At 38.0% G+C, this 57,671-nt stretch carries 43 protein-coding genes and 2 tRNA genes (2 of these 45 running past the window's edge); 24 read left to right on the top strand and 21 right to left on the bottom strand.

What is annotated here, in order from left to right; translation table 11 throughout:
• Nucleotides 1–49: the final stretch of a rhomboid family intramembrane serine protease gene (locus tag CSEC_RS02565; RefSeq protein ID WP_041016852.1), read on the top strand. It extends 845 nt beyond the left edge of the window; 49 of the gene's 894 nt are visible here — the last part of the coding sequence; its start codon lies off the left edge, out of view; the stop codon is at nucleotides 47–49.
• 29 nt (nucleotides 50–78) lie between these two features.
• Nucleotides 79–1,182, top strand: a complete 1,104-nt coding sequence (locus CSEC_RS02560; RefSeq protein WP_041016851.1) for a hypothetical protein — start codon at nucleotides 79–81, stop codon at nucleotides 1,180–1,182.
• Here CSEC_RS02560 and CSEC_RS02555 read toward each other — a convergent pair.
• Both CSEC_RS02555 and CSEC_RS02550 read right to left on the bottom strand, forming a co-directional pair.
• Complete coding sequence (locus CSEC_RS02555; RefSeq protein WP_041016850.1) at nucleotides 1,179–1,673, bottom strand: type III secretion system chaperone family protein; 495 nt, start codon at nucleotides 1,671–1,673, stop codon at nucleotides 1,179–1,181. The genes CSEC_RS02560 and CSEC_RS02555 overlap by 4 nt on opposite strands.
• 3 nt (nucleotides 1,674–1,676) lie before the next feature.
• Entirely contained in the window at nucleotides 1,677–3,935 is a 2,259-nt protein-coding gene (locus CSEC_RS02550) for an ankyrin repeat domain-containing protein (RefSeq protein ID WP_041016849.1), read from the bottom strand.
• A 259-nt stretch (nucleotides 3,936–4,194) separates the two neighbouring features.
• Between CSEC_RS02550 and CSEC_RS02545 the strand changes: the two genes are divergently transcribed.
• Nucleotides 4,195–4,851 carry a hypothetical protein gene (locus CSEC_RS02545; protein ID WP_041016848.1) on the top strand — a complete coding sequence of 219 codons (657 nt, stop codon included), beginning with the start codon at nucleotides 4,195–4,197 and terminating at the stop codon, nucleotides 4,849–4,851.
• A 3-nt stretch (nucleotides 4,852–4,854) separates the two neighbouring features.
• Here CSEC_RS02545 and CSEC_RS02540 read toward each other — a convergent pair whose 3' ends face one another.
• From CSEC_RS02540 to CSEC_RS02530, 3 genes are read right to left on the bottom strand one after another with little or no spacing between them, the layout of a single operon-like run.
• Entirely contained in the window at nucleotides 4,855–5,094 is a 240-nt protein-coding gene (locus CSEC_RS02540) for a hypothetical protein (protein WP_053331708.1), read from the bottom strand.
• Complete coding sequence (gene tadA, locus CSEC_RS02535; protein WP_041016847.1) at nucleotides 5,069–5,608, bottom strand: tRNA adenosine(34) deaminase TadA; 540 nt, start codon at nucleotides 5,606–5,608, stop codon at nucleotides 5,069–5,071. Before tadA ends, CSEC_RS02540 begins: the two co-directional genes overlap by 26 nt.
• Nucleotides 5,609–5,615: 7 nt before the next feature.
• The gene (locus CSEC_RS02530; protein ID WP_041016846.1) at nucleotides 5,616–6,314 is read right to left on the bottom strand and encodes a hypothetical protein; all 699 of its coding nucleotides are present in this window, start codon (nucleotides 6,312–6,314) and stop codon (nucleotides 5,616–5,618) included.
• A gap of 220 nt (nucleotides 6,315–6,534) precedes the next feature.
• Here CSEC_RS02530 and CSEC_RS02525 point away from each other — a divergent pair, with 220 nt between their 5' ends.
• The 3 genes from CSEC_RS02525 to pnp all read left to right on the top strand — a co-directional run bounded on the left by CSEC_RS02525 (nucleotide 6,535) and on the right by pnp (nucleotide 9,659).
• Nucleotides 6,535–6,792: a hypothetical protein gene (locus CSEC_RS02525; RefSeq protein ID WP_041016845.1), complete on the top strand. Its 258-nt coding sequence runs from the start codon at nucleotides 6,535–6,537 to the stop codon at nucleotides 6,790–6,792.
• 152 nt (nucleotides 6,793–6,944) lie between these two features.
• Nucleotides 6,945–7,214: a 30S ribosomal protein S15 gene (gene rpsO / locus CSEC_RS02520; protein WP_041016844.1), complete on the top strand. Its 270-nt coding sequence runs from the start codon at nucleotides 6,945–6,947 to the stop codon at nucleotides 7,212–7,214.
• Between the two features lie 324 nt (nucleotides 7,215–7,538).
• Complete coding sequence (gene pnp / locus CSEC_RS02515) at nucleotides 7,539–9,659, top strand: polyribonucleotide nucleotidyltransferase (RefSeq protein WP_041016843.1); 2,121 nt, start codon at nucleotides 7,539–7,541, stop codon at nucleotides 9,657–9,659.
• A 204-nt stretch (nucleotides 9,660–9,863) separates the two neighbouring features.
• Here the strand turns inward: pnp and ftsH are convergent, their stop codons facing one another.
• From ftsH to CSEC_RS02500, 3 genes are all read right to left on the bottom strand, one after another.
• On the bottom strand, nucleotides 9,864–12,620 hold the full coding sequence (gene ftsH, locus CSEC_RS02510) for an ATP-dependent zinc metalloprotease FtsH (RefSeq protein ID WP_053331707.1): 2,757 nt from the start codon (nucleotides 12,618–12,620) through the stop codon (nucleotides 9,864–9,866).
• Nucleotides 12,621–12,829: 209 nt separating this feature from the next.
• Nucleotides 12,830–14,152, bottom strand: a complete 1,323-nt coding sequence (tilS, locus tag CSEC_RS12530) for a tRNA lysidine(34) synthetase TilS (protein ID WP_053331706.1) — start codon at nucleotides 14,150–14,152, stop codon at nucleotides 12,830–12,832.
• Nucleotides 14,153–14,156: 4 nt separating this feature from the next.
• Nucleotides 14,157–14,477, bottom strand: a complete 321-nt coding sequence (locus CSEC_RS02500; protein WP_041016842.1) for a DUF4339 domain-containing protein — start codon at nucleotides 14,475–14,477, stop codon at nucleotides 14,157–14,159.
• 74 nt (nucleotides 14,478–14,551) lie between these two features.
• Here CSEC_RS02500 and CSEC_RS02495 point away from each other — a divergent pair, with 74 nt between their 5' ends.
• From CSEC_RS02495 to CSEC_RS02480, 4 genes are read left to right on the top strand one after another with little or no spacing between them, the layout of a single operon-like run.
• Nucleotides 14,552–15,682, top strand: coding sequence for an LptF/LptG family permease (locus CSEC_RS02495; RefSeq protein ID WP_041016841.1), 1,131 nt, complete (start codon nucleotides 14,552–14,554; stop codon nucleotides 15,680–15,682).
• A 1-nt stretch (nucleotide 15,683) separates the two neighbouring features.
• The gene (locus CSEC_RS02490) at nucleotides 15,684–16,778 is read left to right on the top strand and encodes an LptF/LptG family permease (RefSeq protein ID WP_041016840.1); all 1,095 of its coding nucleotides are present in this window, start codon (nucleotides 15,684–15,686) and stop codon (nucleotides 16,776–16,778) included.
• Nucleotides 16,779–16,830: 52 nt separating this feature from the next.
• The gene (alr, locus tag CSEC_RS02485; RefSeq protein ID WP_053331705.1) at nucleotides 16,831–17,979 is read left to right on the top strand and encodes an alanine racemase; all 1,149 of its coding nucleotides are present in this window, start codon (nucleotides 16,831–16,833) and stop codon (nucleotides 17,977–17,979) included.
• A 9-nt stretch (nucleotides 17,980–17,988) separates the two neighbouring features.
• Nucleotides 17,989–19,248, top strand: a complete 1,260-nt coding sequence (locus tag CSEC_RS02480; protein ID WP_041016839.1) for an ArsB/NhaD family transporter — start codon at nucleotides 17,989–17,991, stop codon at nucleotides 19,246–19,248.
• A 39-nt stretch (nucleotides 19,249–19,287) separates the two neighbouring features.
• On the opposite strand, the gene CSEC_RS02475 is transcribed toward CSEC_RS02480, so the two are convergent.
• Nucleotides 19,288–20,028 carry a hypothetical protein gene (locus CSEC_RS02475; protein WP_041016838.1) on the bottom strand — a complete coding sequence of 247 codons (741 nt, stop codon included), beginning with the start codon at nucleotides 20,026–20,028 and terminating at the stop codon, nucleotides 19,288–19,290.
• A 10-nt stretch (nucleotides 20,029–20,038) separates the two neighbouring features.
• Complete coding sequence (locus CSEC_RS02470) at nucleotides 20,039–20,692, bottom strand: hypothetical protein (protein WP_041016837.1); 654 nt, start codon at nucleotides 20,690–20,692, stop codon at nucleotides 20,039–20,041.
• Between the two features lie 461 nt (nucleotides 20,693–21,153).
• Between CSEC_RS02470 and CSEC_RS02465 the strand changes: the two genes are divergently transcribed.
• Nucleotides 21,154–22,683 (top strand): carboxypeptidase M32, encoded by a 1,530-nt coding sequence (locus tag CSEC_RS02465; protein WP_041016836.1) that lies wholly within the window; start codon nucleotides 21,154–21,156, stop codon nucleotides 22,681–22,683.
• Nucleotides 22,684–22,735: 52 nt separating this feature from the next.
• On the opposite strand, the gene CSEC_RS02460 is transcribed toward CSEC_RS02465, so the two are convergent.
• Nucleotides 22,736–24,952 (bottom strand): hypothetical protein, encoded by a 2,217-nt coding sequence (locus CSEC_RS02460; RefSeq protein ID WP_041016835.1) that lies wholly within the window; start codon nucleotides 24,950–24,952, stop codon nucleotides 22,736–22,738.
• Nucleotides 24,953–25,194: 242 nt separating this feature from the next.
• Here CSEC_RS02460 and CSEC_RS02455 point away from each other — a divergent pair.
• A tRNA-Ser gene (locus CSEC_RS02455) sits at nucleotides 25,195–25,280 on the top strand.
• 123 nt (nucleotides 25,281–25,403) lie between these two features.
• On the top strand, nucleotides 25,404–27,338 hold the full coding sequence (locus tag CSEC_RS02450; protein ID WP_041016834.1) for a hypothetical protein: 1,935 nt from the start codon (nucleotides 25,404–25,406) through the stop codon (nucleotides 27,336–27,338).
• Here CSEC_RS02450 and CSEC_RS02445 read toward each other — a convergent pair.
• A complete protein-coding gene (locus CSEC_RS02445) occupies nucleotides 27,335–28,741 on the bottom strand; it encodes a DUF1254 domain-containing protein (protein WP_079977952.1) in 1,407 nt (468 codons plus the stop codon). The two genes, CSEC_RS02450 and CSEC_RS02445, sit on opposite strands and share 4 nt — an antisense overlap.
• 95 nt (nucleotides 28,742–28,836) lie before the next feature.
• On the opposite strand from CSEC_RS02445, the gene CSEC_RS02440 reads away from it, so the two are divergent.
• Nucleotides 28,837–29,994 carry an oxalate decarboxylase family bicupin gene (locus CSEC_RS02440; RefSeq protein WP_041016833.1) on the top strand — a complete coding sequence of 386 codons (1,158 nt, stop codon included), beginning with the start codon at nucleotides 28,837–28,839 and terminating at the stop codon, nucleotides 29,992–29,994.
• Between the two features lie 168 nt (nucleotides 29,995–30,162).
• On the opposite strand, the gene hemH is transcribed toward CSEC_RS02440, so the two are convergent.
• Nucleotides 30,163–31,227, bottom strand: coding sequence for a ferrochelatase (hemH, locus tag CSEC_RS02435; protein ID WP_053331704.1), 1,065 nt, complete (start codon nucleotides 31,225–31,227; stop codon nucleotides 30,163–30,165).
• A 105-nt stretch (nucleotides 31,228–31,332) separates the two neighbouring features.
• Between hemH and CSEC_RS02430 the strand changes: the two genes are divergently transcribed.
• From CSEC_RS02430 to CSEC_RS02415, 4 genes are all read left to right on the top strand, one after another.
• Nucleotides 31,333–31,419: transfer RNA gene (locus CSEC_RS02430), tRNA-Ser, on the top strand.
• A gap of 162 nt (nucleotides 31,420–31,581) precedes the next feature.
• Nucleotides 31,582–32,331, top strand: coding sequence for an SDR family NAD(P)-dependent oxidoreductase (locus tag CSEC_RS02425; RefSeq protein ID WP_041016832.1), 750 nt, complete (start codon nucleotides 31,582–31,584; stop codon nucleotides 32,329–32,331).
• Between the two features lie 403 nt (nucleotides 32,332–32,734).
• Nucleotides 32,735–33,274 (top strand): GNAT family N-acetyltransferase, encoded by a 540-nt coding sequence (locus CSEC_RS02420; RefSeq protein WP_041016831.1) that lies wholly within the window; start codon nucleotides 32,735–32,737, stop codon nucleotides 33,272–33,274.
• 205 nt (nucleotides 33,275–33,479) lie between these two features.
• Entirely contained in the window at nucleotides 33,480–34,529 is a 1,050-nt protein-coding gene (locus tag CSEC_RS02415; protein WP_041016830.1) for a threonine aldolase family protein, read from the top strand.
• Between the two features lies 1 nt (nucleotide 34,530).
• Here CSEC_RS02415 and CSEC_RS02410 read toward each other — a convergent pair whose 3' ends face one another.
• Nucleotides 34,531–35,613: an FAD-dependent oxidoreductase gene (locus CSEC_RS02410; protein WP_041016829.1), complete on the bottom strand. Its 1,083-nt coding sequence runs from the start codon at nucleotides 35,611–35,613 to the stop codon at nucleotides 34,531–34,533.
• A 286-nt stretch (nucleotides 35,614–35,899) separates the two neighbouring features.
• Between CSEC_RS02410 and CSEC_RS02405 the strand changes: the two genes are divergently transcribed.
• From CSEC_RS02405 to CSEC_RS02390, 3 genes are all read left to right on the top strand, one after another.
• Nucleotides 35,900–37,024, top strand: coding sequence for a hypothetical protein (locus tag CSEC_RS02405; RefSeq protein ID WP_041016828.1), 1,125 nt, complete (start codon nucleotides 35,900–35,902; stop codon nucleotides 37,022–37,024).
• Nucleotides 37,025–37,541: 517 nt separating this feature from the next.
• Nucleotides 37,542–40,907, top strand: coding sequence for a beta strand repeat-containing protein (locus tag CSEC_RS02395; protein ID WP_041016826.1), 3,366 nt, complete (start codon nucleotides 37,542–37,544; stop codon nucleotides 40,905–40,907).
• 239 nt (nucleotides 40,908–41,146) lie between these two features.
• Entirely contained in the window at nucleotides 41,147–44,437 is a 3,291-nt protein-coding gene (locus CSEC_RS02390; protein ID WP_154017602.1) for a hypothetical protein, read from the top strand.
• A 105-nt stretch (nucleotides 44,438–44,542) separates the two neighbouring features.
• Here CSEC_RS02390 and CSEC_RS02385 read toward each other — a convergent pair whose 3' ends face one another.
• On the bottom strand, nucleotides 44,543–45,145 hold the full coding sequence (locus CSEC_RS02385; protein WP_041016824.1) for a hypothetical protein: 603 nt from the start codon (nucleotides 45,143–45,145) through the stop codon (nucleotides 44,543–44,545).
• A 183-nt stretch (nucleotides 45,146–45,328) separates the two neighbouring features.
• On the opposite strand from CSEC_RS02385, the gene CSEC_RS02380 reads away from it, so the two are divergent.
• Nucleotides 45,329–45,685, top strand: a complete 357-nt coding sequence (locus CSEC_RS02380) for a hypothetical protein (protein ID WP_041016823.1) — start codon at nucleotides 45,329–45,331, stop codon at nucleotides 45,683–45,685.
• Here the strand turns inward: CSEC_RS02380 and CSEC_RS02375 are convergent.
• Both CSEC_RS02375 and CSEC_RS02370 read right to left on the bottom strand, forming a co-directional pair.
• Nucleotides 45,669–48,098 carry a hypothetical protein gene (locus CSEC_RS02375; protein WP_041016822.1) on the bottom strand — a complete coding sequence of 810 codons (2,430 nt, stop codon included), beginning with the start codon at nucleotides 48,096–48,098 and terminating at the stop codon, nucleotides 45,669–45,671. The genes CSEC_RS02380 and CSEC_RS02375 overlap by 17 nt on opposite strands.
• A 169-nt stretch (nucleotides 48,099–48,267) precedes the next feature.
• A complete protein-coding gene (locus tag CSEC_RS02370; RefSeq protein WP_041016821.1) occupies nucleotides 48,268–51,057 on the bottom strand; it encodes a class I SAM-dependent methyltransferase in 2,790 nt (929 codons plus the stop codon).
• A 279-nt stretch (nucleotides 51,058–51,336) separates the two neighbouring features.
• Between CSEC_RS02370 and CSEC_RS02365 the strand changes: the two genes are divergently transcribed.
• Entirely contained in the window at nucleotides 51,337–52,071 is a 735-nt protein-coding gene (locus tag CSEC_RS02365; protein WP_041017221.1) for an SDR family oxidoreductase, read from the top strand.
• A 3-nt stretch (nucleotides 52,072–52,074) separates the two neighbouring features.
• Here CSEC_RS02365 and rimK read toward each other — a convergent pair whose 3' ends face one another.
• The 3 genes from rimK to CSEC_RS02350 all read right to left on the bottom strand — a co-directional run bounded on the left by rimK (nucleotide 52,075) and on the right by CSEC_RS02350 (nucleotide 56,301).
• Nucleotides 52,075–53,475, bottom strand: a complete 1,401-nt coding sequence (gene rimK, locus CSEC_RS02360; RefSeq protein ID WP_041016820.1) for a 30S ribosomal protein S6--L-glutamate ligase — start codon at nucleotides 53,473–53,475, stop codon at nucleotides 52,075–52,077.
• 131 nt (nucleotides 53,476–53,606) lie between these two features.
• On the bottom strand, nucleotides 53,607–55,427 hold the full coding sequence (locus tag CSEC_RS02355; protein ID WP_041017220.1) for a glycoside hydrolase family 15 protein: 1,821 nt from the start codon (nucleotides 55,425–55,427) through the stop codon (nucleotides 53,607–53,609).
• Nucleotides 55,428–55,506: 79 nt separating this feature from the next.
• Entirely contained in the window at nucleotides 55,507–56,301 is a 795-nt protein-coding gene (locus CSEC_RS02350; protein ID WP_041016819.1) for a hypothetical protein, read from the bottom strand.
• A gap of 164 nt (nucleotides 56,302–56,465) precedes the next feature.
• On the opposite strand from CSEC_RS02350, the gene CSEC_RS02345 reads away from it, so the two are divergent.
• On the top strand, nucleotides 56,466–57,170 hold the full coding sequence (locus tag CSEC_RS02345) for a hypothetical protein (protein ID WP_053331703.1): 705 nt from the start codon (nucleotides 56,466–56,468) through the stop codon (nucleotides 57,168–57,170).
• Nucleotides 57,171–57,430: 260 nt separating this feature from the next.
• On the opposite strand, the gene ade is transcribed toward CSEC_RS02345, so the two are convergent.
• On the bottom strand, nucleotides 57,431–57,671 hold the end of the coding sequence (gene ade / locus CSEC_RS02340) for an adenine deaminase (RefSeq protein ID WP_041016817.1). The gene runs 1,376 nt beyond the window's last position; only the last 241 of its 1,617 coding nucleotides appear in the window; the start codon falls outside the window, past its right edge; it ends in the stop codon at nucleotides 57,431–57,433.

The raw sequence follows: 57,671 nt of genomic DNA, 5'->3' as shown, positions 1-57,671 counted from the left end.
AAGACTTCGGATGCAAAGGATTTCAAAGAGAAAAAATCGAACCAAATAATCAAAACTATATATTAATGGGAAACAAGGATGCTTGATTTTTTTGGGGATTTTCTTAGGTCTTCGGAAAAGACGCTTTTAGAGGAAAAAAAAAACTCTTCATTTCCTCTTACAGAAGTTCCTAATGAGATTACCCTTCTATTTATATATAAATTGGCAGAGCAAGCGAATGATCAAAAAGAGCTTATTAAAAATTTATTTAACACCACTCTTATCTTTTCAGGAAGTTTAAAAAAAGACCCTTCCCAGACAATGAAGACCATCTCAGCTCACATATCCAGTTTTGTTGAGGAGGGTTTGATTCATTATTGGAATTTAGGTAAGCCGGTAGAGGCCCATAAAAAACTTAAATCTCTTTTTTCCCGAGAAGGAACTCGCATAAAAAAACTTACTCTAAATCAAATTTCTGAAAGTCTTTTTCTTTTAAAGGCCTGCCCTAATTTGAATTCCTTAAAAATTTGTGGGTGCTTTGATGAGATTTCTCTAAAGATTCTAGGGGATTATAAATGTGCAACCACACTTCAAAAGCTAAAAATCGCTTCCTTCCTATCTCTAAATGAGAGCGGTTGTGAAAGTTTAATTAAATTTACAGCTTTGAAAGCTCTTGAACTGCGGTATGCGGGTGTTGAAATAAACTTAAGCAAACTTAAGCTGTTGTCTTTGGAGAAATTGAGCCTAAATCTATCCATAATAGATGAAAGAAATTTAAATGGATTAAGTACTCTTACAACCTTAAAAAAATTGACGCTAGGCAAAGTTCCATGCGAAAGGTTCGTTTCATTTTTCTCCTCTCTAAAGTTAAGTCATTTAAATATACGTTTAACTAATTTTCAACCCGAAACCGTGACTGTTTTAAAGGATTCTTTAACCCTAAGAACTTTAGATCTTGGTGAGACTAATATCTCACATAGCAGCTTAGAAGGTCTTTGTAAGCACCCCACACTTCAAATCTTAAGACTTTCCAAAAACCCTTTTATTAAACCTATTATTATTAAAGCAATTGAAGCCTCAAATCTTTTAAAAGTGACTTTTGAAACTTGTCTTCAAATGAATAAAGACAGTCTTTCATCTTCTTCTTTTAATATTGAAGAGAAAAAGAAATGGCATTTGGAAATTATTCGAAAAAAGGATTAAACAAGAGACTTAAGTTCGCTTTCTAAGAGCTCTTCCAAACTTTCCCCTGTTGCGATTCGCTCAATTAAAGGAGTAAAAGTGTCTATATACAGGGAAATTAAACCAAGAAGACACATGAAGGTATTTTCATTGATTTTCTCATTAGGCTTAAAAAAGACGGTTTTGTAAAGAATCTGTGTGTTGATTTCATCTAAAACAAAGCCTGGAGCCTCTAGGGATTTGTTTATAAAATTCATTAGTCGCGCAAGATCAGGCAGGCTATTTGAGTTAAAAGGGATGTCTATAAGAGTATAAATATGAATAAAAGACTCAAGGGAGGTTTTTTCATCAGATAGAGGAAACCCAAAAACCTCCTCATCTATTCTTAGGTGGAGGATTTGACTTTTTTCGCCGGGAAGCTTGATTAAAAGCTCTTCATCCGCCTTGTTATATTCTGTCAAAAAACCATAACTTTCAGCTATTTTTTGATACCCGGAAAATACCTCATTCATACCTTAACCCTTGATTAAAAAATTAATAAGGAAAGCTCTTCTATTTTCAGGTGAGTAGCCTTCTGTATTCACACCGGCTCTTTTAAGAAACTCAACTATGGATTCATCCGAGTTTTCATCTCCGATAGAAGCTTCAAGCTTCTTTAACCGCTCTTCAAAGCTTTTCGCATCTAACCCTAACGTTCTAGCTTGTGTTTGAAAGGTATTTCTCGTTTTCTTTGCCTTGTCTTGCTGCAAACGAAGGTCTTGGTATTCCTGTCCGAGCCTTTCAGATTCCGCATCCCTCCTTGAGACCATCCCCATAGGGTCATCATAGAGCTGATTGAGGGCACTTTCTTCCCTTGCAGCCATGATCATATTTTCAGGGATATTGCTAAAAGCATCTTTTGAATAGGTCCACATCTTTCCTATAAGATTTAAAGCGCCTGTCATGGGGGAGGCTAATGCTGAAAACCCTAAACCTAAAGTACCGGCACCTACCCCCCAATAAGATCTGGCCTCGTCATTTAATTCCATTTCTTTTCCGGAAAGATCTCTTGTAAAGGCATCCGCCAAAAGAAGGCTTTGGCTTGCGTAGCAAAGATCTGAAAGATAAGAAAATCCCTTGCCTAAAGCAATCCCTTTTTCTTGGAGTTCGAGTTCATAAATTTTTTGGTCATAATAACCGATTTTAAGGTCTAAAAGTTGATAGAAAGAGGAGTCTTTATCAAGCCCGTCTCTTAAACTTTCAAGTTGCTCCTTAAGTGCTGCGCCTTGATTTCTGGCAGACACGATCAGTTTCCTTGTTTCTTCCAAATCTTTTCTGGCTTCTATATTTTGATAAATGGTTAAAAGCGTATTTGCGAATTGAGTTCCGGCAAAAACTCTGTTTGGAGATAATAAGCTTGTAAATTCACTTGAACCCATTTTTGCATGGTCTATTCCTATAAACATTTTTTGTAAAAATAAAGCTCCGCTTTGTTTTATCTCTATTGTTTCCCTAGCTTTTGCAAACTCAAGCTCTTTAACTAACTTGTCTTCCTTTATTGAAAGCTCCCTTTTCTTTACCGGATCTTTCTCCCCGCTTATTTTTTCTCTTGCTAAAGCAATCTCTTCTTCGAGCTCAGTAATGATCTTGCGTCCTGTTAGAGCTTGCGCAGCAAGTTTATAAAGAGCTCCTTGCGTACTGAAGGATACAAGGAAATCTGATCCTTTATCCAGCAAGGGAAGGCTTTCCTGAATGAGCGGGCTATCTGAACCCTCAAAAGTTTTAGTAAGAGAGGAAAGTGTGGTCCCGGCAGTAGCGGTTTGGGGTAAAATCTCTAGAAAGGGGGTGCTTTTTCTCTCCTTACTTTCTAATTGCACCTTTTCTTTTAAAAGTGAAATCGTTTGTTCTTTTGTTCGAAAGAGTAATTCACTAAAAATTTCAGCATGGATCTCGCTTTTAAATTGATTTAAAGAGGCTAACTGGACGGGGGTCAACCCCTCCTTATTCTTAAGTTGATAATCTGCCCCATTTTCAAGAAGGGCATTAACAAGAGTATAATTTCCTCTTAAAATAGCACTATGAAGAGGCGTATTTCCTTCTTCGTCAGGAAAGTTAACCTCCAACTCATGTTTTAAAATGATTTGAGATAGGTCTTCAATGTTTAGCGAAACATCAGAATTGGCAAGGTAAGGGAGAATCTGATCCTCGTCCTTGATGCTTTTAATGATATCTTCCAACGAGGATTCCTTATTGAGAAAGTACTCCCGAATAAGCGGGTCTTTAACGTTTTGAATGTACGTTTGAAGAGAAGGATCTTCACGGATTTTTATCAAAAGCTGATGTGGACTTTTGGATTCTCGCTCTAATTTCTCAATAACGTTTGAGAGCATAGACTCGCTGTTCCCCGCTAAAATCAAAAATTTTAGGGATAAATAAACAGATAATGTGGCATCGGACTCTCCTGCATCCTTTAAAAGAGGGAGATCTTTCATCTCTCTCATAAAGATGCTTTTGATTTTTTTAAGATGCTCTTCTTCATTTTGACTAGAAACAACCACCCTTGCTAAATTCCGAAGCCAATCAGCTTTCCTGGCACTATCCAATAAAGCAGGCTCAGATTCTCTCTGGCGATAAAAATTTAACTCTCTTTTAAGAATATTTGAGATTCTCACTTCTTTAGGGTTTTCTAAAGACGCATCTTTTGGTTTATTAACCTCTAAAGATTTAATTTCATTTAAATCCAATTCTAATTGAGCGATATGAGCTTTATATGTATTCCCGCTGATTTTGTTCATATAAATAAACTCTAAGGTTAATTAGAGATAATTATATTATATAAAAACCTGTAAATTTATATAACTAACCAAAAGAGTAAATTAAAATTAATTGTAGCATTAATTAAGATTTGATTTATTATTTATTGACTTATAATAAATAGTTATATAGAATCTTAATTGTATTTAAACAAAATACAACAGCAATTCTTCTACTTAAGATTATTAAAAGATAAGGGTGCGTGACTTTACGCACCCTTTTCTACATTAGAGGAAAGTGATGATAACAGAAGCAAGAGAGAAAAAAGAGATTAAGCCGTCAGCTTACGACCTTCACCTATTTAAAACGTTAATTGAAAAAAGTAAGAGCGGCTTGCAGTATAAGCCTTATACTTCAAACAAACTTAAGGTGTACGCTTATAAAGGCATATTCTTTGCAATATCCCTATTTTTTGTTCTAGTTTCCTTGCATCTTTATACCACAACAATTAGTTGGACAGCTCAATTCATTTTTGGAAGCAGCGGGAATGCCCGGCTTTTCTTTTGCGCCTTAAGCTTTATTTTGAGCGTGTTTTCCTGTTATACAGCTTTAAAAATTGTCCCCCATCGGGAACTTGCTTCCTCAATCATTCGTAATGCAAAGAGAAAAGCAAATCGGCTCTATAGAAAAAAACTTTTTTTCCTAAGTTATCAAAGGATCATTGAAGCTTCTGAAATAAAAGACGCTGAAACGTGTTGGCGATTTGCACTTGATGATGTTCAAGAAGAGTTTGATGAGCTTTTAAATAAATCCCATCTTCTTTTAGACAGGATCTCTATATCTAGAAGGCTTTCGCAATCTGAAAAGGAAAAACTATTTAATGAGGCTCTTGTTGAATTGCAAGCTGAATTATCTGTTATCTTAAAAAACTTTTCAGAAGGAAAGGTCAGGCGTTAATTCTTACGCTTCTCTTTCTCTTTTTAATGCCAAAAAAGCTGCATAAGCAGTTTCAATTCCGGCTAAAACGCCCTCTTCATATCTAAAATGAGGGTTGTTTTCCAGTTCCTGAAAGTCATTAGGCTGCAAAATATCGTCCGGAGTAAGGGTTGGAACAAACCTTCTTCCGAGTTTAAGAAGCACGCTCTTTTGATGAGAGATGATTTCCAAATATTGATTATTGATGGCTTCCCAAGGAGTCATCCTTCAACCCTTTTTTTAATTTTTCAGTTTCAACCCTCCTCTTTTGGAAAAAATCGCGAAGTAAATAAGCGCATTCATTCTCGAGGACTCCGGTTGTAATCTCTATCGTATGAGTAGGGTGGTCTTTCTCAAAGATATTGATAAAGCTTCCATGAGCTCCATGCCGGATGTCTTTTGCTCCATAGACAAGCTTTGGAATGCGAGACAGCATCATCGCTCCGGCGCACATGCAGCAAGGTTCAATAGTGCAGTAAAGGGTGGTGTCCTTCAAACGCCAGTTTTCTACCGCCGATTCACCGATAGTGATGCAAAGCATCTCGGCATGCGCTGTCGCATCTTTTAACAATTCAACCTGGTTATGCCCCCGCGCAATGATACGTCCATTCTTAACCAAAATAGCCCCGACAGGGACCTCACCAAGTTGAAATGCTTTCCAAGCCTCTTTTAAAGCCTCATGCATGAATCGTTCATTATCATTTGAGGCCGCGATTGTGAAAGGAAAAGGAACGGTCATGATTTCCTTACGAAACAAGACAAGCTTCTTTCTTTTCTTCCAGTTTACGCTGAAGCATCGAAATCTGTTTCTTTAAAGCTTCCACATCCTTGTCATATTTCTTCTGCATGCCAAGAAGCTTATCTTTGTATCTTTCTTCTAATCTAGATATTTGTAGTTCATAGGCTTTTTCTTTCTCATTCCAGCTTTCAAGCTCTTTTGCAGACTCATTATTAACGAGATGTTGTTTAGCTTCTTCTATGGCCAATTCTCTAAATTCATCGAAAATTTTCTTTGAAAAAACAACAGAGTTCAAGATCGAGAAAATATAAGAAGTCTGATACCCGAACTTTTGTGAAGCCTGATTCATTAAAGTTTTGCCAAATTCGTCATCTACTTCTTCAAGGTTTTGAAAATCTGCGTTTAAGCCCTTCAACTTTTCTTCAAAAAAGTAATACACATCCGAATGTTTAAAAAGCCAGCGGTTGGCGATAAAATCCCCTAAATTCTCAGCAAGCTCCTTATTTTTAATTGCTGAGGAGTATCCTTGCACCAATTCTTCGCTTGATATCTTATTGATATTCTTAGAGGGAAAATAAGCTTTTAGGAACTGGATGTCTTTTCTCAGATGGTCATTTTTCAAATCTTTTTTTACCTCTAAGACAATTTCATGGAACCAGGGACTAAGGATCGCAAATTTCTCGTGGTTTGTTGCATTTTTAAGCATGTCGTTCACCTTTTGCTTGTTCTTGAATTTAGAGAGAGTCTATAACCTAAAGATCTTGAAGGTCTTTTGTTAACCCTAGGAGCTGCCGAAAAACAAGGCTTAAAACCCCACAGATTGAGTGAGATTTCCTAACCGCAATCCTCCAATCCAAAGGTTTATAGAGGCTCTCTTAAGAGATAAGAATTTACCATTATATCTTCCAAAATTGCAAGAGGATACCATGAGTTTACATGAGGATGAGCATCCTTTTTACGGATACGACATCATAAGAAAGCAGGAGCAGGAAATTGTAGACGGGATCCTAGCTAAATATAAGGGGAGAAAGGCCGATGATACACTGCACAAAGAGATCTGGAATGAACTTCAACAAGCTAAGTATCAGGGACTTTTAAAAATGCCCTTTAAGGTGGTTTTTAGAAGAGACGAAAGCAATCTTTTCCCGACTTACATAGAGGTCATCCTAGATACGAAGGTCTAAGATATTCAAAACCCGAATTTTTCTCATTTCTCCTGAAGCCTTAAGTCTTGCTGAATAAATCCCCAACATGCTATAATCTTTATAAAATCCTTACACATAACAATATTAAACCGGACATCGCCTGTCCATAAAACCCGGGGGGGATTCGCTGAATGTCTCTAGATAAAGGCACTAAAGAGGAGATTACCAAGAAGTTTCAGCTTCATGAAAAAGACACAGGATCTGCTGATGTTCAAATCGCCATACTGACAGAGCGCATAGCTGAGCTGACAGAACACTTGAAGCGTTCTCCTAAAGACCATGCATCACGACTTGCTCTTCTTAAGCTTGTCGGTCAACGCCGCCGTCTCTTAGATTATCTTAACTCTACAGATACTGTGCGTTATCAATCGTTGATCACCAAACTGAAGTTGCGTCGCTGATTTTATTGAATGTATAGTTAAGGCAGCTTTTTAGCTGCCTTTTTTTTATCTTCTAGCATTGCAAAATATCTTTTCTTAATCCACACTAATCTAGCTTCAGGCCTCTAAAGAGACAAACGTAAAAATATCTCTTGATAAGACATGCCGGAGTTTTTAAAATTTCCCTCTAATAAACAAGAGCGAAATCTTAAAATTTTATCAAGGTTATCCTAAAAGGTGTAGAAATCAGAAAATAGGGCTGGAAATCTTCAGGGCTATTTTCTGAATTCTATAACTCCCTTTTAGTTAACCTTTTAACAAAAAAATACCTACGAGGTTAACACTATGGAAAAAAAGAGCTTTTCTGTTGAAGTGGACGGAAAAACCATTTCATTTGAAACAGGAAAAATCGCAAAACAAGCTAATGGATCGGTTCTTGTCAGATCCGGTGAAACTATTGTGTTTTGCGCAGCTGTCGCTGCCAAAACAGTTGGAACTACCGATTTCTTCCCTTTAAGAGTCGACTACCAAGAAAACTTCTCATCGGCCGGAAAAACAGTCGGCGGATTCATTAAACGCCAAGGGAAATCCACACAAAAAGAAATTTTAGTAAGCCGCCTTATTGACCGTCCTATCCGCCCCATGTTTCCGGAAGGATACTATAATGAAGTTCAGCTTCTCTCTTACGTATGGTCTTATGACGGGGTTGTGGCTCCAGAGCCGTTAGCCATATGCGCAGCTTCAGCCGCCCTCTCCATCTCAGACATCCCTTTGCTAAAGCCAATTGCCGGGGTTCGTGTTGGTTTGGTCGGCGGTCGATTTGTCATCAACCCGACCATTGCCGAGATGAGCGAGTCAAAGCTTGATCTTATGATCGCAGGAACAGAAGAAGCTGTCCTAATGATTGAAGGCTACGCCGATTATTTAACCGAAGAAGAAGTTCTAAAGGCAATTGAAACCGGCCACGCTGCGATAAAAATTATCGCACAAGGAATTAAGAAGTGGCAAGAAGAGATCGGCAAACCAAAGGTTTTAGATCAGCTCATTACAATCCCGCAAGAAACAATTAATGCTGTGAACTCCCTTGGCAAAGACAAACTTAGAAAAGCGCTTCGCATCAATAAAAAGCAAGAGAGGGAAATTGCCCTTGGAGCTATCAAAGCGGATACTTTAGCGGCTCTCTGCACGGAATTAAACGATAATAGTGAAGACCCTCTTCATGACCCTGTGTACGTTGAAAAAGCTCATAAGATGCTTGAATCTGAAATGATGCGTGAAATGATCTTGGAAGAGAGCGTGAGAAGCGATGGCAGATCGCCTTTTGACATTCGACCAATAGACATTGAACTCTCCTTCTTACCTAGAGCTCATGGAAGCGGCATTTTCACAAGAGGCGAAACTCAAGCCCTTGCGGTTTGCACCCTCGGCGGCGACAGCATGGCGCAGCGTTTTGAAAGCCTGGAAGGCGAAGATTCCGAAAAATTCTATCTTCAATATTTCTTCCCTCCTTTCTCTGTCGGTGAGACAGGTAGAATGGGACCTCCGGGAAGAAGAGAAGTCGGGCATGGAAAACTCGCCGAGAGATCCTTAATGCCAACGCTTCCTTCTAAAGAAGAATTCCCTTACGTCATTCGATTAGAGTCTAATATTACTGAGTCTAATGGCTCTTCCTCTATGGCCTCTGTCTGCGGAGGATGCCTTGCCATGATGGATGCAGGCGTTCCGATTAAGCGCCCGGTTGCCGGTATCGCTATGGGACTTATTCTTGAAAAAGATAAGTACGTGGTTCTATCGGATATCCTTGGCATTGAAGATGCTCTTGGAGATATGGACTTTAAAGTATCCGGCGATAAAGAAGGCATCACAGCTTTCCAAATGGATATTAAAGTAGAGGGTATTTCCATAGAGATTATGAAAACAGCTCTTTTACAAGCTAAAAAAGGCCGTATTCATATCCTGGAAATCATGCTATCCGCTTGCCCTTCGCATAAAGCTATGTCTCGGCATGCTCCAAGAATTGAAACGATAAAAATTAAGCCAAGCAAAATCGGCGAAGTTATTGGCCCGGGTGGAAAGAAAATCCGTGAGATCATCGAAAAAACAGGTGTTGAGATTAATATCTCAGACGATGGCTTAGTCAGCATCGCCTCCCCTGACCTTGCAAGTATAGAAAAAGCCAAAGAATTCATCTTGGGATTAACTTCCGAGGTAGAAGTCGGCCGCATCTATGCAGGTCGTGTCACATCAGTTGTTCCTTTCGGGGTCTTTGTTGAAATATTACCCGGAAAAGAGGGCCTTTGCCACATTTCCGAGTTTGATGTAATGCGCATTAAGAGCATGGAAGAAGTCGTTAAAGAAGGCGATAATATCCGTGTTAAGGTCATCGACATCAATGAAAGAGGTCAAGTGAAGTTAAGCCGAAAGGCCACGCTTCCTCAAACGCCAACGGCAGCCCCTGCTGCTTAAACTAAGCTTAAAGAGCTTATCTAAAAAGCCGAAAGTTATCAAAGATAACCTTCGGCTTTTTCATTTAAGAGTTACCCCGCATGGCCAAACTTCCTTAGGCGAAACGGCTGCACCTGCAGTTAAAGCTTCTTTTCCGGGTTTTTACCCGTAAAAAAAAAGCCGAAGGGTTTAACCTTCGGCTTTTTCATTTCTTGAACTTCCTTCCTACATAGTCGCATCAGGCGATAGTTGCTGAGGAGGCTCTCGATTTATTTTCGATGGACCCTCATCTTGAGGAAGTGGAGGCGGTGTTGGCATTTTCTTTTTATGCGCTTCATCCGCTTCTTTTCGTCTCTGGATCGCCTTATTCTCATCAAAGCTGTCATTGGCAATCTCAAGAACATCTTCGGCTGAAAGCGTTTCGTATTTGATGAGCATCGAAGTCATTAGCTCAATCTGTTCTTTATACTTAATAACCAAAGATTTTGCTCTTTCGTAAGCCTCGTGAAGGATGGTTTTCATCTCATCATCGATCTTTTTTGCCGTCTCTTCGGAATAGTGCTTTTCATAATGACCGCCGATGCCGTAATAGCCGGTGTCGCTGCTTTCCCCATAGAAAACAGCCCCCATTTTATCACTCATTCCCCACTGGCAGATCATATTGTGGGCAAGGGAAGTGGCCTGCTCGATGTCTTGTTTTGCGCCTGACGAGAAGTCATTGACAAAAACATCCTCAGCGGCTCTTCCACCCATTAATACAGCTAATCTATCAACAAGCTCTTTTCTCCAGTAACTCACCCTATTCTTTTTAGGCAAAAACATGGTCGCTCCAAGCGACATGCCTCGTGGAATTATAGTGACTTTATCAACAGGATCGGCATGCTCAACATGCAAGCTAACAATCGCATGACCCGCTTCATGGTAGGCGGTTGTCAATTTCTCATTTTCATCAAGCTCAAGGCTTCTTCTTTCTTTTCCGTATAAAACTTTATCGCGAGCTTCGGCTGTATCTTCAGCTGTGACTGCCGTTCTATTTTTTCTTGCCGCAAGTAAAGCCGCTTCATTAAGAATGTTGGCAAGGTCTGCTCCTGAACAGCCGGGCGTCGCTCTTGCTATCTTCATTAAATCAACAGAGGGATCAAGCTTGATTCTTTTTGCGTGGACTTTAAGGATCTCAAAACGCCCTTTTACATCAGGCAAGTTCACGATAATGCGTCTATCAAATCGACCGGGGCGCAAAAGAGCTTTATCCAGAACGTCCGGTCTATTAGTTGCAGCCATGAGGATGACGCCTTCATTGGTGTCGAATCCATCCATTTCTACAAGAAGCTGGTTTAAGGTTTGCTCTCTTTCATCGTGCCCGCCGCCGATACCGGCTCCTCGATGACGGCCGACCGCATCAATTTCATCGATAAAGATAATGCAGGGGGCATTTTTCTTCGCTTGGTCAAACATATCACGGATACGGCTAGCACCGACTCCGACAAACATTTCAACAAAGTCAGAACCCGATATAGAAAAGAAAGGGCGGTTCGCTTCGCCGGCGACTGCTTTTCCTATTAAAGTTTTACCGGTTCCGGGCGGCCCAACAAGTAAAACCCCCTTTGGAATGCGTCCGCCAAGAGCTGTAAATTTTTTAGGATTTTTAAGAAAGTCTACAATTTCTTGGAGCTCTTCTACTTCCTCTTCAAGGCCCGCCACATCTTTAAAAGTAATCTTATTCTGGTCTTTAGTCATCAGCCTTGCAGGTGATTTTCCAAAGTTTAAAGCATTCGTATTCATTCCCTTCATTTGTCTTGAAAAAATGAAGTATAGGATAAATACCACAAGAAGGAAGGGCAGGATGGTGAAAAGGTAGTTAAAATAATTAGGGGCAGGCTCCTGGCTTTTAAACCTTTTTTCCAGAACAAGATTTAAAGGCTGGTCAGGCGCTTTAAAGAAGCCGCCTGCATTTTGATCAAAACTGTTCCATTCTTCTTTAGCGTTAGTAAACCAGTGGCTAAAGACTTCAGGGTCTTGTTTTTCTAAAGCCTTAGTGGAAAGCTCCTGATTATTATAAAACCATATGACTTGAGCCACAGATTGAGCCGCTTTTTCAAGCTGGATTTGATTGTCTTCAAGTCTTGAAACCAGCTGTGAATAAATATCAATTTCTTCTTTATAGCTTCTAATACTTCTTAAATTCGACAAGCGAACGTGGTCTTCAACAGTGTTTAACTTATCAGTAAGATTTTTAAGAAGAGCCAGCATCTGATGATAACTTTCCATCTTTTCTTGAGGGGTCGCTTTTGAACCAATTATTTTCTCGACGTCATCTTCGATTTTCTTTAGCTGCAGCTTCATTCCCTGATTGCCGATGCCAAGCAAAGGAGATCTAAAATTTCTAACTAAAGTGATGATGTCATTGCCGAAATCATTGGCTTCTTGGTAGCTTGGAGAATCTCCAAAAGAATCAAAGCGTTGCTTAAGATCCTTTAAGCTCTCTCCTTTTTTTGAAGAAACGCTTCTAATGACAACACTATAGTCATCTTCAGAAGTCGAATAAAAGTCATCAATAACAATAAAACCTTGAGACGGAATAGCAACTCCCGTCAGTTGCAAATACCACTGAGCGGAATCGATCACTTTTGATCTCAAGGATTTTAAATCGTCGCTTGCTTGAGCAAGCTCTTGTTTTAATTGATGATTTTCATTGAGGAGTTCCAAGAACTTAAATCGTTTTTTCCCCTCGTCTGTTCTTCTATCTCTAAATTTTCCGCTAAAAGTAACTAAATTATCATTCAGCGCAATTTTTCTGCTGTCTTCAGGTTGGATTAACTGTAAATTGATTAGGTGTTCCAACTGATAGCTGAATGAAACCTTCGCAATTTTAGTATCGATAAAACTTTGGACCATAAATGCGAGAAAAAAGGCGGCCATCAAAAACCAAATAAAACTATTGGAAAGGCCTTTTTTGAAATCTTGTTTACCATCATTGCTCATAATATTTGGAAAACCACCATTTTTGTGCTTAGGCTCAGCCTTGAGCTAGGATTTGTACTTAAATTGCTTAAGTTAAGCTTAATAGATTGATTCTGGGTGAAAAATCATTATTTTTTCCCATTGTATCATAATAACTTATTCGGTATCAACCTTCATCCTCTTCTGGACTCTCTCTAATATTTAAAAAAAAATATAACGGTTATTCCGCTTTATTTGGGCGTTATTTTAATTAAATAGAGCTTCTCATCTTCTTTTATGTTAGTCGGAACAAGCAACTCTTTTTCTAACTTTCGAGATGAAAAAAGGCCCGGTAATTTATCCCTAAAAAAAGCCGGAACTTTCTTTTCATTCCAAAATTTATCCAATGTTTTATGCTCTCCATAATCCATTTTAGGGGTAACTTTTCCCAATCTATAATCTAAAGAAGGCAACGTAATTAAAAGCCCGTCTTTAAAAAGAGACTCCCATCCTTTTTTCTCAATAACGAAATTTTTAATTTTTGAAACTTCAATTTGCAAGTCCCCGAATTCATTAACCCCTTCTTTAAGCATCCATTCCCCTTCAAAAGGAAGGACTTCCTTTTCAAAAAGAAAAAGATGGCCTCGATCAACATAGACTCTTTTTTTATCTTTTAAAAATTGCTTGTTGGCTGAAAAATTATTTAAGTGATCCAAAACGGATTCAAATTGTTTGTCTGAAAGGCCAAAATTTTGTGTAATCAATATTTTTTTTAATAAATAGCGTCTCTCATAGTCTTCAAGTCTAAAAGAATCAAAATCTAGATAAGACCCCCAAGCATTTTTTTTAAGGCCGGCAAATGAGGCTTCAACTTTGCTATCCAAATACCGGGTAAGCTCGGCAGATTCTTTTCCCATTCTTACAAGAGAATTTTTAATTTTCTTCCCGAATTCTTTTTCAAGAAAAGGGATAATTTTCTCTCTCATTTTCGGTCTTAAATAATGCTCATCCAAGTTTGTGGAATCTAAGAAAGGTTTAAAAGAAACGCTCTGTTTACTTAGCCAATCTAATAACATCTGTTTAGGAGTGAATAAAAGAGGCCTGAGGATCTTGATTCCTTTCATGACAGATACCGGTTTCATCCCGCCAAGAAAAGGCAGAGCGTAACCTTCAGAAACCCTTTTTAAGACGGTTTCGGCAAGATCATCGGCATGATGGGCTAAAAAAACCCCATCCATCTGATGGGTTTCAACAAGGCTTTTGAAAAATTGTATCCTAGCCGCTCTGCAAAAGGCTTCAAGGTTTTTAACTTTGTCAGGGTAGACAAGCGTTTTAGAGAAAAAAGAGAGATTATCCTTCTTCGCCATTTTTTCTAGCAGAAGAAGCTCTTCTTTACTTTCTTTTCTCCAGCCATGGTCGATGTGCGCTACGGCAAAGGGAATTTTTAATTTTAAAAGCAGTTGATAAAGGGAAAAGGAATCCGGCCCCCCCGACAATCCAAGCAATGCTATTTTATTAGAACTTAGATGCTGCTTTATAAATCGATAGAGCTCCCTTTCCAGGGTTTCTTGCATGAGGTTATTCTCGATTAACTAAAAGGTAGAAGTATAACAATGAAATAAGGACTAAAACAATAAAAAAAAGAAGGGGGGGACCCGTCTCTAAAGGCATCGCTAATTCCGATTGCATATTCTCGCTTAAGGAATCGCTTTCCTCTCTTTCCTTTTCGAAGAGATCTTCCAGCTCTTTATAAAAACTAATAGGAAGCCAGGAAAGGCTCCCCTCTTTTCTTGCTAAGGTGGACGGTGTGATTCTTCTATCAAACTTAAGCTCGGCTTTAGAATAAGGACCTTCTTCCCTATCATCTATGAACAAATACCAGATTCGATCGTTTAACATATTACTTTTGTTTCCATAGAAAATTTATGAGAGGGCTGTTATATTTCATTTATTAGAGATTTATTCTTAAAATTATGTTTCCTATTATTTGGCGCTCGTTAATTGGGCAATACCTAAAAGTTCTTTTTCTTTCACTTGGGATTTTTGTAGCCCTGCTATTGACTTTGCGATTAAATGAAATTGCCCATTTTGCCGCCATGGGGCCAAACTCTTTTATAATCTTAAAATTTATAGCGTTACAAATCCCCTATATGCTTCCGATTGCTGTGGCAGTAGGCAGCCTTATTGCCTCCGCTTCTTTACTCTTTAAGCTCTCTGAAGCTCATGAAATCACAGCTCTGAGAAGCTCCGGCTTTTCCTTAAGCCGCATCCTCTTTCCGATTCTTTTAACGGCAGGCTTCATCTCCATCGGAAATTTTTGGATAGTGTCTGAGTTTGCGACAAAATCACATCATAGCGCAGCTAAAATAAAAAATGAAATTCGTACAGTTAACCCCCTTTTGCTTTTAAACCACAAACACTTAGCAGATTTGAAGGGATTTTATTTTGAAACCTTCGGCACCGCAAAAATGGGAGAAGCCGCAGAAAAAGCGCTCATTGCGCATAACGATAAAAGAAGCGGACGGATGGCCCTTTTTTTTGCCGAGTCTTTAAAGATTAAAGAAAACTCGCTCACTGGAAATGCCGTTTCATTTTTACTTCCCTTAAAAGATAAGGGTAAAAATGAAGCCTCTTTTATTCTCGAGAATGCCGATCATTATATGGTCCCGAAAGATGCCTTTTCGGCAATTTTAGGAAGAGATCTTGCAATAACCGGCAATGATCATCTTAAGCTGCCTCTTCTCCTATCTAAACTTCTCATCGAAAAAAGGAAAATAAGCCAAAATTTACCCGAATCAAAAGAGCTTAAAAAAGCCGAAAACAAATGCAAAAGTGAAATTGCAAGACGTATCTCAGTTGGCTTAAGCCCTTTTGCTTTAACTCTTTTAGGAGCTACTTTTGGTATTTCTGTTGGAAGAGTTCGATCCTATAAGTCATTTTTTTTAATGATTTTTTTAACAGCCCTCTTCCTTGTTGGCTATTTTGTAGCTAAGGGATTAGACCACAATTTCAACCTCTCGTTAATCCTCTATTTTGTGCCTGAAACATTAATGATTTTAGCCTCCCTTTTGATGATCTTTAAACTTGAAAGAGGGGTTTCTTAAAATGACCGTTCTACCGCTCCGCATCTTTGAGCGTTATTTTTTTAAAGAGTTTTGCAAGACCTTTTTTTTTATTTTAAGCGCCGTTTTCTTTCTTTTCATGGTGATTGACTTTTCTTCTAGAACTGCCATGCACCATCAACATGGCATGCGTTTTGATGTGCTTGAAATTTTCTGGTATTACTTTTATGAATTTTCCTTAGAAGTTAAAATCTTAGTTCCCTTTTCAGCCCTTGTGGCCACTATAAAAGTGGTTTCCGAATTAAGCTCCCATGGCGAGCTCACAGCTCTTCTCACCTCAGGCATGCGATTAAAAAGAGTGCTTAGGCCTTTTGTTATCATGGGTTTACTTTTAAGTCTTTTAACCATAGCTAACGAAGAGTATATCGTTCCAAAAGCGAATCGTTATATCAACCGCATGATCCATTTTAAGAAAAAAGAAGGAAAAAAAAGAAAAAGCCAAACTCATATCCAAACGATCCCTTTAGATGGAGGAGACGAAAGACTCCTATACACGCATTATGAGGAAAACTCTCAGCGTTTTTTTGATGTCGTATGGTTAAAATCCTTCGATGAGTATTACCGCATTAAATACCTTTACCCCTTTCAATCGCCTCCTCTTGCCAAGGAAGTTGAGGTTATAAAAAGAGATGAGAAAGGAAGATTTTCAGTGTTTGAGTCCTTTGATGAACTTGCGATCCTTGATCTTTATCTTGAAAAGGAAAGGCTCACTCAAACAATTATGAAGCCTGAAGAATTTTCATTAAGTGAATTATTAAAGAAAACGCCTCCGTTTTTTTCAGAGTGCAAAGAAAAAGAATGCCAGCTTCAGACAGTTTTGCTTCTCAAGCTTTTTTTGCCTTGGCTTACTCTTCTCGTTATTTTAGGGGCTCTTCCTTCCCTCATTTTTTTTTCCAGGGGGAAAGCTCTTTACCGAATCTATGCCGGCGCCCTCTTTACCTTCTTCTTTATGTACCTTTTTTTAGAAGCCGCATCCGTCCTTGCCAAAAAGCAAGTCTTAGAGCCGGAGCTCGCCCTTGGAATACCTTTTAGTTTTTTTCTTTCATTTATTCTTTTCCGCTATTACAAATTGAGATAGCCTTTTCTTTTTGATAAAGATCCTATTTCAACTGAAATTAAGAATAAAAATAATGACTGTAAATCTTCTTCCGCCCATCAAACTAAACCTTAGAGCTCAAGCTGAGCTAAAAATTAATTTAAATACGATCGCTCAAAATTTGGCCCTCTTAAGAAAAAAAGCACAAGGGTTAAGGCTTATGGCTATTGTAAAGGCGAATGGCTATGGCACAGATAGTGTACGACTCTCTTTAGAGCTTGCCAAATTAGGTATTGATATCTTCGGTGTAGCTTTCTCCTCTGAAGCCATTTTCTTACGGGAATGCGGGGTTACCCAAGACATTTTTGTCATTCATGCAGATCCAAAGGATGCCCCCTCCCTTTTAGAATATGACCTCGAAGTCGGCCTATGCCAAGAAGCGCTTATTGATAGTCTTGAGAAAGAAGCTAAAAAATTGAAAAGGAAAGCTAAAATCCATATCCATGTCAATACCGGCATGAATCGCTTGGGGTGTAAAAGCAAAGAAGCTCTTATATATGCTAAAAGAATAGCAAGATCAGAACACCTTGAGCTAGAGGGTCTCATGACACACTTTACCTCGGCCGATGATCCGAAACACGACCCTTTTACCTACAGCCAAATCCGTAAGATTGAAACTTTGCTTTTTGAGATGAAAGAGGCGGGCATAGAACCTAAATGGTGCCATGGAGCTAATTCTTCCGCTTTTTTAAGATTTAAAGCGCCATGCTTTAATATGGCAAGAATCGGCCTTGCGTTATTTGGCTGCTATAACACTCCTGATTGCAAAGGAGTGCTTCCTTTAAAGCCGGCCCTTTCTTTAACCTCTCAAGTCATCGATATCCACAATTGCTCGCTTGGAGAATCCGTCAGCTACAACAGGGATTACTTTGTTAAGCAGGAAGGGGAAAAAATCGCGGTCATCCCTCTTGGCTACCATGATGGGATAGGACGCAATTTCAGCGGCAAAGGGTTTGTGTTGATAAGAGGTTATAAAGCCCCTCTTGTCGGCAAAATCTGCATGGATTTTATGATGGCGGATGTGACAGAAATCCCGAACATTCAAATCGGGGATCCGGTGTTATTCTTCGGTGAAGATGAATGGGGGTCTCTCGATGTAGAAACTTTCGCAAGCTTTGGCGATGTGATTATCCACGAACTTTTCGCAAGGCTTGGACCTCGTATAGCCAGACATTTTTACTAAAAGGTTTTTATGGGCTCTCTTCTCTTATTTTGCATGTGTTACCTTGGGTTTGTTTTCTTTGAAAATCATAAAACCAAGATTGCCCTTGCAGGTTCCTTTCTTTTGATTCTTCTAAACGAACTTAGCTTAAAACAAGCTTTTTTCGAAGTTCATTGGAATGTGATGGGCCTTTTTGTCGGGACCCTTGTTTTAGCTGAATTGTTTAGACTATCGAGAGTGCCGGCAGTTTTTGCTGAGTGGCTTGTGGATCATTCTAAAAATGTGAGGATGGCTCTTATCCTGGTTTTTATTTTAACGAGCATTATTTCAATGTTTGTTGAAAATGTCGCAGTGGTTCTTTTAATTGCACCCGTAATTTTAGCGCTTTGCGAGAAACTCTCTATTTCGCCAATTAAACCTTTAATTTTGCTCGCCATGTTTTCTAATCTGCAAGGGACAGCTACTCTCATCGGAGATCCACCGAGCATGATTTTAGGCTCCTATATGAAGATGAACTTTGGCGACTTTTTTTTCTATATGGGAAAGCCAAGCATTTTTTTTATGGTTCAGGTTGGAGCTTTTTTCGCTCTTCTTTTTGCCTTTTTTTTATTCTATCATGAAACTGAACCTATTACGCTTCTCTCTATTGAAGTCGTAAAATCTTGGGTTCCTTCCATTTTACTTTTATTCTTAATTGGAATTTTAGCTTTTGGCTCAAATCTTGATCCTGAATCCTCCTGGCTTGCCGGCATAACAGCCATGATCCTTGCCCTAATTGGGCTTATTTGGCATTACTTTGGGCCTGCATGGGAAAAAACAACAAACTTAATTCGAGATCTTGATTGGAACACAACCCTCTTCTTAATGGGACTTTTTATCCTTGTGGGTGCTGTGAGACAAGAGGGTTGGATGGATGCCCTATCTAATTGGGCTGTAACAAATCTTCCGGATAATCTTTTTTTAGTTTTCACAGCGGTTATTTTTCTATCTCTTCTTATTTCTGCGGTTGTTGACAACGTCCCTTACCTTATTGCCATGATTCCTGTTGTGCAAAACGTTTCTGCCGGCTTAAACCTTCCGCTTCCTCTTTTGACTTTTGCGCTTTTAATCGGAACTTGCCTTGGCGGAAACATTACACCGATCGGCGCTTCAGCAAACATCGTAGCGGTAAGCTTTCTTGAAAAGAACGGGCATAGGATTAGCTTCTTTTCTTATTGCAAGATCGGCCTCATCTTTACCCTGAGCGCCGTTATCCCGGCTGCCATCACTCTCTGGCTTATCTGGGCATAAGATTAAAAAGCCTCCCTTGAACGCTTATTAAAAGAAGATTTAGACGAGTCGCATTCTGCCTTCAAAAGTCAGTGGGCTATTAAACCTAAGGTAAATTAACTCCATCAAAAAGGCTACTAACACCACAGCAATCATAGTTTTTTTTAAGTTAGTGGAGCAAAATCGGCTGATTTTATATTTTTCAATTAGGCCGGAAGAAGGCTTTGATTCTACAGGAACAGCTGGTGTTTCAAGCCATAAATCCAAAAAAATGTTATTTTTTGCAAAAGAAGAGGCCTTTAAAAATCCCGAGGTTTCCGAAGTTTCATAGCTTACCTTAAATTGAAGGTTTCGATTCTCGGGAACTGAGGTATACTCGATAAGTATTTCCTGGAGCTTTTCGCTGACAGTTTTTGTGACTTTTGCCATTTTGGCTTCGAAATATCTAATATCCAAATTGCTGCTTGAAGTCTTTTCTGAAAAGGTTGATAGCCATTCTCTAAAAGGAGGAAATTCTTTAACTTCTTTTACGAGTCCAATCAAAGTTTCTAAACTTTTTTTATCATTCAAGATATCAAAATCGACTTTCTTTCTAAATTTATTCTCGACGCCAATTTTCATTTTGTAAGGATCGCTTATTTCTTGTCCAAATTGTTTGAACAATCTTTGAGCTATGTTAGAAGCTAATGTATCCGAAAACTTATTGCAATTTTCCTCAAAGTCGGCATCCCATGAAGCTTGTAATGCTTCTCTTTGTGTAGACGCCTTTTTTATATCTAATAAGGTTCCTATTGAACTCATAAGTTACTCCTTAACTGTATATTCTCGGAAAATTCCTATCTAAAAATGAAGAGCTTAAAAATTCCATTTTAAAAATCAAAATATAAAGCGCGAATAGCGTGAAAGTTAAAAGAAGGGCATTCTGGATTCTTCTAGCTTCCCTTGAATCTATTTTTGAGAAGGTAAAATCATTGTTGACCCATAGCTGAATGCTTAATGAAGTTTTATTCGGCGGATCAAGCTTAGCTATTTTAAATCGGATGCTTGCATGCTGAGGGTGGGCTATATATTCTTTAAATATTTTTTCTAGATGATTTTTAGCCACATCAATAACCCTAGCGAGACGTTTTTCAAAGTACCTGGCATTTATGCCATCGCGGAGATAGTTTTCTTCCCATTCGTTAAAAGGAGCCAAGCCGCTTTTTTCCGGATGGAAACTATTTCGTTTTGAAAACCAATTGTCTTTAAGGATTCTTGAAAATCGATTATTGGCATCTATCGGAGGTTTATAGGGATCGCTTAGGGCTTCGCCAAACTCTTTCAAAACATGGCTTGCAAAACTTGCGGCCAAGTTTTCAGCATAAGCTTGATAATTTTGTTTAAATTCTGACTTCCAAGAAGAAAGCTCGGCATTTCTACGACTAAGAGACCTGTTGACATTAATCGAGGGCAAAGGTTGGCTCATATAAATAGTTTCCTTAAAAAAATTAAATAATTGTCACTTGGTTCCTTACGTCTTGCCGCTTTTTTGCTTAGTCAAAAACATAAAAAGAAGCGATCAACTTTTTTTCATAAGCCAATCCAAGCACTTCAAGAACCTCGCAAGCCTACTTCATTGTATCCCAATCGGATTGACTTTCCATGTTCACAACAACAAGAAGTTACAAAAAAAGGGGTTCACACATTTTCAAAATAATAATTTTGAAGAGATTAATATTATTTTTAGAGATAATGGATGTCAATACCTTTTAAAAAGACAACCGAGAGTATAACCTAAGAGCTAAATTTGCAAAAAAAATAAAAAAATAGAATTTTTAGCGAAAGGTTCTTTGAATCATAAGTTGCTAGCATTTAATAAACTTTTCGTTTTTTCCTTTATGAAATTTCATTTTTTGCATAAGTTGTTTTTTTTCTAGGAGTATTATTATGGCGAAACGTGACCAAGAAAATTACAGAAAATTATTCGAAAAATCCTACGAAGCAAAAATTTTAGAAGGCATTTCCAACATTTTGGGATGGGATCAGGAAACTATGATGCCGGAGGGCGCATCCGCTATTCGGGGTGAACAGCTAAAAACCATGGCCGGTTTAATTCACAAATCCAAAACCTCTCCCGACTTTAAAGAAGCTCTAAGCAACCTCATTGATATTAAAAATGGAAAAATTATTGCTAAGGGATTATCTAAAGAACAGGAGTCTGCTTTAAAGTGCTGGAGGAAAGACTATTTAAGAGACGTAGCCCTTCCTGAGGAATTTGTTAAAAATTTTGCCAAGATCACTTCTGAAGCACAAGTGGTATGGCGAAATGCTAAAAAAGATAACAACTTTAAATTATTTGCCCCCTACCTTGAAAAAATTATAGATCTTGTAAAGCAAAAATCCCGTCACTTAAGTAAAAAAGGAAGCCATCCCTATGACGCCCTTTTAGACGAATACGAACCCGGGATGACAACTGAGGATGTGGATTCTCTTTTTAAAAAAATAAAAGATCCCATCATCGCCCTTCTTAACAAGATAAAATCGAAAAAACAAGTTAAAGATGATTTCCTTCATGGAAAATTCCCTGATTCAAAGCAAGTTTCCTTCAGCCAAACCCTTCTTGACGATATGGGTTATGATAAAGCTTATGGCCGATTAGATTTTTCATCCCACCCCTTTTCTTCTTCCTCCCACCCAACAGATAGCCGCATTACAACACGTATTCATCCAACGAGTTTAATGAGCAATATCAGTGTTATTCTTCATGAAGGCGGTCATGCCCTTTATGAAATGGGCCTTGATCCAAAAGAATATGGCTCCCCTCTTGGACAAGCGGTTTCTTTAGGCATTCACGAGAGCCAATCCCGCTTTTGGGAGACGCGTATCGGAAAAAACAAAGCTTTTTGGAAACACTACTTTCCTCTTCTAAAAAAAGCTTTTCCAAAAGGTTTGGAAAAGATCGATCTCGATCTTTTTTATAAGGCCATCAATAAAGTCGAGCCTTCCTTTATACGAGTTGAAGCTGATGAAGTGACCTACCCTTTGCATGTCATTTTACGTTTCGAGCTGGAAAAAGACTTAATTGAGGGTAAACTCAAAGTTAAAGACTTGCCTAAGGCTTGGAATAAAAAAATGAAAGAGTATTTTGGGATCACTCCAAAAAATGATCAGGAAGGCTGTTTGCAAGACGTCCATTGGTCTATGGGAGCTTTTGGGTATTTTCCAACCTATGCGCTTGGAAATATGTACGCAGCTCAGTTATTTGAGACACTTGAAAAAGAGCAGCCTAATTTGGAAAAGAAATTGGAAAAAGGTCAAATAGCTTTTCTTAAAGAATGGCTTAAAGCCAAGGTTTACCGATACGGAAGACAGTTTGAAAGCCTTGAGTTATTAAAAGAATCCACAGGCAAGCCTTTTACAGAAAAAGCTTATGTGGATTATTTACAAAAGAAATACAAAGAGATCTACGGATTATAGCATTAAAAAAGCGGCTTGCAAAAGCCGCTTTTTTTATAAAGGCTTTATCAATTTATTCCTGTAGGGGAAGTGGTTTTAACTCCAAGGAACCATTTGGGAATAAAGGTCCAAAAGCTTCTTTGATGATAAGACAGAAGTTATCCTTGCCGAAGTCATTTTTAGTTTCCTCAAGCCAATGAACTGTCCCAATAAACCTTGAAAATCGATCCTGAAGCATCACTCTTTCGCGAATAAGAAGCTGCGGTCCAAAAACCATAAAATGGAGACATTCAAGATCAAGAGATGAAAGCTCATTATGGCTTAATAGTTTCATAAAAAGAAATAGTAAGGAAGAAGCCGCCATTCCCCCATCCAAAGCATCTTTGCAAGATAAGTTGAAAGAATCCGGTTGTAGGATATCTATAGCTTTAAGTTCTATTAATAGATAGGCGAGGTCGATAAAAATGATCCTTTCATCTTTGGTTAAAATATTTTTACCATGAAAGAATATTCGATGAACCGCTTCTAAAAGTTGTTTAAAAAACTTTTGATTTAGGTCTTTTCGTAATTCTTCAGGAATAAAAAATCCGGCGCTTTCATCTTTTAGGAGTTCAAGAAAGTGTGAAATAAAAAGCGGAGCTTTTCGTATTTCTTCCTGTTCTTCATTTTGATGATAGAAGTCAGTATCAATAGGAAGAGTTAAAACCGAAATGACCTCTCTCACTTTTGGATCATTTTGAAAATTTTCAAGGGCAGCTGCCCTTGCAAACTCCTTCCAAGAGGTCCTATCTTGCAAGTTAATATACAAATGCTTTCTTTCATCGGCTTCTTGATTGCAAGAGACGATGAAATTGGTAAATTCATCTAAGATACTAGCTTTATGAATATATTCTTGGCAGATAGGCGGAGGAAGTCTTAGACAGCTTAGGTTCTTATCTCTATAAATGAGTGAAAAAAGCTGGGTTGGCCAATTCTTCTGCTTGAGGGGTTCATACTTTGTTAATTCACCTTCTTCAAAACTTGTAAGCATTTGAGTTAAAGGTCCCCCGGGGTGTCTAAACAGGATCTTTTTTAAAGCCTCATAATTATCTTTCAACTCTTTTCCAATAGTCTTTTTTTCCATTAAATCTTTTTGATGATTTTTTTCTAAAAGAGCGGCATGAAGCAAGCCTTCAATTACGGCCCCAAGTTCAATCACTGCTCTATTTTCAATAAAAAATGCTTTAGTTAATGCTTGGCATATTTCAGAAATCAATTCAAAAGAAGAGGAGTCTTCAACCGGATAAAGATTTTGCGTCTGGTATTCCCTAGAACACAAAGCGCTTGATAAGTACTCCTGAAAGTCTATAAAATACCCTTGGCAGCTTTTTATAGGATTATGGGTAATAAGGTTGGACTCTTTGGAGGCCAAAATCAAAGCCATGAGTGCAGAACTTAGCTCATTAATTAAAGGCTTGGTGCGCATTTTTGAAATTTCTTTAAAGAATTTCCCGACCTTTCCTTTTAATGAGTGGATAATAGCTTCTGCGTGAGCTTTTGCCAAGCGATCCTGCCATAATGAAAGATACCTTAAAGGATCTTCCCCTTTGTTATCCCAAAAGGTTTCTCCAAAATCAGAGACAAGCTTCATATTTCGAATGAGTCTTGGGCTAATAAACCTTGTCCCATCTTCTTTTCGAATATAAAATAGTTCATAGTCGATGTCTTTTTTTACATTTTCCAAATCAACAAAAGCATATTTTGAACTTCTTATTTGCTTTCCCTTAAGAGAAAGTTTTGCACCTTCTTTTTTAGGCAGCTGTTTTACAATCCCTAAAATCCATTTGCCAAGGACGCTTTCATCGATTTTTTGAGAGACTCGTGTTTTATAAAAATGTTGAAGATCGCGAAACTCCTTCAATTGCATCACGCTGCCGGCTTGCGACTTCATGAAAATATTTGTGAAACGATCCAATTTTTTTGCAGCTTCACCGACTAAAACCATAATCGTTTTAATGCCTTCAAGAGCGGGTCCGTTTTTTTCATTTATAAACTTTTCTTCGTAGAAATTTTTAAGATAGTCTAAAACGACTCTAAAGGTCTCTCTGACTAATTTGATTGTGGTTGCCCCGTCTTCTTTATTGAGCCAGTGGATGGTTCTAAAGGGGACGCTTTCTCGGCCAATAATGAGTTCTTGTTTCTCAGCGATTCCCATTTCTTTATCCAGACTCATATCCGCTATACTAGACAGAGTCTCGATGGCCTCAACTATGGTTAAAGGCTTCGGCTTGCTTTTTGACCTTGTAGCCATGACCGTTTCCTTTATTTCTTGGTTTTGAATGAGTCTAAAAACGTCTTTGAATAATCAGCAACTACTATAATTATGACATATTTTTCATATTCTTACGTAAAAATAATATTTTAATTTTAAAAATTCATTTTTTTTGAAAAAAATATTAGATTTTGTTGACTATTCAGATCTCATAATTTAAAATATTTATTTATCTTGATGTTTATCTTCAAAATTTCATAAGATGATTCCATCCTAAATTTGGAAGAGTGGCAGAGTGGCCGAATGCGTCTGTCTTGAAAACAGAAGTCCCCTCCGGGGACCGTGGGTTCGAATCCTACCTCTTCCGAATTTCTTTTCTAAATTCCTTTATCAATCCTTAATTTTCCTTTTTTCTTAGAGCAAAACACTGCTTCAAAATTAACTCCAAAAGCCGTATCAACTTAGCAGTCAAATTTCATTCGGAGTTTTTATGGATATTAGAGAAACCCCTTTTCGCGATTTTAAAGAAGCTGTTTCATTTATCGATCATTGCCGCCATATAAGCCCTCAGCTTGCTGACAGAATTACCCCCATTATTCAAGGGTTATTGGCAGACCCAAAAAATCCGGAAATGTGCAAACTTATTCTAAAGGAGTTATCCGGTTGTGCAAAAACCGATCAAATCCTCACCAATCTCTGGCTGGAGCTTTATTCCGCGCTACCAAGTAAAACTTTGATAGAAAAGGAATCATCACTAACTAAAAAAAATTTCGAACTTATGGAACGTGCCATTGATTGCAAAGATTCAGAGATTCTTACTCAATGCAACGGCTTTTTTTTAAAAATTTGGCAATCAGAAGGTTTAAAATGCGAGGATCACTCAAAATTAAAAAAGATAGCTTCTAAAAGCAATATAGGCATGCTTTTGCTTTTGTGGGACGCTCCAACACACCCTGAATTTATTGAAAGCCGCGGATTTCTTTTAAGATTAAATTACTCTACAGCAATCCACTACTTTGCTTCTTTTAATAAAGCAAAAAAATGTTGGTATACCCCTCCCATAATTATTAAGTTAACAGATAATTTTTTTAACGCTACTTCAGCAAATTTTTTGTTTGAAACAATAAGAGGTTTTAAAAATTTAATCAAAATTGACGTCTCAAATTGCGCAATGTCATCCCCTTTAAGACTTTCTCTTGTAGAAAAGACGATGGAAGAAGGCATTCCAATCTTCACTTTAAAAGATAAGCTTCTTGAAGAACAGTTTTCTAAAAAATCAATCTTAATACTTTTTAAGTTAGCTTTTGCAGACCAAGATGAGGTTCTTGCATTTAAAGTTATATCTTATATAAATCAGAAGTGGGAAAAGCTGAAAATAGGAGATTCCTTTGTTTCTAAACTGACCCACCTATTTCCAACTTCTAAACTTTTAGAAATCGTCACTAAAACTAACCTAAGGGTTAAGTTTTTTGGTGACAGCATTGTTTCCATTAAAGGGAAAATTCTCCCCTACTTATCTTTTTTTAAAGTTCCTGAATGGCTTAACTATTCCCTTCGGCTTAATTTAACTGATAAAATTGAGGACTTAAAAGAAATTAAGGATTTAATCTTAGGTCATCCGAATCTAATAACCTTAAAATTTAATCAAACAATTACACCGCTTCTCGCTCATCAGCTTTGCAAGATTCTTAAAAAAAATGATCGATTAGAACTTGATCTTTCTAATTGCCTTATGTCTGAAAATGATAAAGCCCTTTTACATTCGGAAGAGACCCTTAAAAATAGAATAAAGTTTAGAAATGAAACTTATGAAAAAAAGCTTCTCGATGAGCCTTTAAATAAAAAAAATGCCCTAAAGCAAATGAAAATAGCCATTCGCGATAAAAATGAAACCCTTTTACATCAATGCAACATTTTTTTTATTGATTTGCATTTTAATGGTAGAGCTAAAGAAAAAGAGCTTATTAAGCTATCTGAAATAGCTAAGGATTCCGGATTAGGGATTATGAAGGTCCTTTGGCAAACTAAAATTCGTCTTGCGGTATCATCATCACAAGCACTTATATTCAAATTAAATGGCGAATCTGCCTGTAGACACATACTATCTTTTACTAAAAGAGATTGGTATCAACCGAGCAAAGTATTTGAAGTCACCTCTAAAATTATTGATATGGGGGGATTTAGAAATCTCGTCAAAAAAACTCAAAATGTCATAGAAGTTGTCCTAAATCAACCTCTTGATAAAAAAACGGTTGCTGGCCTGCAAAAACTTTTGGAAAAAATGCCTCTTACCTTTGAGATTATTGATCTCAGCCAATGTAACATCCCTTCCGATTTTGAAGACCCTTGGGTTAAACATCATTATCGATTTGATCATGTTCAAATCCTCATGCCTAAAACAATAATGCTCAATTTGGCTTCCTAGTTGACTTTTTGCACAGAAGGAGGTTTCCAGCTTCCTTCTAAAACCTCTTTTTTGGGTTGATAGAGCCTTAAAATAAGATTAAATAAGCCGGTTGGAGAGGGAAGCCAATTGGATTCTTTTTCTTTTCCCGGAGAAGTATTTTGAATATAAATATCAAGCGAGCCATCTTCATTGAACTTTAGACCGCTTCTATCCCCCAAAGAATAGCGATTGATAGGGTTTTTAACAAAAAATTGTCTGTCGTTATAGAGCGTAATTGACCAGAAAGCTTCAACCGGAGGTAACTTATCTTTTTCGAAATGAATTTTATAAGCATTTTTTCCGATTAAGGGCTCCCCCTTATCATCGACATTAGTTAACGGATAAAAAGCATCTTCTGCCAGATTGGCTCCAAGAGCGCCGTAAGCGATGACAGCTCTAAAAAAATAGTCTGTTCCATATTGGCCGACTTTAGTGCTTGGCATGACCCACCCATTTACCTTTTTAGAAAAGCTTTGATTTTTCCAAGCTTCCTTTATTTTCAATTTCGCTTCATCAACGCCTTTTTGAAGTTCGGTCAATCTCTCCTTGGAAAAGTTTTTAGGGTCAAATTTCTTTCCACGGCCTATTCCAATCTCCTCCAATTGTTTTAGAAAGGCTTCATCCTTTAGCGAAGGCGGCGAGCCTTCCATAAGCTCATTTAGCCTTCTAAAAAAAGTGATCCCTTCTAAATTATCGACTTGAGCAACAGGGGGCGTTTTAACATCCACGTAAGGATCGATAGGCACACGAGCGGGAGGTGTGTAATCTTTTCCATAAAAACTTAAAGGTTTTAAAGAAAATTGATCCTGGATTTTATGGACCGCAGCATAATCCGCGGGCCCCTTTGTCAAAACTCTTCCAATAAGCCAAACTGTATTTGTTGGGGATTTAATTTGTTTTACTCCTTCCGGCAGATTCCCTTTCCATTCAGGACCGGTAATTGCAAAACTACCCTTTTTATTTCCGGTGTGGGTGGTTCCGATCGGGCTTAAAACATCTGTCCAAGCATCCAAAAGCTGGATAAGATAGTATCGGTCAAAGGTGTCCGGTACTGAAAAAACCATGGGTTCTTTTGTTAAATCAAGCCAGCCTGAGGTATAGAGAGTATCGGCATTTGGACTTACGACATCCTGCATCTCAGGATTCGGGAAAGCTCTAATGTTAACTATCTGATTGACAGGTGCTTTCGCCCCATCAGGTGCAGCGGTAGCTGTTAAAATCTTCTCTGTCGTATCCATTAGGACAAGAGGATAACCATAAATATAAGCTTTTTCAGCAAGCTCTTCGGAGTTTTTGTTTTTGTCCAAATCCTCTTTTTTCCAAAAGGAAAAAAGAAGCGAGGTGAGTAATAACGCAAGCAAAATATAAATAAAATTTTTCATAGCCCCTCTTGCTTTCCTATGGCCAATCCACTACATTTCATATATATATAGATCATTTTTTAAATTATCACTAAAATCTACCCCCTTAAGGTTATATGACTTACGAAACCCAAAAGATCAATTCTGAAGAACAGCCGGAACCTATTATCGGCTCGCTTGGAGCATCGATTCTAGGGCCGACAAACCTATCTCGCGATCTTGAAAATCCGGATGTGATCAGACCTCCAAGAACAGACCAAGGCACCCTTGCGAATCTAAAATGGTCTTTTTCAGATAGTCATATGCGTATAGAAGAGGGTGGCTGGGCAAGACAAACCACTATCCGCGAGCTTCCAAGTTCTCCGACAATTGCCGGGGTCAATATGCGTCTTAAATCCGGAGCTATTAGAGAGATGCATTGGCATAAAGAGTCTGAATGGGCTTTTATGCTAAAAGGAAAAGCTCGAATAACCGCAGTTGATGAATTGGGCCGTACTTTCCAAGATGATGTTGAAGAGGGCGACCTTTGGTTTTTCCCTGCCGGAATCCCTCACTCGATTCAAGGGCTTCCAGGGGATGGCTGCGAATTTCTTTTAGCCTTTGATGACGGGGATTTTTCTGAAGACTCTACATTTTTACTAACCGATTGGCTCGCTCACACGCCTAAAGAAGTGCTCGCTAAAAACTTTGGCGTACCGGAAGAAAGCTTTGCTAACATTCCTAAAAAAGAACTCTATATTTTTTCATCGGATGCACCCCCTCCTCTTAATAAAGATAAAATTGCGGGTAACGGGCCTGTTCCCTTTACTTTTTCCCATCGCATGATGGCGCAAAAGCCTTTACAGATGAAGCATGGAACGGTACGAATTACAGACTCGTCCAACTTTCCAATTTCTAAAACTATCGCAGCAGGTCTTGTCGAGATAGAGCCGGGCGGAATGCGAGAGCTTCACTGGCATACCAATGCTGACGAGTGGCAGTTTTATATCTCCGGAAAAGCCAGGATGACTGTCTTTGCTTCAGAAGGTATTGCCCGTACGTTTAATTTTCAAGCAGGCGATGTCGGCTCTGTTCCCTTTCCTATGGCTCACTATATTGAAAATATCGGCGACACCACCCTTCGTTTTTTAGAGCTTTTTAGAAGCGATCGTTTTGCCGATGTTTCTTTGGCTCAGTGGCTAAAATTTACTCCTTTTGAGCTTGTAAAAGCCCATTTACATATCGATGAATCGATTTTGAATAAAGTTTCGAAACAAAAAACTCCAATAGTTTAAAAAAATTAAAAGAGTTTATTATGTAAGCAAAAAAAATTGCCACCCAAGCGAGTTTCGAAAGAAGTCTTTAATGAAAGACGATTAAGGCTACACAAAAAAAAAGAGGAAAGTTCATGAGTTATGTGAAAAACATAACGATGCCTTATAGCACGCTTTTGCTTGAAGTGTTTATTGATGAGACAGAGCGAAGGACTTGGTTTCTTTTTTAAGTCCAAAATGGTTTTTCAAATTCATAGAGTCCGGTCTAATCATTTGAGAGAGCGCTTGAATCCATAGAGGATGGTCATTTAAGCTTTCCACTAAATCAAGGGATTCTCCTCCAAAAACTTTAAAGTCTTTTGCGTATTCTACGGCTATTTCATGAATGGTTTCGATACAATCTGCGACAAACGAAGGACAAAAAACAAGCACTCGCTTTTTTCCGCTTTTAGCTAAATTTTTAAGATGATCGATCGCATATGGCTCAAGCCATTTTTCCTTCCCAAGCCTGGACTGAAAGCAAAGGCTATATTGATTTTTTTCAAGACCCAGAGCTTTCACAATAGATCTTGCGGTGGCAAAGCATTCAGCTCTATAGCAAAGCTTATTTTTTGGAGTTAAGCTCTCGCAGCAATCCCCCTTCATGCATTGGCTATTGGCTTTCAAAATATGACGAACCGGCAGGCCATGAAAGCTAAAGAGAAAATGGTCATATTTTGAGAGGTCTTTAGCTCTCGCTCTTTCTGCAAACGCTTCGGCCATGAGCTCATTTTCGGGATAGCTTGAGTGAAAAAGAATCTTAGGGATGGTTTCGAAACTTTTAAGACATCTCATAATTTCTTGATGCAATGATCCGGTTGTAGCTGAAGCGTATTGTGGAAAAAGAGGAATGACAACCATTTCTTTAACTCCCTTTAATTTCTCAAGAGTATCTTTAATTGAAGGGTTTTGGTAGCGCATGGCAAGCTCAACTTGATACCCCTCCCCTAACTCTTCCTGCAAAAGCTCTTTTTGAGCCTTTGAATGGATCATAAGAGGAGAGCCTTCTTTTTCCCAAATGCGCTGATAAAAGCTTGTCGTCTCATTGATTCTTTTTGGGATGATAAGGCATCTGACAAGTATTTGTCTTAAATAAAAGGGGTAATCAATGACTCGGGGGTCAAGCAAAAATTCTTTTAAATAACGCTTTACAGCCGGCTTTGTCGGTGCATCCGGGGTGCCTAAATTGACAAGAAGAACGCCTATTTTTGACATACATATTTCCTTAAAGTGAGTAGGAAATATAGACGATTGATTTCATTATTAAAATAAAAATAGCACATTGTTTCGAAAATATTTTTCTGGCATGCTTTTCGCCTTGGAAGAGTGGCAGAGTGGCCGAATGCGTCTGTCTCGAAAACAGATTCACGGGCAACCGTGACGGGAGTTCGAATCTCCCCTCTTCCGAATCCTTTAGCCATACACACTCAATTTTACTTTTAATATGGCCGGCATTACGATTCATTCTCAAATGGAATTTAGAAGAAGCGCTTTCTATGGTCCAAAATCGACATTTTCCATTTTTCCCTGGCGAGGCTTGGATGACTAATTTAGAACAAAGAGTAGCTCATGAAAGATAAAGTGGCCATCCTTACAGGTGCTACTAGTATGATTGGCAGGGCCTGTGCTCGACTATTTTCCGAGCACGGAATGAAGCTCATGTTAGTGGGACGTTCCTTAGAAAAACTTGAAAAAATCGCTAATGACTTACCAGGGATTGTAGAAATAAATGCTTTGAATAGTCTTTCAGAAAACGAAATCAAAAAAATGGTTATAAAAACAGTATCTTTGTTTGGCCATATTGATGCAGTTGTTCAAAATGTCGCTATCTATCCATGGAAATACATCGATGAATTGACATTGGACGATTGGCAGGGAGCACTTGACACTAATCTCACAAGTGCATTTTTGGTTTCTAAAGCTTCTTTTTCAGAAATGAAACGACATAGAAACGGGAAATTTGTATTTTTGTCCTCTATAGCTGGAGAAACCATTGGTTTGCCTCATATGGCCGCCTATGCCGCATCAAAAGCTGGTTTGAATGGCTTTATGAGAACAGCAGCGATAGAATTTTCTAAATATAATATGAATGTGAATAGCATTAGTCCCGGAAAAGTCTATGATGAGCAGACTCTTACCAAAAAAGAAGTTAATGAAAAACTCCTCTCAGTGCCTCTTCGTCGCTTTGTAAAGCCTATAGATGTAGCAGAAATGGCTTTATTTCTTGTTTCAGAAAAAGCAAATAACATCACAGGACAAAACTTCATTATTGACGGCGGGCAATCGGTTTTGGGTGAAGAAGCTCATATTCGTTCTTGAAGGGAATGTCACGTCAATAACGTAATCATTTGAAAATTTATCGAGTTTCCCACTATTACCCTCATAAGTATTCTTCGGTGTTGATGAGACGTAGGCACATGATAAAGGGGAAAATTGGCAGTCGGAATTATCCTCCAGCACTTTTAAGTTCAATGATGTACACCCTTATCGTTTATAATAAATCTTCAACTAAATAGATTCTAATGGCTTTCTGTGGATATGCCAGTTTCCAAAAATTCTTGAAAGACTTGTGAGTAGAAGCGAAACTTTGATCAGATCCTTTGGTATAAGGATCGGCCTTTCTTTGATAGATTTGCTCTCAAATTTTGGAAGGATCCAAAGAACCTTTATTATTATCTAACAATTTAAATAAATTTATTTATATTAAACCATTAAGAGCTTTATGAATAAATCAGTTGAATTTGAGCCGTTACGGGAATCTCATTTTAATCTCTTACACAAATGGTTGAATAAGCCGCATGTTCAAGCGTATTATTCCGTTAGATCTTGGACCCTAGCGGAAGTGAAAGAAAAATTTATTCCGTATGTTAATGGGGAGAAGTCCATAAAGGGGTATATTGTTGCTTCTTCGAATCAACCTCTCGGCTATATCCAAAGCTATCCCTTAAAAAAGTATCCCTTCAAAGATCAGGATTTGCCTGCCATTATCGTTGAAAAAGCCGCCGGAATCGATGTCTTTATTGGCGAAGAGGCGAAGTTAGGTCAAGGGCTTGGTTACTCGATTATACATACTTTTTTAGAAAAGTTTATTTGGCCCAATTATCAATATTGTTTAGCTGATCCCGATATTAGAAATGTTGCCTCTATTCGTTTATTTAAAAGTTGCGGCTTTAAAGAACACAAAACCATCCGGAGTAATGATGCTTTGGGCCATCAAGCCATGTACTTGCTATTCATCAAAGGTTCTCCCTTGATGGGATAAGAAGGTTAGCTGATAATAGACTTCTTTTGAAACTCGCTTTGATTGGAAGAAGGGGCTGGTTTTGTGCAAATTTTTTGATAAATTTTGAAAGCATAGGATGACCTATGCGTGAAACATTTAGGAAAAAAGAGGCCAAAAACGGCTATTTTAACCATTGAATGGAGTATCAAAAGAAGTCTAATATTCTCGAAAGCAAAGGGGTCTTATGGCTCAGAAAAAAATTTCACTAGCAAGCGACAATTGGGCGCCCGCTCATCCAAAAATCATGCAAGCCATCGTTGAAGCCAATGTTGGCGATACCCCCTCTTATGGATCCGATCCCTGGACTAAGGAAGCTGAGAAATTAATTCAAGAGGCTTTTCATACTAAATGCAAAGTTTTTTTTCTCCCCACTGGTACCGGCAGCAATGTTTTCAGTCTAAAAATGGCTTGCAAAAGACATGAATCGATTATTTGCTCTGACATTGCTCACATCCACTATCAAGAATCCGGTGCCGCGGAATCTCTTATTGGTTGCAAGCTTTTAACCGTTCCTCATATAGATGGAAAAGTAATCCCAAGCGTTCTTCTAAAAAAATTGAGACTTGAAAAAGCTTTCGGAAAGCATTCGACCTCACCTCGAATCTTATCCATTACTCAACCGACAGAAGTTGGAACTGTCTATAACCTGGAAGAGCTTAGAGCCCTTTCAAAATTATGCAAAGAAGAAAAGCTAATCTTTCATATAGATGGCAGCCGTCTTTATAATGCAGTAGCAAGTCTTGAGATTTCTTTTCAGGATCTTATCCATGCAGCAAAGGTTGATGTGCTATCTCTTGGGGGCACCAAAAATGGATTAATAGGAGCTGAAGCGGTTCTTATATTTAATCCGGAACTAGAAGAAGGAAGCGACTATCTGCAAAAGCAAACGCTCCAACTCCTATCTAAAATGCGCTATCTTTCTGCTCAGTACCTTCCTTTTTTCAGAGAAGGGTTATGGAAATCCCTCGCTTTACATGCAAACGAGAAAGCAAAAGAGATCGCTTCCCTTATTCAAAGAATTCCAAATCTTAAAATAAGCTACAAGGTCGAAACAAATCAGATATTTTTTACAGCCCCGCCATCATGGATTCCCTTGATCCAAGAAAAAATCCACTGCTATCCTTGGGATCAAGAGAAAGGAGAAGTAAGATTTATCGCCTCCTGGAACACCCAAAGCGAGGATGTACAAGCGTTAAGGGCTATTTTATCGGAAATAGCCAAAACCCCTCTTTAAACTACAAATCGCCTAATAGACATTTTTCGGCATTATCAATTATCTTTTCAATAACAAGAGGATTGATTTTTAAATCTGTTTGACTAGGCTCATAGACCCCTCCTAAGATCAAGGCATCGCTTCTTGGGTAGATCGAAACAAAAAACATATTAGAATCCTTTGGATCATCGTCAAGAGCATGAGCAAATAGGTAATCCATTTCTTTTTGGGGGGCATAATAAACAAGCTGTCCTCTAATTGGAATAAATTCTTTATCTTTAAAAAGTTTAATAGAGCCCATGCTCGTGCAATTAACAAGGATGCTTTCTTCAAGATTAAGAAGGTCTTCCGCCGTCTCGAAATGAACCTGCTTTAAAATAGCTCCCTTTTCCTTAACTTTCTTATAAAGATCATCCATAAATAATTTTCCATCTATTCCAAGTTCGTAAAACCGCCGCCCTTTTTTAACTACCCCGTTATCAAAATGGGCTATTATCTCCTCGCCTTGAGTCGTTTTTGGCGACGGACGCGCCTTTTCAGATCTAAAGGTATAGCTTGTGATAAGACGAACGCCCATAAACTCAGGGTTATCCCCTAAACTCTTTAATAAACGAGCTTCGGAATTCTTTAACATCCTTTGATGCAATTGTTTTTTTTCGTTTGAAAGATCATTCGGGTAGGTAAGCGGACTCCAAATTCCGGCGGCGACATTTGATGTAAGATTCGGACACCAATCCTCAGCATAAATGTGGACTTCATAACCTTGAAGAAGAAGATCGTAGGCAAGAGCCATGCCAACAACCCCTCCGCCTAAAATGGCCACTCTCTTGGAAGGAATTTGGTGATGACCAAGAATTTCCAAAACTTCCAAAGCTCCCCCAAAAGATAAGGTCATCCCGGATCCTCCATAACCATAATTATGAACGAGCAATTTGTCATTAAGCCATTCACTTTCTATTCGAACACCCGTTTTTCTAAAAGGCCTTATCCCAACGTTAGTCCCAATAATATTTTCTCTTACTAATTTTGGTGTTTTTAAATAGACAATCTCTTCTCCAATTAAAGAAGTTGTCAATAAACAAAAAAGTATAATCTTATATAACATAGTCCAGATCCATTCTTAAAGCGTTTCATTGAGGAAAAAAGGGTAGCCGGCTTTTCATTAATTCTCCAGGCAAAAGAAGAACTCTCCAAGACCCCTATACTTAAGACGGCTTGCGGAGCAAGCAAAAAAATAACTTGCATCTATAAAACTTTGTTTGATTCGAAACGCTGCTACTAATTATCCTATTTAGCTTTTACAAATTTTTTAAATCTTCATTTAATCTTAATTTTTTGAACAATTTGATTGATTAGAATAACTCAAAAACAAACAAAGAACGGTTATTTCTATGAATATTCCAACAAATTTTGGCTCCTTTTTTTCTAATCATCATCCTTTTGCAACGCCCGGTTCTGCTGATCTTTTTAGATCCTTAGAGGGTTTAAACCAGGCTCTAAATGGATTGCATCAAAGAGAGCGGTCTCAATTCAAAACCGATAACTTTGACTCATGGAGAGTTACCTTCGATGAGAATGAACCCGTTTTAAGCGGACTTGCCTATAAAGACCATCTTCTCCTTGAGGAGTATGCAGATAAGATTATCCCGGGATATCTTAATCTTTCTGAAAAAGAAGGGTGGGACGAAGGAGGATCTACATGCATGGGCAATCTTTTCACACGCTACATGCTTCTAAAGTATTATTTTTCCTTTAAAAATTGCCTAGGGGCGAATAAGGAAGCTATAAAGAATGTGGTTAAGGCCTTTAGTCAAGTCGAGACATCGGCGCCTTCCCTTGACGGTAACTCTAAACCCGGATCACTTCCGAGATATACTCGAATTTGCCCTGATTCTACGGTCCTTGGCTGGCAAAAACATGCTATAAGCAGGTTAGTTGGAAACTTGGGAAGCGCTTATAGCCCCTCAAAACCATGCTTTGAGATTCTCATCAATTCTCAAAGAGAAAGTAACGATGATCCCCTCTGCAAGCCATTTTCTGTTTCAATTCAAATCAATGAGGAAGAAAGTGAAAAAAGACGATGCCGGCTAGCAAGCCTTAAGGTTGTTCCGGCAGAAATTGCTCATCATACCTTTTATTCGGGAACGCTTAGAAAACCTAAGAAATTTTTAGAGGAAAATCAAGCTTTGCTTGGGGCCAATTCCACCCGTCTTTTACAAGGTCTTTCCTTCTTGGAAGAAACTACCCTGCCGGCTCAGAAAGTTGGCAATTGCTGGATTAAACAGCCCATTAGAACCGTGTTAGTACTTTTATTTGTTGAGCTACTAACTCAACGCCGAGATCTTTCGATCGAAGAAGCTTGGTCAGAGGCCAAAGCCCTTTATAAAGATATGCAATTAAAGATCGCCGTTCCTTTTGTACAAGATCTTGTGAAAAGAAAATCTTTTAGCTCTAAGATGAAACAATCCGCTTTAGAAGGCATTGAAAGACAAAAGGAAAATTTGAGACCTCAATAGACTTCTTTCAAAACTCCGGTTTAACGGCTTAAAATTTTTATTCTTAAGTAATTTTAAGCCGTTTTTTTTCTAATTTTTTCTTAATACTCTCCCTCTTAAAAAAATCCCTATATTTATTTTGAAAAGAATCTAAACTCATGTTAGTTTTCAAAAAAAATTTATCCTGAAAAATAAATAGCCCTTAACTTTTTTAAAGAAGCGCTTAAAACAGATTTATGGCTCGAACCCTGAATGCATCTTTCCACAAGCTTTATAAAGCCGGGTCTCCAAAAAAAGTTTTAAAAAGCTTTCATAAAAAAAAAGACTCTCTAGATTCAAAGATAAGAAATTCTTTAAAGGGTTTTAGAATCATTCTTAAGACTTGCCTTGAAGCTTTCAAACGAATTAAATCTTTAAAGATTATTTAGTATAGCACCTTCCAATTTTCAAATGAGAAACCCTATTGCAACAAATGAGTTAAACGATGTCGGGACTTCTATTGGATACCGGTATTGGATTCAAATTTTAGGAGAAAGTAATGAAGAATATCAGTAGATGTATCCATTTATTTCTACATGCCGTTTTTATTTTACTTGCAAGCCAAGCAAGTTCTGCATGGGACCTTCCGGTGACGGAAATTTCAACTACGACGACATTTAATCAGGATCCCGATGTCGCTATGGCGCTAAATTCAACAAATGAGGGTTTAGCCACTTGGACTTTCTCATCAACTAATCTTTTAATTCAAGCTTCCAAATATGATGGATCGACTTGGAGTGCGCCTGTCACAATTTCAGTACCCGGTGAAGATGCTGACCAATCCAAAGTCGGTATGGACTCCACAGGGAAAGGCCATGCGGTTTGGAGACGATTCGATGGACCTCAAACGGTTATTCAAACGGCAGCCTTTGATGGCACGACTTGGGGGGCGCCGATAAATTTGTCATTGACAGGTCAAAATGCATTAAACCCTCAGATCTCTGTCAATGCAAGCAATCACGCCATGGCTGTTTGGACAAGAAGCAATGGAGTGCAAAATGTCACTCAAGCCGCCTACTTTGATGGCACGACTTGGGGGGCACCCGTTACCATTAATACTCCAGGGCTGAATTCCGAACTTCCTCAAGTTTCACTCAACTCAACTGATAGGGCTCTTGCCGTTTGGGAAGAGCCTAATGGCTTAGGCGATGTACTTATTCAAGCAGCTTTTTTTAATGGGACTACCTGGGATGCTCCCGTTCAATTATCGTCCACTGGCTTTAATAGCTCGAATGCCCAGGTATCCCTAAATGATTCAAACATTGGATTTGCCACTTGGATTCTTAATAATGCAGGTCTTGGTGAGATACAAGCGGCTCCCTTTAATGGAACTACTTGGGATGCAGCAGAAACTATTATAGAACCTGGGAGCACGGGCTACTCTCCAAAAATTGAAGTATGGCCAAGTGGAAATGCCGTAGCAGTTTGGATCAATAATGACTTTTCATCCGAACGTGTTAAAGGGACAATTTATAGCAGCGGTTCTTGGGGTGCGGTCGATACCTTTGGAGATCAGCTTCCAAATACCGAAGTAGTCCTTGGAGTCAATTCGACAAATATTGCCTATGCTTCTTGGCTTAGCTTTGCTCCATTTGTGAACGTAGTAAGAGCGGCAGTCTTTAACGGCAGCACCTGGGCTCCGCAAGATACTTTAACTTCAGAGGAGAGTTATGCAACATCCATTGCGGTAAATCCATCCGGCCGAGCCCTTGTAGTTCTCGCTAAGGATTCAGATGATGTTGGAATATTCGCAACTGAAAGTACAGGGGAAGATATAAATTCAAATGTAGTTGCCACCCCTCCTTTTGCTAATGCCGACGGGATTGATTTTTCAACCATCACGGTTACTCTGATTAATAATGGAGGCGCGCCTATTGTAGGCAATACAGTGAGCTTGGCGGCAAACGGCGGCAGCTCTGTAATTTCAGCGCCATCAGGCCCATCTGACGCTTCAGGACAAGTGACCTTTACTGTGACAGATACAGTCATTGAAGATGTCACCTATACCGCAACAGATGAAACCAATGGGATTGTCATTGTCCAAACAGCCACTGTCTCCTTTTTGAATGAAGAAAGCTTTTTTTCAACTGTTGAAGCCTCGCCAACGTCTGTTTTAAACAATGGCTCTTCTTCTTCTACCATCACAGTCACCCTCACAAATGGGACAGACCCGATTGTTGGAAGTGAGGTCTCTTTATCTCAAGGCGGCGGAAGCTCATCTATCTTTGGCCCCTCTGGGCCCTCTGATGCTTTAGGGCAGGTCTTTTTTACTGTTACTAACACAACAGCTGAAGTGGTAACCTACACAGCGACAGATACAACAACCGGGAACGTAATAGCGCAAACTGCCCAAGTTACTTTCTTTGCCGATGAGTCCACCACCTCAACTGTTACAGCTTCCCCATTAATTGTCATGTCCGATGGCGTTCAAGCTTCAACTATAACGGTGACTCTTCTTGACAACCTTGGCGTTCCAATTGTTGGAAATAACGTCTCTTTATCCCAAGGCGGCGGAAGCTCGATAATATCGCCCCCGTCAGGAGCATCAGATGCTTTTGGACAAGTGACTTTCACTGTTACAAATACCCAGGTTGAAACCGTGACCTACACGGCAACAGACACAACCAATGCTGTTGTGATTTTTCAAACAGCCCAAGTATCTTTTGAGACTAACGAAGAAAGCGCTTCAACTGTGGTAGCAGCGCCAACTTCAGTAAATGCCGATGGTTCTCAATCTTCAACCATAACCGTAACCCTTTTAGATGACCTTTTAAACCCAATTGTCGGAAACACGGTGTCCCTTTCACAAGGAGGCGGATCTTCCTCAATATCTCCGCCATCCGGGGTGTCCAACGCTTTTGGGCAAGTGACCTTTACAGTCACTAACACCACCCCTGAAACGGTCACCTATACAGCAAGGGATAATACTAATGGGATTGACCTTCAGCAAACGGCGCAAGTAACTTTCATTGCTCTTGAAAGTAATACTTCAACAGTCACAGCTTTCCCTCTAAGCGTGATTTCCGATGGGGTTTCTTTTTCCACCATAACAGTCACGCTTTTAGATGGATTTTTAAATCCGATTGTTGGCCATACCGTTTCACTTGCACAAAACGGAAGCTCAGTTATCTCAGCGCCGTCAGGTCCATCCGATGCCTTTGGCCAAGTGACTTTCACCGTGACGAATATCAACAGTGAAACTGTCACTTATACAGCAACAGATGTGACTAATGGCGTCATTATTACTCAAACCGCACAAGTAGCTTTTGGCGATAGCGAAGCCGGACTATCTACTGTTATCGCAACACCTGCAAGCGTAGAAGCAAATGGAGTCGAATTTTCAACCATCACAGTTACTTTGCTAAATGGCGCTTTAAATCCAATTGTTGGCAATAGCGTATCTTTATCCCAAGGAGGAGGAAGTTCTATTATAAGTCCATTAGTTGCTGTAACAAATGCTTTTGGCCAAGCCCAATTTATCGTTAGAAGCACAACTGAAGAAGTTGTGACCTATACGGCAACAGATATCACAAATGCTGTTCTGATCACACAAACCGCCGAGGTGACTTTCACCGAACCTCTCGGCCCCCTTCCTCCCACTAATTTTAGAGGGCAGCTTAAAAAAAATAAATTTGCAACACAAACAGAATACTATGACCTCTTGGAGTGGGATCCAAGCCCGGATATTAATACCGATCATTATGAAATCTACCAAAATGGAGTCCTTAAGGCAGTTGTTCCGGCAACAGGTCCTTTTAAGGTCGCTATTAACAATGTAAACAAAAACCTAACGTATATTTATACGCTATATGCTGTGGATATTGAGGGAGACAAAAGCGCTCCTGTTGTCATAAGCGTTCCCTAAGAGTTCTAAAAGAAGCTGCCATCCGTATCTTAAGATGGCAGCTTCTTTTTTCTTTCCTGTTTGAAAAAATTTTCATCGTCAAGTGCATAAAATGTCATTTTTTCTATAAACTTCTTGATCAACATCCTGCTATAAAAATCTTTACGCAAAGAACCGCCATCATTTACAATGCCTGCTATTTTTTGGTTTATTTAAAGTTTTAACTTAAAAAGTAATCACAATTTAACCAATAGATTCTCATGATGCAGTCTTCCTCCCTTAAGCCTTCAACTACACTCTTTCCATTCGACCCCGTGTTTCCGCAAAATGAATTAGGAGCTTTTCTTGAAGCTTGCGGCAAAAATGAACTTGAAACAGTAAGAAAGCTCGTAAAGTCAAATCCTGAAGTTTTACATTCTTTTACATACAGAGGCGTGAACGGATTTTTTTTAGCTTTCGTATCAGGGTATTTTAGAATCATAAATCTTCTATTTGAGCTCGGATTCGATCAAAATAAACGGGGACCCAATGAGTATTCCACCTTTGCTTTGTGCTTCTTATCCCTCTTTGCACCTCAAATACAAGCCAAAAAGGACTCTTTTGCGTTTCGATTTTCACTAATAGAACTTTTACTCTCCAAAGGAGCCGACACCAATTTTGAATTAGATGGGAAAAATTTTTTAGATTCGCTTATCGATTTATATGAAAAGGATCTTATCTCAATTGAAACGTTAAAACAAATCATCGACGGCAATCGCCTAAATGTAAACGCATCTTCTACAATAAAACTTCCTCTCGCCCAAGCATTTTTTTTTAATGATCCCAAAAAAAGAAACGAGCTTGCAACCCTTTTAATCCAAAGAAACGCTGAAGCCATACACCTTGAATGGAAAAAAGCAAGCGAGCTTTTTTTTAATTTCAATAAAGAAACCTTGGAAACACATCTAGAATTTCTTTCACACCGCCTCGTGGATATTTATGATAGCCACAGGCTAATAAAAAATTATAAAAGGGAAAGAACGCTTTCAAAAGATGTGACAACCTTTATAAAAAGATTTCTTGTCCGATCTACTTTTCCTTTAGAGATCGTAAGAAAAATACTGGATGAGAAATTAAGCGAGATAACCTTAGAAACTCTCTCCAAATATGATGCCGTCTATTCATTTCAAAAAGAAATTATGGAAAAAGAGCTAAAAAATCTTTCTTCCCGAAAGAGAATAAAACCTCTTAAGACCAAACAAGCTTTGGTCAAGAAAACACGTTTGATATTCCAGGAATCTTTTACCTATCCAATACGCTTTGAAAGAATCAGAACAGTTGTTGAAATCGACCCTACTGTTTTAAATGACATCAATGTCACCCCTTTTCTTAATGCCACTCTAGCAGGAAGACCTGAAATCATTAAATTTCTTATGGATAAAGGCACTTTTAAGAAAAATCAATTTTATTCTTTATTGAAAGATTGTTTTATTCAGCTATCTGCGAATATTTGTAAATACCAATTAAGGATTAACTCAATTTTAGCTTGTATTGATTTATACATTAGAGATGTAAGTATTAATGTGTATAACAAACAAGGGCTATCATTTATTAATTTTTTAATTTTTCTTTCTAAAAGTAACCCTGTTGTTTTTGACTACCTTCAAAACTGGTCCGATTTAAATTGGGATCTTCTAAACGAGAATAACTCGCATAAAAATGCTTTTTGTTATGCGCTTGAGACTTTAAATGAAGAGTCTTTTGAAATATATTTTAGATGCTTCCCTAAAATTCTATTTCCTATACCCAAATTAAATATTTTTAGAAACGAGGATCTCAAGGAAAAAGCCGCTTGCTGTTTAAAGGAAATTTTTAATCGGGTAAATAAAGTATTAGCTTGCCAGACCTTTAAAGAGAGTTATTTGCTCTTAAAAGAAGCCAATTCTTATTTTAAGGAGATTCAAGACCTAAAAGACAAAGCAAAGCTTGCGACACGTGAAGAAGCTTCACTTTTAGATCGTCTTATTAGTAGCAACCTTTTAGGCGTTAAGGAAAAGAAGACTTTAAAGGAAACCGAAGCGCTTTCTCTTTTATTTGAGAACCTCGACTACTTTAATATTTTCAAAAAACTCCTTGAAACATTTGAAGTTTCAATAAGCGAGTTCAATGAATCAAATTTATCAATCAACTTGTCGGCCTCAGCTAATAAAGAATTGCCTTCCTTGGAAATAAACGAATTATTAAAAAAATATTACCAAAGAGCCAGTTCCTACCAAAATCAAAAAAATAAAGCTCCCAAATCACAAACTGAACCTTTTTATTTTGGTTCATATGAACCGCCAACTCCAAAAGTTAAAGTTGCAAAAGGCTTTAAACCAACAACTAAGGAATTAAAAACAGAGGAAATAGCAAGGAAGCTGCAAAATAAAAATTTAGAGAAGCAAAGAGCTTCTTTAATTGAATCTGCAAAACCTAAGGAAAAGCCCGGGCCCTTAAGCCCAATCGTATCAAAAAACTCTAAACGAAAAGAAGAAAGAAGACTTAATCGGGTTTCCAAGAAAGAAATCACTATCTCAGCCTCTCTATCTTCCGATATCCAAGAAAAATTCCCAATCCATGATTTCCCTTTAGATCAGTTGACTCCTTTGCCAAAAAAAACTAAAGAATCCCATCCACCTTTATCCATAAGAAGCAAACAAAAATCTGCAGTTGAAAAAGTTCATTTCACGCCTCAGCAGATAAATCGATTGCAAATCGCGATAAACGCTTGCGATAGAATTAGTAAAATTCTTGAAGAAATTAAATATGACAAGTTTTTCCTTTTGGCAAAAAGTTTGAGAAGCGAAATTTATATAAAATCACTGTCTTATCAAATATTACGTTTCTGCGAGGCCTTAGCGCCTACTTCTTTAGAACAAAAAGATGAAAAAGATGTCGTTTTCTTTAAAGAAATCCATCACTTTTTTTTAGATAAGGATGAAATTAGAGCCGTAAGAAGAGCTTGTCGGACCTCTTTTAGTTTACTAGATCCCTCTCTTCTTTTTGATCTTTCAAAAACTCTTGTCGATGTCGGGCTTTCCTCTACTTTAAAGGAGTTTACAAATAAAGGAGAAGCTCCTGAAAATTTTACTAAACCTTCCCTTCATCTCATTTTAAAAATGCAAATTCCGAATTTTAAAATGAAGCTCAAAGAAATGGCTCCCCTTGAAGCAAAGATCTTGCTTTTAGAAGGTACTTACAACGAAATCGAGTTTATCGAGCGCTGCATAAAGGCAGCAAATGATAAAGAGACCTTCAACTCTTATCTGGATGCCATTAAAAAAGCTCTTTCTGATCTATCCATATTCGCTTCTCTTTTATCAAAAGAGAAGCCCCCTTTAAAATTATTGAAGCTCAAAAGTTTAAAATGGCTTATCTTCTTAGGTAATAAGATTGCTCATCATTTAAAGAAGGGAACAGAAATTGGCAAACCGATCGATGAGGTGAATATTTCTAAGATTTGGAACTTTTTCGACCCTAAAAATAATCATGTTCTCAAGCTGAAAGAAGCCATTGATCAAGAAAAAAATTAAGAGCTAAGAAACCGTTTGTTTTTGTTTAAAAACCAACAAGCGGTCTCTTTCAACCCCTGATTGCCTAACGGATTAGGCGCAAAATCAAGGGTTCAAACTAAAAGGTTAGAATTTTACGCCAAGGCCGCCGCCAAAAAGAAGACCTGACAAATTTAGATCGTTTCTGACAACGTTATTGCTTGTCACACCGGAAAAATGAAATTCCGTGTAGTAATAGTCGAGAAAAATTTCAGCTACACCGCAGTTGCAAAAAGTAAAATTCAGTCCCGATTTTGCCACCCAGCCGAGATTATTTTTTCCGCTATGTCTTATAACGAATGGAGAATCATCATGAATTCGAAGAAGCGAATAAGTAAGACCGGCTCCAAGATACCCTTCAAGTCCGTTGCAAAAATTGCAAAAATCGAAGTTATACTTTAGGCCTGTGCTAATCGGAGTCAACCGAAGACGGGTTGGATCTTCTTCTCCGATCGAATGTCCGTGTTTATTCATGTAACCTATATTGGCAAAATAGTCTAGTTTGCCGCAAAAATTCAATGAGTAGTCTAATTGATATTGAATAAATCCATTTCCATATATTCTTCTCAGTATCGAAGCTTCAGGGCGAAAGTAGGCAACTCTGATTTTAGCCTCTTGTTCACCGGCTAAAAGGGTGAGAGGGGATAAAAAAATACAAGTTAAAATTACAAGAGAAATTTTTTTAATCACTTTTTCTTCCTTTTTATAACCACACTAAGGTAATCCCATAAGGGCAGATTTAGGTAAACCAAAATTTTCGTTTAAAAAAATGTTAGGTTCTAAACCAGAATTTTTTGGCTGAAAATCATTAAATTCCCATTGTTCCAAAAAAAGTAAAATTTTTAAACTCCCTTTTTTAATAGTTGAGATATTATGCAGATAACAAGCTTGGAAGAAAAACTTTTGTTACTTTTACAGACCACTCAAAATTTAATAAAAGAGGGAGAGGAGGAGGGAAAAAAAATAAATGAATTTATTTTAGATTCTAACAAATTAGTAAGCTCTGATTCACCTGAAGGTTCATTAAAAAACAAAGACATCAAAAAAATTGAAAACTCTGAGAATAATTCCCTAATATTTTGGGTAGGATTAATTGCATCCGTTGTTTTCCCGCTCCTTTTTATTGTAAACCCTGGCTTAAGCGCAATCGGTGTTCTCCTCATAGGAGCCTTGCTTATAAAAGCCTATGTCGCAAAAAAGAAACCTCCTGAAGCTACCCAAGAATTGTGAAGTCCCCAAGATCTGTCTCTACTTCGTTCACTTTTTTAGTAATCGGTTTTTCACCTTTAGTTGTCGCTTTCTTTTTACGCTTAGTGGTAAGATCCAAACACTCGGGTTCATCTATTGGTTTGTTTTCAATAACGACAGAATCTTCATGAGACTTATCGACTTCTTGAAGCGCATTGGCAAGTTCTTCAAAATCAAGAAGAGCGCTTCTTTCAACAAATGTCCAACCGTTAATTTTATTAGAACCCTCAAGACTTGCGTATCTTGCAAATTTTTTTCTCATTTTTTCTTGATCCAGGCTCAATAATTTATCGATGCGCTCTTCCCTTATTTTAAGTTTATCTTTAAGGGTAAGCTCAACTTTTGAATTTCTATCATTACTATCAATGTCAACTAGCTTGTCTAGAATGATTTTAACAAAACTTTCAAAAAATTTATCATCTCCTTCAAATGCAACCCCTTCTTTCCTGAAAGATTCCGTTATTCTCGTATGCAAAATCGATTCTTTGATAAGAGGCGTTAAAGAGTCTAAGACTTCGTCTATAAAATCATTTTTCTCAGACTCAAACATATCAAGAAATTGCATTAACACTTTTTCTTCGCTGTAATAATCGATCCACGAGCCGATATTCTCTTTAAAGGGAACGGCGGTTCCATCCGTGAAATGGTTAAAAAGGAAATCTGTGATATGTTTAAGGCTCTGATTGATGGATGTTTTTTTTTGGGAAATAACAATTTCTTCCGGCTTTTCAAAAAACTCAATGAAATCATCTAGTATTTGCATAACAGTTATTCGCCAAGAGGGGTGATAAATCAAAGCTACTATACGTTCAGAAAGAAAATTAGCCAGTTTTTTTCCTGAAAGCTTTTGAAACATCCATCTAAGGTAGGAAGTTTCAGTTTCAGCTGAATCCCTAAATAAATAGCCGAGAGAGAAAAAAGTGCCGTTTACTAAAAAATGAAGCGTGGTTGTAGCGGTTCCTATAAAAGGTAATTCATGCGCTTTTTCCCTAAATAATTTGAAAATCGTCTCGGGCTGACGAAAATTTTCTGTTTTAATTAGATCATAAATCATCTTAGCAATGAATTTTTGCAAGCGATCCCTAGCTTCTTTTCTTTGCTTAATGCCTTCAAGACCATTAGGGGAGGCTTTTAACTTTGAATTGTTGTAAATTTTAATTTTATCAAGATTCTTATCAAGCATCATCTTTTTTCCGGCTTTCAAGATAATGCTTTCTTTTCCTTCGCCAAATCCATCTAATTCAAGATCTAGAGTAAAATTTCCGCTGCTATTCAAAATGGCTATAGCAAAAAGATGCGGGTCTACAATTTGATTGATTCCAAACTTTACGATAAGGTGAGAAGCTAATTTAATAACCGCATCTTTACCCTCTAAGTAATAAGCGAGACGAAGAAATTTACTATCTGAAAAAGCGCTCGATGACTTCGGTAAGAATAGTTGCAGCTTATCAACTAAAAATTTTTCCAATTTTTCATCTAGTTTTTTGCATAAGTTTCCGGTCGTCAATCTCTCCTCTGAGGGATCCGGTAAACTTTTGGGAAGGCTTCCATTTTGTTTATGCCACTCAAGCCTTGCTATAAAAGCTTCCTCTTTAGAATGAAAAGTGTGCTCTCTCAAAAAATTCTCGATAAGAGGCTGTTCTGAAAATGCTTTTCCAAGACCTCGAATCAACAATTTGATTATTTTTTTTATTTTTCCGGAATCTTGACTTTTTGAATTCAATAACTTTGTCAAAGCCTTTAGAAAGAGAAATTCAACATCGATCAAGCCCTTTACATAAATTGGAGAACAAACAAAGTGCGAAAGGTTGGTTCTGGCTTTTATTAAACGGCGAGTCATCGCTTGTCCAAAAACATGCTTAATGGCTGTATTCTTATAATCCAATTTTTTATCGAATTGATAATTGACATATCTAAAAAAGTAGCCCAATCTAAAGAGGACATAGCTTTCAAAAGCTTCCGGCAGAATGCTCATTTCTTCAGCCAAAAGTTTAGGGATAATTAAATTTACATAAGCCGCAGATTGCCTGCAAAAATAAGCTTTCGGACTTTCCTTTCCAAAAGTTATTCTCATTTGCTTTTTTTCAAGCTTCTGTTTTTTTTGAATGCGTGTTTTTAGTTTCGCAGAATCTAAGAGCGGCTTATCCATTACTTTTTCATAGGCTACATTCGCAACCTTCAAGGGTGTCATCAAGCAAAAATCTACAATTGCCGCCCTTCTTGAGAATGAAATTCCTAAAGTTATTGGATAAAAAAGTATTTTAAGAGATTTAATGGCAAATTCTTCGACCTTTTGCGTACAAGCGCGATAGATTGCGGCATGCAAATGAATAACCTGACCTGTTATGAGCTCAGGGCTTAAATAAACGGACGTCGCTATAGATTCTGTACCCATATGATTATCTCTTTTAATTTAGCGGGCTAATCGCTTCGAACCCTTTTTTGACGTTAGCATAGTTTAAAAACAAAATTCAATAAACATTAACTAACTAAAAGAGAGTGAGTCGTTTAACTATTAAAAGTTAAGTAAAAGAGAGGGCTTTTGAAAAAAAACTAAAGTAAAATTAAGCTCCTAACTCGAGCTCTTCAAATTCCTTGAGAGCGCAAGCCACTGAAATCCTATTCTCAGGTTTTACTTCCTGCATTCTTTCCAGGATTTCTTCACCTTTTTTTGGGAGGCAAGAAAGTGGATTTGAAGCTGCAAAGAGAGCTTTATTAAAGGTCTTAACAATGTTGGTAAAGAGTAAACCTGCCATCCAAGAATCAATTTTTTGACTTAACCTATATTTTTCAATAAGAACTTTAATATCTAAAGTTTTGGCCTCGGCTAAAGCTTCCAGAAGCTCCGGAGCCGTGTTCAGGTTTATCGGATTTTTAAGAAGATGCCTTACACCTCTTATTTTATCAAAGTCTGCTACAAATACTTGACCTTCACAATCAACAAGGAGGTTTCCTGAATGAATATCCCCATGAACCAGGCCTAATTGATGAAGAGAATGAATTCCTCTTAGGACGTTTACAAAAAAAGATTTAGGATCATTTATTTGCTTGTTGTTCAATAAATACTCTTTTAAAGACCCATTCGCATAATAAGGCATGGTGACAAGGCATTTATTCTTTCCTTTTTTATTGATATAAGAAGTTAAACTTTGAATACACGCTAACCCCTCCCCTCTTTTTTGTTTTTGCAAATCATACACCTTTTGAAGGGTTTTGATGACTTTAGGAAACTTTTCTTGATTCACTGTAAAATTTGCCAAATATTCAGAAGACCTGTTTTCCTCTCTTGGATAAGAAAGCGCGTATTTAACAACTTTTGAAATCCCGCACCCAATAGGAGGAACTTTTTTCAATTTTAATAAAATTCGGATAGAGCCATCTTGGGCTACTTCCAGGTCTCTCGGTAAGTGATAATCTTCTTTGCGTAGGATTTTGGGAAAGCCTTCAAAGGTACTTTTTACCTGTCTTTCAACAAATAAGACTATTTGTTTGATCTGATTTAATTTTAAACCGGAATTCATCTTCCAAATAGCTTTAAAGATGTCTTGTTCATTAGGGGTTAGATTTTTGAAGGGCAAAAAAGGCGAGTTATTATTTTTTTGAGGAAGGTTTAAATTTTTAACGAATTTGCTTAATTGAGATTCATTGATACGGTCTTTTGTCTCCTGATTAAAAGGAGCATCCATTATAAAGCGCGTCTTTTTCATAATCAAAAAAGAAGCCAGTCTCTTAAACAATAAGGGACGGATTCTTTCAAGCACCCTTAAAGGAATGATTACTTTAGAAGGAACCATTTCTTCCAAAAAAAGGGATTCAAGGGCACTTTCTATTTGCTTTTCGGTATAGCTGTTATGGGATAAAAAACTTAAATCCAATGTTAACCCATTAAGAGCGGCTTTTAGAGTGTAGTCAATCGCTTTTTCCGGGCTTATATTCGGACATCCTAATAAGTTCAGTTTTTTAGCGTGAAGCTTTAGAAAAAGGGACTCAAGATCTTTTTCTTTTAAATCGGTCCCTTCTAAATGAAGAGTCTCCAATGATTCAAAACATTCATGGGGGATAAAGCTGAGCAGCTGAGAGACATTTTTTGTAAATCCAAGCGAAAGGGTTTTTAACCTTGGAAATCTTCTCAACTCGGTTAACTCAAAAGGATCCAGATCTAAAACACTTAAATCTACGCTTTTTACTTCCCTAAGTTCTTTTTCTGTAAAGGGATCTAAAGCTTCTTTTAAACGGGATGGCCTTGGCTTGCAGCTATGAAGAGCTTCGAAAAAATCTATTTTCCCTTTTCTTATGCTGAGTTTAGTTCTTGGGGGTAATTTTTCTATAATTATAAATTCTTTGTTTAAAACGTTATCAAAACTACTAAGAACTTTAAAATTTGAATAATAAAGGAGTTGGCTAAGAGAAACGTGCTCAGGCATTAAACCTGTTAACAGAATGCGCCCCCCTTCTCTTAGACTTGCTATCATTTTTTTTAGAACAATTTTGCATTCATAAGGGTTATTAAAAACTAAAGTGGTTAGGGCTCCCGAGGCAATGATAAAGTCCGGAGGTTCAGAAATCACATCTTCTAAATTCATCTTGAGGACATCCTCTTGATGGATTTCAACTTTTTCTCGAAAACTCTTCAGATTTTCTTTAGCCTCTTCAGTGCTTTTTGAATCGAGTTCTATAAGGGTATAGCGATGAACTGAAGAATTGCCGCTTAATATACGCCGAGCGCATCTGCCGTTTCCCCCGCATATCTCCAGAATATGAATCTTTTCTTTATTTCTACTAAACTCAAAAACCGCCTGCTCGATAGATCTATCAATTTTCTCATAGGAATTGGAGACTTTCTCAATCCAATCACGCGACCAAAATTGACTGCTGAAAGCAGCGGTTCTATCGCGTTTTCTTTTAATTTCTACTATTGTTTGATCCAATTTTTGAAAATAATTTCTTCGTTGCACAAAGGTTTCTTCATTTAAGCAAAGGTATTTGGAACCTTCATTTATAAATTTGATTTTTACAAAAAACTCGTTTTGCAGTTTTTCGCTTTTAAAAACACGTCGATCGTACAAAACAAAAGAAACTTGACTTATCTCACCATATTTTTTTAAGGGAAGGGTGATTTTAGTTTTAGATTTTTGAAAGTTTTTATTCCTGCTGATTTTCTTATATTTTCTCTTTTGTACCTCATGCCCATAAATGTGGTTTTGATCTAGCAAATCGAGATTTTTGAGATTAAAAAAAGAAGCTAGAAAAAGTGAGGTTAGATCTTCCTCTTTCGGTTTAGCCATTGGTACAGTTGATTTAATGGATAGATCGTCAGGAAAAAAATACCGTTCCGATGAAACTAAAAAAGCCATGAATAAAAATAAACTATTTAATTTTTTTTCTTATAAAATGAATTATTCATTCATACAAGTTATTATCTATTTATATTTATTTAGTAAACTAAATAAATTATTTTAATTATCGAAATTAAAAAATTTTACTTATTTGATATTTCATTAAATCATGTAAATTTCATTAATTTATTAACAAACCAAATTTATTTTCATTAAGATCTTCCTTTTTGTTATTTTTTCTTGAAAAAAGGTCTAAAACTTGCCATAAAAAAATTTAACCCTGATGAAAGGACCCCTATGAAGGATCAAAATAGCAAAATCGCTTTAGTTACAGGCTCTAATAGAGGAATTGGCAAAGAGATCGCAAAGCAACTTGCTATGGCCGGGATTAAAGTAATTATGAGCGCACGGGATAGACAAAAAGGAGAGGAAACTGCCCTTTCATTAAAAAATCAAGGTTTAGAAGTTGATTTCATGACTCTTGATGTAAGGGACGCAGCAAGCATCCAAAAATTGCCGGAAGAGCTAAAGAATAGAGGTTTAAAAGTAGATATTTTGATAAATAACGCCGCCGTTTTACTTGACAGGACAGCAAGAATTGATGAACTTTCCCTGGAGGATTTAGAAAACACGATGGCAACAAACGTGTATGGGCCTTTCTTATTAACCCAAACTCTTTTGCCTTATATGAAAAAACAAAATTATGGGCGTGTAGTCAATATTTCCTCCGGGATGGGTTCTATAACGGATATGTCCGATGCCAAATCCCCTGTCTCAACGTACTCATCCCCGGCTTACAGGCTTTCAAAAGCTACTTTAAATGTTCTTACTATTCTCTTTGCTAAAGAAGCCTCACGGCATAACATTCTGATTAATTCCATGTGCCCGGGGTGGGTTAGAACCGAGATGGGCGGATCAAATGCACCGCTAAGTGTCGAACAAGGGGCTGAAACTGCGATTTGGCTTGCCACCCTTCCAGAAAACGGTCCGACAGGCGGGTTTTTTAGGAATAAAAAATTGATCCCTTGGTAAGATTTAAGAGCCTCTAGGAACTTTTGCCAAGCTTCTTGCCTTTGCGCCAAAAACACTTTTTTCAACAGACTCAATCATAAGGCCGGCAATATCTTTTCCGGTCACTCTTTCAATGCCTTCAAGACCGGGAGAGGCATTCACTTCAAGAATTTTGGGGCCATTTTTAGATCTTATGATATCAACGCCTGCCACTTCAAGCCCGATTGCTTTAGCTGCCGCGACCGCCATTTTTCTTTCTTCCTGAGTAAGTTTGACAGGATGCGCTGTTCCTCCAAGATGTAAGTTCGCTCTAAATTCCCCTTCTGCGGCTTCCCGCTCCATAGCTCCGACTACCTTTCCATCAATTACAAAGCAGCGTATATCTCTTCCTTTCGCTTCTTTAATAAACTCTTGGACGAGGATATTGGCTTTTAAGCTTTTGAAAGCATTAATCACGCTTTCAGCCGCTTTGCTAGTTTCTGCAAGAACGACACCAACCCCTTGAGTACCTTCAAGAAGCTTTATCACAAGGGGTGCGCCCCCTACCATTTTAATCAAATTAGTCGTGTCTTGAGGAGAGTGGGCAAAACCTGTGATTGGCATATCGATGCCTCTTTCAGCAAGAAGCTGTAAAGATCTGAGTTTATCCCTTGCTCGAGCAATACTCTGAGCACGATTTAAACAAAAAGCGTTGCTTGCTTCAAAATGTCTTAAAACACTGCATCCATAAAAAGTCATGGAAGGCTTTAGCCTTGGAATTACTCCATCGATATTCTTTAATATCTCACCGCCTCTATAGTGAACGACAGGTTTTGTAGCATTCACATTTACCCAGCAATACTTCGTGTTCACAAAAATCATTTCATGGCCGCGAACTTCTCCTGCTTCCATAAGCCTTTTATTCGAATAAAGATCCTTGTTAGACGCAAGAACTATGATCCGAAGCCCCCGTTTTTTTATAGAGGGCTCTCCATAGAGCTCTTTTGCTTTTTCTTCATCGATAAGATCTAAGCAAAAAGCTTTACTTGGGTCTACGAGGACTCTATCTTCCATGGCTTGTCTTCCTATTAGCATCCGATAACCCATGGAGTCACGATTCGTCAAAGTGACCTCTACATTCCAATTGAGGTTTCCAAGAGACATTCTTGTGAGGATCACATATCTTTTCTCAACCGAGCCGCTTGAGCTTTTTACTGTTCTTCTATCAATAACTTCGGCTTGGCAATGCTTGACTATTTTGCGATTATTCTGGATGGGATGAATAGAAAACTTAACCCAATATTTTCCATTTTCTTCAAAGGGTTCAATGTTAAAAGCATGGAGGGAAGATGTTTTAGCGCCTGAATCGATTCGTGCTTTAATGGCTGGAAGCCCAAGTTCTGGCAGAGTGCACCATTCTTCAGACCCTACAATGATTTTGTCCATGGCAACCTTAAAGTTTAAGCCGGTTAAATGCTTTATTGATTATTGAATCAATAGAGTTAAATATATTTAAAAAGAAAAAGTTTACTTATTTTCATAAATATATTCATCCAAAAATAATAATCAGATAAATTTTACCAGCTTATTTTATGCTGTGACAAATTTTTATTTAAATTAATGGCAGCGCTTATTAATGCAAGATGAGTGAAGGCTTGAGGGAAATTTCCGAGTTGTCTTCCATCCGCCCCCATTTCTTCGGCATAAAGGCCTAAGTGATTAGCATACCCAAACATTTTCTCCAGAAGGAACCTTGCTTGGCTATAATTTCCGGCTCTCGATAGACACTCCACGTACCAAAAGGAGCACATATTGAACGTCCCCTCTCGTCCCTCTATACCATCTTCCACACCGCAGCCGATACGGTATCTATAGACAAGGGAATCATCGACAAGTTCTTTTTTTATTGCTTCCAAAGTGGAAAGCCACTTGGGATCTGTCGGTCCAACAAATTTAACCATAGGCATTAAAAGAGAGGAGGCATCTAAATTATTAGACCCCTTGTACTGAACAAAAGCCCCGATGGCTGGATTCCAGTATTCATGGACAATTTCCTTATAGATTTCATTCCTGACCCGTATCCAGTGATCAAGGGGGGCCGGAAAGGAGCGTTTTAAAGCTAGTCGAACTCCCCGATCAATCGCAACCCAGCACATCAACTTGGAGTAAAGGAAGTCCTGCTTGCCGCTTCTAACCTCCCAAATGCCTTCATCTTTTCTTTGCCAATTATTGATCACCCAAGCGATCAGGCGCGTTAAATTTTCCCACATATCAATTGAAATTGGCTCGCCATACTTATTGTAAATATAAACCGAGTCCATAAGCTCGCCATAAATATCAAGCTGCATCTGACCAAAAGCTGCATTGCCGATACGGACAGGCCTTGAGCCCATATAGCCTTCAAAATGGCTTAAGGTCTCCTCAACTAAAATTTTTCGTCCATCCAAACCATACATGATTTGTAATGAACCGTCCGGGTTTAGATCTTGGCATCTTTCTTCTATCCAGTTCATGAAGCTTCTCGCTTCTTCTGTGTAGCCAAGCCTCATTAAAGCATACAAAGTAAAAGAAGCATCCCTAATCCAAGTATAACGATAATCCCAGTTTCGGGTTCCTCCAATCTCTTCCGGAACCCCGAACGTTGGCGCGGCAACAATCGACCCATATTTTTTTGAAGTTAATAGCTTTAAAACAAGAGCTGATCGATTGACCATCTCCCTCCATCTTCCCTGATAGGTCGATTGACTGATCCACTTTTGCCAAAAGTTGAGGGTGTTTTTAAAAGAAGTTGAAGCAAAATCAGGCTCCATTGTGGGAGAGGGTTGGTCTTGTTTTGCCTCTTCCATAATAAAAGCCATTGATTCCCCGGCTTTTAATAATACTTCAGCTGTAAGAATCCCTTCTTCTTTTTCATTCCAAACAATATTTTCGGCAATCAGTCGAATGCGTGGTAAATTTTCTTTATCGGGAATAAAGAGGATTTCTTTCTCTTTTCTGATAATCTTATGGCCTGTTCTTCCATAGTCAAATTTTAGATCGAAAATAATTTCAAAAAGGATCTCTCCACGAACCGCTTTGGCACGTCTAACAAGGGTATGAGCGTGTCTTGTTTCGTCGATGACCATAAAATCGGAAACTTCACCGATGCCGGAACTATTTAAGAAACGGGTTAATAAAATATTTGAATCAGGCAGGTAAAGCTGCTTCCTACGAAGCTTTTCCATTCGGGGCGCAATTTTAAAACGCCCTCCTTTTTTATCATCAAGAAGAGCTGCAAAAATGGACGGCGAGTCAAAATTCGGAAAGCACATATAGTCGATAGATCCATCAAGACCAACTAGGGCCACCGAATGCAAATCCCCGATAATTCCATAATTTTCAATAGGCTGATAAGGCATAGCTTCACCAATAGACTTAAAAGCTATCAATACTCAAGCCTTTCATTCATTTCAACTCTTACCTTTCAAAAGAAAATTTTTAAGAGGGCCGGATAACAGCTTCTTTTGCCGGTTTATAGAAGCAGCAAATCTTTTTTATGATCTCTTCTTTTCCGGTAGAAAAAGCAACCTGTTCTTCTTTTTCATCGATTTCCAGAATTTTAACAAATTGAAATTTAGGGGTTTCTTTAGTTTGTGTTCTTCTAACCACCACGATTTCACCTTTTTTGAAATCTGAAATCGCAAATTTCTTTTTAAGAAAATCGGATTTTTGAGCTTTCATTCCAAGAATAATGTTCTTTTTGGAAGGTTCATCTTTGGGAAGTTCAATCATAACAGCTTTGCCTAAGTCTGTTATTTGAGCGAAGGGGTCCGTTTTAGAAGATGGAACGCCTTTCGGAAAACGGCCGGCTTTATATTTCTCAAGAGGGATAAACTGCGGGAAAGGCTTATTTTTTATCCCCAGATTGTCAAATTTTTGAGATAGGGATGCAAGATTCCATACAGTCAAAAACTGAAAAGTAATGATATAAAGAATCGCTCTTATAAAACCATCCGTTTTTTTTGCTTTAAATTTTAAACTTATAGTTTTAAGCCCTTCCTGAATCATTTTAACGTCTTTTTCCGATTGGGTTTTAGCTTCCTCCAAAAGGCTATATGCAAACAAGGCGATTTCTTGAGCTGAGGATTTCTCTTCTTTTGTTCCAAGCCGACTCACATAATGGTCATTTTTATTTTTTGTAATTACAAAATAAGGGTGGTCTTTTGGCTCGGGAGTTTGGAGAAGCGCTTGGTTAACCTTATTAAAATTTTCTGCGATAGCATGAAAAGACATTCGTATAAAATCCTGCTTTTAATTAATTAAAAAAAGTCACATCATAAGTGTTGATTACTAATAAATTATTAAGAAAATAGATATAAGTTTCTAACAAAAAAAACGTTTTAACATTAAAATTAAACGTTTAAGGTAAAAATTAGTGAGATACATAAGGTATTTTCGTGAACTTGGATCCTATTTATAAAGACCCCCATCTTGAAGAGATCGCATCTTTAGCAGACTGCGTAAAAGAATTTATCCAAAAAGGCGGCTCTTTGCAAGTTTTATCCAAAAATCAAGATGGCACTCTTCAAAAAGATAAAATGTTGATAAAGCCGCATGATGCGCTCTACCCAATTTGTTCAGGCGCCCAATGCCGATCCCAAGTTCTTTATGCCCTTCTAAAAAAAGTACCTTTTCCCGTAACCCTATTTCCTCCTCATGCCGCAAGGTATGGCCACGACCCTTATAATAACAGGGTCAATTTAGATAAAAGAAAGCCTTGCGAAGATGAGAACGCCTATATGGAAGCTTTCGGACACCCCAAGTCCGATTTTTTTGGAAATTCCTTTTGCTGTCATTTGGACGCCTCCGGCCATTTTAAAGAGAGGCTGAATTTTTTTAACGACCATTTTTATGGTCCTAATAGCCATCATGAAGGTAAGAGAGGGAACCGACGGACTTATATCGCATTTGCTGAGCCTGTCCACGCCGTTCTAAAGCGTTTAAATGAAGCCAATCCATGCTTAAAAGATGTTTTTGTCATTGCGGTGCCTCTGATTGATGAAATCACTCATCCGCCGGAAAATACTTTTAGCAAACGCTCAAAGGAAGCTTATGTGGCCTTTGCCGAGAAATTAAAGCCGACCTTGCCCTTTACCCCCTGATAACGCCCAAATCCGTTGGGCAAGCTCTACAGTTAAGCAGTAGACTTCTTTCGAAACTCGCTTTGATTCGAAAAATGGGCTGGGTTTAGGCAAATTTTATTAAATTTGAAAGCATAGCCTATGCATGAAAAATTTAGGAAAAAAGACGCCACTAACAGCTATTTTAACAATTGAATGGAGTTTCGGAAGAAGTCTGATGAAGCATCAGGAGCTTAGGGGGTAATCAGGGGTTTAAGTTCGGATATTGCAGCAAATTAAGGTTAAACCAGTTTAAATTGATCGACATCAAAAAGTCCAAAATCGCTGAGCTTAAGCTTTGGAATGACAAGCAAGGCCATAAAAGATAGAGTCATGAAAGGAGAAGCAAGAGACGATCCAAGCGCTTTCGCTTTTAGATTGAGCGCTTCGTATTCTTTGGCTACAAAATCTCCTTCCTTATCGCTCATTAAACCGGCAACGGGAAGAGCTAAACTATAAACCTTACCTTTTGAGGCAACAGCC

The sequence above is a fragment of the Criblamydia sequanensis CRIB-18 genome (assembly GCF_000750955.1).
Classification (GTDB): Bacteria; Chlamydiota; Chlamydiia; order Chlamydiales; family Criblamydiaceae; genus Criblamydia; species Criblamydia sequanensis.
The sequence above is the reverse complement of the archived record's forward strand: the minus strand, read 5'-3'. Positions and strand labels throughout refer to the sequence as shown.

Excerpts from the sequence above, each read along its gene's own strand:
- CSEC_RS02560 (WP_041016851.1), top strand. The coding sequence starts at position 79 with ATGCTTGATTTTTTTGGGGATTTTCTTAGGTCTTCGGAAAAGACGCTT.
- CSEC_RS02555 (WP_041016850.1), bottom strand. The coding sequence starts at position 1,673 with ATGAATGAGGTATTTTCCGGGTATCAAAAAATAGCTGAAAGTTATGGT.
- CSEC_RS02550 (WP_041016849.1), bottom strand. The coding sequence starts at position 3,935 with ATGAACAAAATCAGCGGGAATACATATAAAGCTCATATCGCTCAATTA.
- CSEC_RS02545 (WP_041016848.1), top strand. The coding sequence starts at position 4,195 with ATGATAACAGAAGCAAGAGAGAAAAAAGAGATTAAGCCGTCAGCTTAC.
- CSEC_RS02540 (WP_053331708.1), bottom strand. The coding sequence starts at position 5,094 with ATGACTCCTTGGGAAGCCATCAATAATCAATATTTGGAAATCATCTCT.
- tadA (WP_041016847.1), bottom strand. The coding sequence starts at position 5,608 with ATGACCGTTCCTTTTCCTTTCACAATCGCGGCCTCAAATGATAATGAA.
- CSEC_RS02530 (WP_041016846.1), bottom strand. The coding sequence starts at position 6,314 with ATGCTTAAAAATGCAACAAACCACGAGAAATTTGCGATCCTTAGTCCC.
- CSEC_RS02525 (WP_041016845.1), top strand. The coding sequence starts at position 6,535 with ATGAGTTTACATGAGGATGAGCATCCTTTTTACGGATACGACATCATA.
- rpsO (WP_041016844.1), top strand. The coding sequence starts at position 6,945 with ATGTCTCTAGATAAAGGCACTAAAGAGGAGATTACCAAGAAGTTTCAG.
- pnp (WP_041016843.1), top strand. The coding sequence starts at position 7,539 with ATGGAAAAAAAGAGCTTTTCTGTTGAAGTGGACGGAAAAACCATTTCA.
- ftsH (WP_053331707.1), bottom strand. The coding sequence starts at position 12,620 with ATGAGCAATGATGGTAAACAAGATTTCAAAAAAGGCCTTTCCAATAGT.
- tilS (WP_053331706.1), bottom strand. The coding sequence starts at position 14,152 with ATGCAAGAAACCCTGGAAAGGGAGCTCTATCGATTTATAAAGCAGCAT.
- CSEC_RS02500 (WP_041016842.1), bottom strand. The coding sequence starts at position 14,477 with ATGTTAAACGATCGAATCTGGTATTTGTTCATAGATGATAGGGAAGAA.
- CSEC_RS02495 (WP_041016841.1), top strand. The coding sequence starts at position 14,552 with ATGTTTCCTATTATTTGGCGCTCGTTAATTGGGCAATACCTAAAAGTT.
- CSEC_RS02490 (WP_041016840.1), top strand. The coding sequence starts at position 15,684 with ATGACCGTTCTACCGCTCCGCATCTTTGAGCGTTATTTTTTTAAAGAG.
- alr (WP_053331705.1), top strand. The coding sequence starts at position 16,831 with ATGACTGTAAATCTTCTTCCGCCCATCAAACTAAACCTTAGAGCTCAA.
- CSEC_RS02480 (WP_041016839.1), top strand. The coding sequence starts at position 17,989 with ATGGGCTCTCTTCTCTTATTTTGCATGTGTTACCTTGGGTTTGTTTTC.
- CSEC_RS02475 (WP_041016838.1), bottom strand. The coding sequence starts at position 20,028 with ATGAGTTCAATAGGAACCTTATTAGATATAAAAAAGGCGTCTACACAA.
- CSEC_RS02470 (WP_041016837.1), bottom strand. The coding sequence starts at position 20,692 with ATGAGCCAACCTTTGCCCTCGATTAATGTCAACAGGTCTCTTAGTCGT.
- CSEC_RS02465 (WP_041016836.1), top strand. The coding sequence starts at position 21,154 with ATGGCGAAACGTGACCAAGAAAATTACAGAAAATTATTCGAAAAATCC.
- CSEC_RS02460 (WP_041016835.1), bottom strand. The coding sequence starts at position 24,952 with ATGGCTACAAGGTCAAAAAGCAAGCCGAAGCCTTTAACCATAGTTGAG.
- CSEC_RS02450 (WP_041016834.1), top strand. The coding sequence starts at position 25,404 with ATGGATATTAGAGAAACCCCTTTTCGCGATTTTAAAGAAGCTGTTTCA.
- CSEC_RS02445 (WP_079977952.1), bottom strand. The coding sequence starts at position 28,741 with ATGAAAAATTTTATTTATATTTTGCTTGCGTTATTACTCACCTCGCTT.
- CSEC_RS02440 (WP_041016833.1), top strand. The coding sequence starts at position 28,837 with ATGACTTACGAAACCCAAAAGATCAATTCTGAAGAACAGCCGGAACCT.
- hemH (WP_053331704.1), bottom strand. The coding sequence starts at position 31,227 with ATGTCAAAAATAGGCGTTCTTCTTGTCAATTTAGGCACCCCGGATGCA.
- CSEC_RS02425 (WP_041016832.1), top strand. The coding sequence starts at position 31,582 with ATGAAAGATAAAGTGGCCATCCTTACAGGTGCTACTAGTATGATTGGC.
- CSEC_RS02420 (WP_041016831.1), top strand. The coding sequence starts at position 32,735 with ATGAATAAATCAGTTGAATTTGAGCCGTTACGGGAATCTCATTTTAAT.
- CSEC_RS02415 (WP_041016830.1), top strand. The coding sequence starts at position 33,480 with ATGGCTCAGAAAAAAATTTCACTAGCAAGCGACAATTGGGCGCCCGCT.
- CSEC_RS02410 (WP_041016829.1), bottom strand. The coding sequence starts at position 35,613 with ATGTTATATAAGATTATACTTTTTTGTTTATTGACAACTTCTTTAATT.
- CSEC_RS02405 (WP_041016828.1), top strand. The coding sequence starts at position 35,900 with ATGAATATTCCAACAAATTTTGGCTCCTTTTTTTCTAATCATCATCCT.
- CSEC_RS02395 (WP_041016826.1), top strand. The coding sequence starts at position 37,542 with ATGAAGAATATCAGTAGATGTATCCATTTATTTCTACATGCCGTTTTT.
- CSEC_RS02390 (WP_154017602.1), top strand. The coding sequence starts at position 41,147 with ATGATGCAGTCTTCCTCCCTTAAGCCTTCAACTACACTCTTTCCATTC.
- CSEC_RS02380 (WP_041016823.1), top strand. The coding sequence starts at position 45,329 with ATGCAGATAACAAGCTTGGAAGAAAAACTTTTGTTACTTTTACAGACC.
- CSEC_RS02375 (WP_041016822.1), bottom strand. The coding sequence starts at position 48,098 with ATGGGTACAGAATCTATAGCGACGTCCGTTTATTTAAGCCCTGAGCTC.
- CSEC_RS02370 (WP_041016821.1), bottom strand. The coding sequence starts at position 51,057 with ATGGCTTTTTTAGTTTCATCGGAACGGTATTTTTTTCCTGACGATCTA.
- CSEC_RS02365 (WP_041017221.1), top strand. The coding sequence starts at position 51,337 with ATGAAGGATCAAAATAGCAAAATCGCTTTAGTTACAGGCTCTAATAGA.
- rimK (WP_041016820.1), bottom strand. The coding sequence starts at position 53,475 with ATGGACAAAATCATTGTAGGGTCTGAAGAATGGTGCACTCTGCCAGAA.
- CSEC_RS02355 (WP_041017220.1), bottom strand. The coding sequence starts at position 55,427 with ATGCCTTATCAGCCTATTGAAAATTATGGAATTATCGGGGATTTGCAT.
- CSEC_RS02350 (WP_041016819.1), bottom strand. The coding sequence starts at position 56,301 with ATGTCTTTTCATGCTATCGCAGAAAATTTTAATAAGGTTAACCAAGCG.